The 57,671-nt window shown below is 41.6% G+C and carries 44 protein-coding genes and 2 pseudogenes (1 of these 46 running past the window's edge); 25 read left to right on the forward strand and 21 right to left on the reverse strand.

All coding sequences use genetic code 11. The annotated features are described in order from the left end of the window. The 5 genes from gmd to FD724_RS26860 form a co-directional block, all read left to right on the forward strand. A protein-coding gene (gene gmd, locus FD724_RS26840; protein ID WP_114082249.1) for a GDP-mannose 4,6-dehydratase crosses the window boundary here: on the forward strand, positions 1–339 show its 3' portion. It extends 741 nt beyond the left edge of the window; 339 of the gene's 1,080 nt are visible here — the last part of the coding sequence; the start codon falls outside the window, past its left edge; it ends in the stop codon at positions 337–339. 23 nt (positions 340–362) lie between these two features. Further along, positions 363–1,307 (forward strand): GDP-L-fucose synthase, encoded by a 945-nt coding sequence (locus FD724_RS26845; RefSeq protein ID WP_179074712.1) that lies wholly within the window; start codon positions 363–365, stop codon positions 1,305–1,307. A gap of 73 nt (positions 1,308–1,380) precedes the next feature. After that, entirely contained in the window at positions 1,381–1,956 is a 576-nt protein-coding gene (locus tag FD724_RS26850) for a 5-formyltetrahydrofolate cyclo-ligase (RefSeq protein ID WP_179074713.1), read from the forward strand. A 38-nt stretch (positions 1,957–1,994) separates the two neighbouring features. Beyond that, positions 1,995–3,005, forward strand: a complete 1,011-nt coding sequence (locus tag FD724_RS26855) for a catalase family protein (RefSeq protein ID WP_179074714.1) — start codon at positions 1,995–1,997, stop codon at positions 3,003–3,005. Between the two features lie 244 nt (positions 3,006–3,249). Continuing rightward, complete coding sequence (locus FD724_RS26860; RefSeq protein ID WP_179074715.1) at positions 3,250–4,086, forward strand: carbohydrate ABC transporter permease; 837 nt, start codon at positions 3,250–3,252, stop codon at positions 4,084–4,086. Positions 4,087–4,133: 47 nt separating this feature from the next. On the opposite strand, the gene FD724_RS26865 is transcribed toward FD724_RS26860, so the two are convergent. Together FD724_RS26865 and FD724_RS26870 are read right to left on the reverse strand one after the other, a co-directional pair. Then, entirely contained in the window at positions 4,134–4,787 is a 654-nt protein-coding gene (locus FD724_RS26865) for a sugar transferase (protein ID WP_114082244.1), read from the reverse strand. Positions 4,788–5,231: 444 nt separating this feature from the next. Then, complete coding sequence (locus FD724_RS26870; RefSeq protein WP_179074716.1) at positions 5,232–9,350, reverse strand: hypothetical protein; 4,119 nt, start codon at positions 9,348–9,350, stop codon at positions 5,232–5,234. Positions 9,351–10,070: 720 nt separating this feature from the next. On the opposite strand from FD724_RS26870, the gene FD724_RS26875 reads away from it, so the two are divergent. The 3 genes from FD724_RS26875 to FD724_RS26885 are packed head-to-tail and all read left to right on the forward strand — an operon-like array spanning position 10,071 to position 12,797. Next, the gene (locus FD724_RS26875) at positions 10,071–10,772 is read left to right on the forward strand and encodes a Crp/Fnr family transcriptional regulator (protein WP_012409873.1); all 702 of its coding nucleotides are present in this window, start codon (positions 10,071–10,073) and stop codon (positions 10,770–10,772) included. A gap of 13 nt (positions 10,773–10,785) precedes the next feature. Then, entirely contained in the window at positions 10,786–11,526 is a 741-nt protein-coding gene (locus FD724_RS26880; protein WP_163928903.1) for a DUF2232 domain-containing protein, read from the forward strand. Between the two features lie 56 nt (positions 11,527–11,582). Continuing rightward, entirely contained in the window at positions 11,583–12,797 is a 1,215-nt protein-coding gene (locus tag FD724_RS26885) for a nicotinate-nucleotide--dimethylbenzimidazole phosphoribosyltransferase (RefSeq protein ID WP_179074717.1), read from the forward strand. Positions 12,798–13,063: 266 nt separating this feature from the next. Here the strand turns inward: FD724_RS26885 and FD724_RS26890 are convergent, their stop codons facing one another. Beyond that, positions 13,064–13,432, reverse strand: a complete 369-nt coding sequence (locus tag FD724_RS26890) for a hypothetical protein (RefSeq protein WP_012409876.1) — start codon at positions 13,430–13,432, stop codon at positions 13,064–13,066. Between the two features lie 356 nt (positions 13,433–13,788). Here FD724_RS26890 and FD724_RS26895 point away from each other — a divergent pair, with 356 nt between their 5' ends. Beyond that, positions 13,789–14,946, forward strand: a complete 1,158-nt coding sequence (locus FD724_RS26895; RefSeq protein WP_179074718.1) for an extracellular solute-binding protein — start codon at positions 13,789–13,791, stop codon at positions 14,944–14,946. A 161-nt stretch (positions 14,947–15,107) separates the two neighbouring features. On the opposite strand, the gene FD724_RS26900 is transcribed toward FD724_RS26895, so the two are convergent. From FD724_RS26900 to FD724_RS26910, 3 genes are all read right to left on the reverse strand, one after another. Continuing rightward, a complete protein-coding gene (locus FD724_RS26900; protein WP_256874369.1) occupies positions 15,108–15,686 on the reverse strand; it encodes a hypothetical protein in 579 nt (192 codons plus the stop codon). A 669-nt stretch (positions 15,687–16,355) separates the two neighbouring features. Then, on the reverse strand, positions 16,356–17,456 hold the full coding sequence (locus tag FD724_RS26905) for an alkaline phosphatase family protein (protein WP_256874370.1): 1,101 nt from the start codon (positions 17,454–17,456) through the stop codon (positions 16,356–16,358). Between the two features lie 398 nt (positions 17,457–17,854). Next, the gene (locus tag FD724_RS26910) at positions 17,855–20,458 is read right to left on the reverse strand and encodes a U32 family peptidase (protein WP_179074720.1); all 2,604 of its coding nucleotides are present in this window, start codon (positions 20,456–20,458) and stop codon (positions 17,855–17,857) included. 296 nt (positions 20,459–20,754) lie between these two features. Between FD724_RS26910 and FD724_RS26915 the strand changes: the two genes are divergently transcribed. The 4 genes and pseudogenes from FD724_RS26915 (at position 20,755) to FD724_RS40410 (ending at position 24,428) form a co-directional block, all read left to right on the forward strand. Then, positions 20,755–21,921 (forward strand): hypothetical protein, encoded by a 1,167-nt coding sequence (locus FD724_RS26915; RefSeq protein WP_179074721.1) that lies wholly within the window; start codon positions 20,755–20,757, stop codon positions 21,919–21,921. A gap of 20 nt (positions 21,922–21,941) precedes the next feature. Further along, positions 21,942–22,037 (forward strand): annotated as a pseudogene (locus FD724_RS41125) (type II toxin-antitoxin system HicB family antitoxin); the annotation flags it as partial. 212 nt (positions 22,038–22,249) lie between these two features. Then, positions 22,250–23,128, forward strand: coding sequence for a peptidoglycan recognition family protein (locus FD724_RS26920; RefSeq protein ID WP_179074722.1), 879 nt, complete (start codon positions 22,250–22,252; stop codon positions 23,126–23,128). Between the two features lie 336 nt (positions 23,129–23,464). Continuing rightward, positions 23,465–24,428 (forward strand): annotated as a pseudogene (locus FD724_RS40410) (IS110 family transposase). A gap of 347 nt (positions 24,429–24,775) precedes the next feature. Here the strand turns inward: FD724_RS40410 and ribBA are convergent. Then, complete coding sequence (ribBA, locus tag FD724_RS26925; RefSeq protein ID WP_179074723.1) at positions 24,776–26,449, reverse strand: bifunctional 3,4-dihydroxy-2-butanone-4-phosphate synthase/GTP cyclohydrolase II; 1,674 nt, start codon at positions 26,447–26,449, stop codon at positions 24,776–24,778. A gap of 495 nt (positions 26,450–26,944) precedes the next feature. Between ribBA and argC the strand changes: the two genes are divergently transcribed. After that, positions 26,945–28,003, forward strand: coding sequence for an N-acetyl-gamma-glutamyl-phosphate reductase (gene argC, locus FD724_RS26930; RefSeq protein WP_179074724.1), 1,059 nt, complete (start codon positions 26,945–26,947; stop codon positions 28,001–28,003). A gap of 67 nt (positions 28,004–28,070) precedes the next feature. On the opposite strand, the gene eno is transcribed toward argC, so the two are convergent. Then, complete coding sequence (gene eno, locus FD724_RS26935) at positions 28,071–29,360, reverse strand: phosphopyruvate hydratase (protein ID WP_114082235.1); 1,290 nt, start codon at positions 29,358–29,360, stop codon at positions 28,071–28,073. Between the two features lie 445 nt (positions 29,361–29,805). Here eno and gloA point away from each other — a divergent pair, with 445 nt between their 5' ends. Beyond that, positions 29,806–30,240: a lactoylglutathione lyase gene (gene gloA, locus FD724_RS26940; RefSeq protein WP_114082234.1), complete on the forward strand. Its 435-nt coding sequence runs from the start codon at positions 29,806–29,808 to the stop codon at positions 30,238–30,240. Between the two features lie 591 nt (positions 30,241–30,831). Beyond that, positions 30,832–33,471 carry an ATP-dependent chaperone ClpB gene (clpB, locus tag FD724_RS26945; RefSeq protein ID WP_179074725.1) on the forward strand — a complete coding sequence of 880 codons (2,640 nt, stop codon included), beginning with the start codon at positions 30,832–30,834 and terminating at the stop codon, positions 33,469–33,471. Positions 33,472–33,665: 194 nt separating this feature from the next. On the opposite strand, the gene FD724_RS26950 is transcribed toward clpB, so the two are convergent. The 3 genes from FD724_RS26950 to FD724_RS26960 form a co-directional block, all read right to left on the reverse strand. Continuing rightward, the gene (locus FD724_RS26950; RefSeq protein ID WP_256874371.1) at positions 33,666–34,118 is read right to left on the reverse strand and encodes a hypothetical protein; all 453 of its coding nucleotides are present in this window, start codon (positions 34,116–34,118) and stop codon (positions 33,666–33,668) included. A 98-nt stretch (positions 34,119–34,216) separates the two neighbouring features. Beyond that, positions 34,217–35,398: a tetratricopeptide repeat protein gene (locus FD724_RS26955; RefSeq protein WP_179074726.1), complete on the reverse strand. Its 1,182-nt coding sequence runs from the start codon at positions 35,396–35,398 to the stop codon at positions 34,217–34,219. Continuing rightward, positions 35,395–36,720 carry an AAA family ATPase gene (locus FD724_RS26960; protein ID WP_179074727.1) on the reverse strand — a complete coding sequence of 442 codons (1,326 nt, stop codon included), beginning with the start codon at positions 36,718–36,720 and terminating at the stop codon, positions 35,395–35,397. The genes FD724_RS26955 and FD724_RS26960 overlap by 4 nt, the downstream gene beginning before the upstream one ends. A gap of 411 nt (positions 36,721–37,131) precedes the next feature. Between FD724_RS26960 and htpG the strand changes: the two genes are divergently transcribed. Together htpG and rpmB are read left to right on the forward strand one after the other, a co-directional pair. After that, a complete protein-coding gene (gene htpG, locus FD724_RS26965; protein WP_179074728.1) occupies positions 37,132–39,120 on the forward strand; it encodes a molecular chaperone HtpG in 1,989 nt (662 codons plus the stop codon). A 250-nt stretch (positions 39,121–39,370) separates the two neighbouring features. Then, positions 39,371–39,607, forward strand: coding sequence for a 50S ribosomal protein L28 (rpmB, locus tag FD724_RS26970; protein ID WP_114082227.1), 237 nt, complete (start codon positions 39,371–39,373; stop codon positions 39,605–39,607). A gap of 169 nt (positions 39,608–39,776) precedes the next feature. On the opposite strand, the gene FD724_RS26975 is transcribed toward rpmB, so the two are convergent. Next, positions 39,777–40,424: a Uma2 family endonuclease gene (locus tag FD724_RS26975; protein ID WP_179075638.1), complete on the reverse strand. Its 648-nt coding sequence runs from the start codon at positions 40,422–40,424 to the stop codon at positions 39,777–39,779. Positions 40,425–41,893: 1,469 nt separating this feature from the next. Here FD724_RS26975 and FD724_RS26980 point away from each other — a divergent pair. Then, complete coding sequence (locus FD724_RS26980) at positions 41,894–42,493, forward strand: helix-turn-helix domain-containing protein (protein WP_114082225.1); 600 nt, start codon at positions 41,894–41,896, stop codon at positions 42,491–42,493. A gap of 21 nt (positions 42,494–42,514) precedes the next feature. Continuing rightward, the gene (locus tag FD724_RS26985; RefSeq protein WP_179074729.1) at positions 42,515–45,577 is read left to right on the forward strand and encodes a peptidase domain-containing ABC transporter; all 3,063 of its coding nucleotides are present in this window, start codon (positions 42,515–42,517) and stop codon (positions 45,575–45,577) included. 7 nt (positions 45,578–45,584) lie between these two features. Here the strand turns inward: FD724_RS26985 and FD724_RS26990 are convergent, their stop codons facing one another. Beyond that, a complete protein-coding gene (locus FD724_RS26990; protein WP_179074730.1) occupies positions 45,585–45,791 on the reverse strand; it encodes a hypothetical protein in 207 nt (68 codons plus the stop codon). 78 nt (positions 45,792–45,869) lie between these two features. Here FD724_RS26990 and FD724_RS26995 point away from each other — a divergent pair, with 78 nt between their 5' ends. Together FD724_RS26995 and FD724_RS27000 are read left to right on the forward strand one after the other, a co-directional pair. After that, entirely contained in the window at positions 45,870–47,417 is a 1,548-nt protein-coding gene (locus FD724_RS26995; RefSeq protein ID WP_179074731.1) for an HlyD family efflux transporter periplasmic adaptor subunit, read from the forward strand. A gap of 381 nt (positions 47,418–47,798) precedes the next feature. After that, entirely contained in the window at positions 47,799–48,581 is a 783-nt protein-coding gene (locus FD724_RS27000) for a peptidylprolyl isomerase (protein WP_114082221.1), read from the forward strand. 166 nt (positions 48,582–48,747) lie between these two features. On the opposite strand, the gene FD724_RS27005 is transcribed toward FD724_RS27000, so the two are convergent. The 4 genes from FD724_RS27005 to FD724_RS27020 form a co-directional block, all read right to left on the reverse strand. Next, positions 48,748–49,260: a hypothetical protein gene (locus FD724_RS27005; RefSeq protein ID WP_012409900.1), complete on the reverse strand. Its 513-nt coding sequence runs from the start codon at positions 49,258–49,260 to the stop codon at positions 48,748–48,750. Positions 49,261–50,277: 1,017 nt separating this feature from the next. After that, entirely contained in the window at positions 50,278–50,571 is a 294-nt protein-coding gene (gene gatC / locus FD724_RS27010) for an Asp-tRNA(Asn)/Glu-tRNA(Gln) amidotransferase subunit GatC (protein ID WP_012409901.1), read from the reverse strand. A gap of 83 nt (positions 50,572–50,654) precedes the next feature. Continuing rightward, positions 50,655–51,176 (reverse strand): photosystem I assembly protein Ycf3, encoded by a 522-nt coding sequence (locus FD724_RS27015; protein ID WP_012409902.1) that lies wholly within the window; start codon positions 51,174–51,176, stop codon positions 50,655–50,657. Between the two features lie 191 nt (positions 51,177–51,367). Then, complete coding sequence (locus FD724_RS27020) at positions 51,368–52,075, reverse strand: SOS response-associated peptidase (protein ID WP_179074732.1); 708 nt, start codon at positions 52,073–52,075, stop codon at positions 51,368–51,370. Between the two features lie 198 nt (positions 52,076–52,273). On the opposite strand from FD724_RS27020, the gene FD724_RS27025 reads away from it, so the two are divergent. Further along, the gene (locus tag FD724_RS27025; protein ID WP_179074733.1) at positions 52,274–52,885 is read left to right on the forward strand and encodes a glutathione S-transferase family protein; all 612 of its coding nucleotides are present in this window, start codon (positions 52,274–52,276) and stop codon (positions 52,883–52,885) included. A 101-nt stretch (positions 52,886–52,986) separates the two neighbouring features. On the opposite strand, the gene FD724_RS27030 is transcribed toward FD724_RS27025, so the two are convergent. The 4 genes from FD724_RS27030 to FD724_RS27045 form a co-directional block, all read right to left on the reverse strand. Next, positions 52,987–53,214 carry a DUF167 domain-containing protein gene (locus tag FD724_RS27030; RefSeq protein ID WP_174712024.1) on the reverse strand — a complete coding sequence of 76 codons (228 nt, stop codon included), beginning with the start codon at positions 53,212–53,214 and terminating at the stop codon, positions 52,987–52,989. Further along, a complete protein-coding gene (locus FD724_RS27035) occupies positions 53,192–53,608 on the reverse strand; it encodes a DUF2809 domain-containing protein (protein ID WP_179074734.1) in 417 nt (138 codons plus the stop codon). Before FD724_RS27035 ends, FD724_RS27030 begins: the two co-directional genes overlap by 23 nt. A gap of 316 nt (positions 53,609–53,924) precedes the next feature. Further along, positions 53,925–54,476, reverse strand: a complete 552-nt coding sequence (locus FD724_RS27040) for a DUF2231 domain-containing protein (protein ID WP_114082214.1) — start codon at positions 54,474–54,476, stop codon at positions 53,925–53,927. 27 nt (positions 54,477–54,503) lie between these two features. Continuing rightward, positions 54,504–55,244 carry a DUF2993 domain-containing protein gene (locus tag FD724_RS27045; protein WP_179074735.1) on the reverse strand — a complete coding sequence of 247 codons (741 nt, stop codon included), beginning with the start codon at positions 55,242–55,244 and terminating at the stop codon, positions 54,504–54,506. Positions 55,245–56,049: 805 nt separating this feature from the next. On the opposite strand from FD724_RS27045, the gene FD724_RS27050 reads away from it, so the two are divergent. Both FD724_RS27050 and FD724_RS27055 read left to right on the forward strand, forming a co-directional pair. Further along, positions 56,050–56,586 (forward strand): hypothetical protein, encoded by a 537-nt coding sequence (locus FD724_RS27050; RefSeq protein WP_114082212.1) that lies wholly within the window; start codon positions 56,050–56,052, stop codon positions 56,584–56,586. 221 nt (positions 56,587–56,807) lie between these two features. Continuing rightward, complete coding sequence (locus tag FD724_RS27055) at positions 56,808–57,644, forward strand: protein-glutamate O-methyltransferase CheR (protein WP_114082211.1); 837 nt, start codon at positions 56,808–56,810, stop codon at positions 57,642–57,644. Positions 57,645–57,671 lie beyond the last annotated feature (27 nt).

The following is a 57,671-nucleotide window of genomic DNA, read 5'->3' on the forward strand; positions in this document are numbered from 1 at the left end:
GACCAGCCAGAAGATTATGTAATTGCTACTGGTGAAACCCATTCAGTGCGAGAATTTTTGGAACTAGCATTTAGTTACGTAAATCTCAATTGGCAAGATTATGTAGAGTTTGATGAGCGTTACCTGCGTCCATCTGAGGTAGATTTGTTGATTGGCGATGCTACAAAAGCACGCCAGCAGTTGGGCTGGAAAACATCAGTAACCTTTGAAGAATTAGTTTCCTTAATGGTAGAAGCAGACTTACAAGCATTGGGTCATACTTCACCCAATGGAAAAGGTTCGCAATTTCCATTGGATATTGCCACTGTTCGTCAAGAACTAGGCGCTTTGCACTTCTGATTTGCACCACAGAGGATAAAAATATGACCGCCTTAGAACTAAAAAATCAACGAATTCTCGTCACTGGTGGGTCGGGGTTTCTAGGTCGTCAGGTGATAGATCAACTGTGTAAAGCAGGGGCTGATCATGAGAAGATTACAATAGTGCGATCGCGCGATTGTGATCTGCGTGTCTGGGAAAATAGCCAACGGGCAGTTGACCAGCAAGACATAATTATCCACTTAGCAGCTCATGTGGGTGGCATCGGTCTAAACCGCGAAAAACCCGCAGAGTTGTTCTACGATAACTTGATCATGGGTACGCACCTAATTCACGCTGCCTATCAAGCTGGAGTAGAAAAATTCGTATGTGTTGGCACTATCTGCGCCTATCCTAAATTTACCCCAGTGCCATTTAAAGAAGACGATCTTTGGAATGGCTACCCAGAAGAAACCAACGCCCCCTACGGAATCGCTAAAAAAGCGCTTTTAGTTCAATTGCAATCTTACCGCCAGCAGTACGGTTTTAATGGAATTTACCTACTGCCAGTGAATTTATATGGCCCAGAAGATAACTTTGACCCCGGAAGTTCCCACGTTATTCCAGCCTTAATTCGCAAAGTTCACGAAGCCCAAATTCAAGGAGAAAAGCAACTGCCCGTTTGGGGTGATGGCAGTCCCACCCGCGAGTTTCTGTATTCAGAAGATGCAGCACGGGGGATTGTTATGGGAACTCAATTCTATAACGAATTGGAACCAGTTAACTTGGGAACGGGTTATGAAATCTCCATTCTTGATTTAATAACTCTAATCTGCGAATTGATGGAGTTTAAGGGTGAAATTGTTTGGCAAACTGACAAGCCTAATGGTCAACCCCGTCGTTGTTTGGATACTGAACGGGCAAAGCAAGCCTTTAATTTCACTGCTCAGGTGGGCTTTGAGGAAGGGTTAAAGAATACCATTGAGTGGTATCGTCAACACGCCGCATAACAATGTATTAGTTAATAGAGGGTGTTATAAGCTGGGCGATGCCCAGCTTATTTGTTTGAGGCTATAAATTTTCATGGATAAAGTTAATCATCAACTAAATAAAGCAAAACTACGCCGCACTCTACTCAAAACACGCCAATCAATGTCTGTTGAAGAATGGAGAGAAAAAAGCGATCGCTTATGCTTTCATTTACAAAACTCTACTTTATTTACCCAAGCAAAAACAATACTCGCTTATTTTAGCTTTCGCCAAGAACCTGACCTCAGTCCACTATTTGCAAATACCAAATACCGTTGGGGATTTCCTCGCTGCGTTGATAAATCCTTGTCTTGGCATATTTGGACACCTCAAGATTCTATTCAAAGTGGCGCTTATGGCATTATTGAACCGCACCCTGACGCTCCAATCTTAAATGCTGCCGAAGTGGATTTGATTCTTGTCCCCAGTATAGCTTGCGACTATCAAGGATATCGCCTGGGCTATGGTGGCGGATATTACGATCGCTTGCTCAGTTTACCGCAGTGGCAGACAAAGCCGACTATCGGAATTGTTTTTGATTTCGCCTATTTATCCCAAATACCTATTGAACCTTGGGATAAACCACTACAAGCTATTTTTACGGAAACCGGATTGACTCAGAAAGGTTGAAGCATTCAGGATAATGAAGACACATTATCAAATGTTTTATGACTAACCCAACGTCATCTACCACTGAGCAGGAAGCAATAATCGACGAGATTATCGCAACTAGTCTCCAAGCTCAACAAAAAACAGGCCCAGACCTCCGCCAAATTCATAGCAAAAGTCATGGACTCCTTTGGGGAGAGTTTATTATTGAACCCAATCTTCCTGAAGACCTGAAAGTAGGTTTATTCAAAACGCCCCAAACCTATCCTGCGTGGATTCGGTTCTCTAGCGGTGGTTCGCCTCAAAAGCGTGGTAAATTCAACTCCGATAGCCAGCCTGATGTTCGCGGTATTGCCATTAAGGTGATGAATGTGGACGGGCAGAAAGTGCTGGATGATGAAGAAAAAACTCAAGATTTTATACTCAACAATTATCCTATTTTCTTGACTAAAGACGTTCGTGATTACGCCGATCTTTCCCAAGCAGGTAGTGGAAAACTTAGCCCAGAACGGCTAGAAGAACTTGGTTACGCCTTTGCTATCTTGCAAAAAATTGGCAGCCATAAGGTAGGAAATCCACTTTTGATTCAATATTGGAGCATGGCTCCGTTTAAATTTGGTGAGCGGATTGTGAAATTATCTGTCAAATCTCAACAGCCAGAACAACCACCAGAAACACTTCCAGAATCGGAAAATTATCTTCGAGAAACGCTAGTCAAATATTTGACTGAAGAAGGACGAGAAGCATCTTTTGACTTCTTCATTCAGTTTTATGTAGACGATGAAAAAACGCCAATTGAAGACCACATTCAAGAATGGCAAGAAACAGATTCAGCATTTATAAAAGTTGCGACAGTCCGCATTCCCAGCCAGAAATTTGACTTTGAAGAACGCAAACGCTTAGATGAGGGTTTGCTGTTCTCTCCTTGGCATACACTGCTAGAGCATGAACCTGTTGGAAGTGTGAATCTCTCTCGCAAGAGGCTTTACAGCGAACTTGCAAAGTATCGACGAGAACAAATTGCCCAACGTTTGCTGGAACCACAACCTTATGTAGCGGTTGAAGATTAACCACTGTGAATTGGCTTAAAACTGTAGGATGATAGGCTATAAGCCTACTTGATTAGATACGACTTTTGGTGTTGCTGATTTGATGTATCAAAGTTATAAGTTTTGCAACCAAAACTATTGTAGAGGCGTAAGATTTTACGTCTCTACTCTCTACATCTATATGGATTTAGATTCCGACTTATTGAATTTTGTTATTGTAAGCTCCTAAGCACAATCAATTTAGAGTATTTAGGTTATTAATCAAATGCTGAACTGGAAAAAATCACGATCGCAAAATCTGTTAATGTATGCGCTATTGGGAGCGATTGCACTGGTGATGCTCTTTCCTTTACTGTGGCTAATTAGCACAGCGTTGAAATCGCCGACGGAAAATATCTTGCAGTCGCCGCCACAGCTATTGCCCGCGTCACCGACACTAGATAACTTCTTTAGTGTCTGGAACTCTCTACCTTTTGGGCAATACCTGTATAACAGCACTTTGGTGTCAGTGCTGACTGTTGGCTTAAATCTACTGTTTTGCGCTTTAGCTGCCTATCCCTTGGCAAGATTGTCATTTGTGGGGCGAGACTGGATTTTTGTGGCGATTGTCTCGACGATTATGATTCCTTTCCAAATCGTGATGATTCCCCTCTATATTTTGACAGTCCAGTTGGGTTTGAGAAATAGTTATTTAGGGATGATTTTTCCGAGTTTGGCTTCTGCCTTTGGTATTTTTCTGTTACGCCAAGCTTTCATGAGTGTCCCCAAAGAGATAGAAGAAGCCGCCCGAATGGATGGCAGTTCGGAGTTAGGTTTGTGGTGGCATGTGATGTTACCAGCAGTTCGCCCAGCATTAGTAACTTTAGCTATTTTCGTATTCATTGGTGCTTGGAGTGACTTTTTGTGGCCTTTAATTGTCATCCAAGACGAAAATTTATACACTCTTCCTTTGGGAGTCGCAAAGCTAGCAGGGACATTTTCTCTTGACTGGCGGTTGGTAGCTGCTGGTTCTATAATTGCGATCGCTCCAGTATTATTACTATTTTTATTTTTACAACGTTACATTGTACCCACAGAAACAGGTAGCGGTGTTAAGGGTTGAATAAGAAATGGAGATAAGGGAACACAAGAGAAAAACTAATGACTTATTCAATAAGCACCAGTTTTTTTCAATACTACCGATATAGTTTTAATAATCAGACTCAGATCATAACTTACAGACCACTTGCGTTGATAATCTATATCCATTTTGACGATGGTTTCAAAGTCTGTAATACTCGAACGACCATTAGCCTGCCATTCTCCGGTAATGCCTGGTTTGACTCGTAATCTATCCCAGTGATGTGGATCGTAATTGCTGACTTCATCAGGAGTGGGTGGACGAGTCCCAACTAAACTCATGTCCCCTACCAGAACATTCCAAAATTGGGGAAATTCATCTAAACTGGTACGCCGCAAAAATTTACCCATAGGAGTAATGCGAGGATCGTCAACAGATTTAAAGATGTGACCTTTGGCTTGATTTTTAACCAAATGCTTGACTTTATCAGCATCTACGATCATGGAGCGGAATTTCCAGATGCGAAAAGTTTTTCCGTTCAAACCACAGCGAATTTGAGAATAAAATATCGGACTTGGCTCATGAATAAAGGTAGCAATCGCCACAGGAATTGCTACCAGAAACGTGATTATTAGCCCCACAATGGCTCCAACAATGTCAATTAACCGTTTTCTTAGGCTTAAAGTTGAAGGGTGTAAAGGCTGTTGCGAACAATTAACTGAATAAAGAGAAAGATTATTCACAAGGTCTAACTTATTTTATAACAGGGGTTTTAGCATCAGTAGTGTAGACGTGGAGATAATTGATAGACGATTTTTACTGCTCTTGTCTTTACCACCGAGTGTTAATATACACAAAATTTAAACAATATAAAAACCGAAAACCCAAAGTTTACAGAATCTTCCAATTGAAGTTATAGATTGTAAATTTACAGTATTTTCATCCATCAAATAAAAAAGCTATTGCGAATGGTACACATCAAAAAATTACCATACTTAAGTACTAGTAGTACTTTGCAAAATTCAAAATGCTTATGACATAATACTAACCCTTTGTGAAACTACACAAAATCAGGCTTGGTCAGGCTTGAGACAATATCCCGTTGTTCTGGAGCAAGCTCAGATTTAATAGTTATAAGCATTTTGAATTTTGAATAGTATCCTTATTTCTAGGGAGATGTACTAGTCTCAATCATGAACCTCTAAGGCGAAATTCACTGTATATGGTTCCTCTAATGATTGCTGGTTACTAGCCTTGATAGCATCTAGATAGCGACGCAAATGCAACAGTTGTTGAGAATTGGGACGATAGGTGAGGCTCCCTTGTTTTTCAAAAAGTGGTGCTGTGGCGATCGCCTGATAGTCAGGATTTTCTTGTGAACTCTGGGTTAGCCAAGTTGAATCTATAACTGAAGGTATTAATCCTGAAGGGAGTTCACCTTCCAAAAAAGCTAGCAGGCGTTGCTGACAAGTGCGAGTATTTATCCCGCGACTCTCAAATAACTGGATAACTTCACCGAAAGATAAGGGCCGGTCTGGTAGCAGCCGCAGCAATTCGGTAAATAAGAAATAATCAGTGTACTGTTGTCTGGGTATATCTAATATCTGGGGATGTAAAGGCAGCATCGCCAAACCATAAGCAACCCGACTGCAATTAGGAGCGCCATTTTCACCGAGATATAAATCTTGAATAATCTTGGTGCTGGGGAGTTTCTGCTTTAACCAACGGTTTACTGTCCCAACACAAGCCACACCACCAGTCAGGATAGCTTGATTAATAGATTCTGTCGGGATACCACGAGCTACCAATAATTTGTTGAGTTCTCGGTTCAGGCGGCGCACAAAGGGGATAAATACCTGGCTTTCTAAGTCTCGTCGCTGCAAAATCCACTGCTGATCGGCTAATTCCAGCGTAAAAGATTCTTGGTGCTGCAAAATCAGTTTCAGAGCTAGTGCCGCATCTAATACCGCCTGTCCCAGTAAAGAACTTTCTAGACGCTGCTGAAGACGAATTCGCGCGGTAATATCTGGTTCTCCGACTCTCGGTAGTTCTAATTCTTCCAACCCTAAACTCTGCCAGCGCATTTGGTCTAAACCGGGAATTGACGGTTGCCATTGCCAAGGATTACTGCTAGTAGTTTTGCGGTCGCTTTGTGTTTCTAGGCGTGATTGCCGAGATTTAGGTGGTAATAGCAACTGGCAAATAATATCTTGTTCAATTCCCTTGCCAGCATAAGCAAAACTATGGAGCATAAAATCATTGTATGTCAATTGCGGTAAGCTTTCTGGGACATCAACTAGCAACATTTCTGTGGCAGTTGTCCCAATGTTGATTACCAGAGTGTTACCAACAATCGGATGTTCGCTGGTTTTTGCCGGCTGAGAACCTTGACGTTGGCTTAATTTTACTTGCTCACCGTTAGCAGCATCAAGTTCTGGGAGTAAACTAGCGATCGCTTCTTCGACAAAAAAGACTTGCTGCGGATGTTGGATGAGTTTACTCGTCAGTAAAGCTTCCCGCACATTAAAGCGGTATTGTTCCGACCAGCTAGATGGACAGGTGCAAATCACACCAGCAATATTATTGATAATCTGCGGAAAATCTTGCTCGCCGATCCCAACAGCAGCAGCCATTAAACTAGGGGTGGTACAAGTTTTTTCGGATTTTAGGGTTAATAGTAGTTTAGAGAGCGATCGCACAACCCAAATTAAAGGCCCTGCCGAAAATTCATTTAATTGTAAAACAGGTTCCCATTTTTGCCGTTCCTTCTTATAGGGAATGGCTACTTGTAAATAGGGCTTCAACTGTGCCGAGTACAGGTTATTTGTTGTCGAATCTGCTGTTGATTTACGTGTTGTAGGAGTAACCGAGTGGTCAGGTGCTTTATCTTGAGCAACAGCCGCAGGTGCTGTCTGCTCATTGACTTCTATATTTACACTTTCACCTTGAGGTATAGAAGCTGTAGGAAGATAAACCTCTGTTGGCAAACGAAATGATTCCTGGAAGGAACTTGTTCCCGGCGGATTTTCTGCTGACCAGTAAATAGGATGTACAACAAAAGTCGAGCGATTTAATAATGCGGCAGAAATTCCGGTTGTACCTAAATCAATTCCTAAATACCAAACTGGTTCTAGAACATTAGGCGAAACTTCTGGATTGTTGATGGAGTTGGAAATTGAAGATAAAAAACTGTCTTGAATAGGAGTTGTGATTTCCTTTTTTTCTTCAGTTTCTACCTGGGCAACTGTCAAACTTGATAAATCCTCTGTTGAGGTATTTTCTGTTTGCGGCTCAGGGTAAGTTGTAGGGATTGTGTCTTGAGTTTTATCAATTAGTTCCGAGACAATATCCAAATTGGTAGCTGGTTGCGAATCAGAATTTAGCTGCTGATCAAAATTAGCCAAATCTCGATCTAATTGCTGCAACTGTTCTTCATCTAAAGAAATCTCAGGTACAACTGGAGTCTGGTTTAACTCAACAGAAAGCAAGTTTTCTTGTGGTGAAGCAGCAATGTAGTTATCTAAAAAAGGGTCTGGCGGAGCATTGTTGCTCAATATTTCCGGTGGAGCGATACCTTCGGTGGGCTTCTCTACGAGAGGCTGCGCGTAGCTTGCTTCCCCGTAGGGGTATGCCAAAGCAATTTCTGCTGCTTTCGGAGTAACTGGTGCTGTACTTGTGCCATTATCCATAAAGGATGATACTTCCAGTAATTCCTGCTCACTACCTGCACCAGTCAATAGATCAGTTAGGGTATTAATTGTATCAACACTAGCTGGCTGAGTATCGAGTTGCGTAGGGTAACTGTCTGTTTGTGGTGTAGAAAAGCTCAGAGGCGAATCTAGCTCAGTATCCTCTGCAAAAAAACTAGCTGGCTGAGTGTCGAGTTGCGTGGGGGAACTGTCTGTTTGTGGTGTAGAAAAGCTCAGAGGTGAATCTAGCTCAGTATCCTCTGCAAAAAATAGTTCTTCCTGTGGCTCTGATAATAAATCTGTGGCTTCTACTAAAGTCTCTTGAGCTGAAATACCTGTATCTGGTGTCACAACCGCAGAATCAACGTTTTGAGGGACAGATGGACTCTCAGCGATTGTCAACGTTGATTGGGAGGCTGTGGAAGCAGATAAGTCATTTGTCAATACATCAAAATTTGGGTTATTAACATCACCGGTACCAAATAAACTGGCGTAAAGTTGGTCTACTTCATCACCAACTAATGCAGAAATATTTTGCGATAATTCGGTCAGGTTTTCGGAAGATTGAGACGAGTCTATACCAAGCTGCAACAGCACTGCATCTAGATCCTCTGTGAGGGTAGTATCCTGTTGCTCAGAATTTATTGTGAGTGGAGATGAAGTTTCTGGCAGGATTGCCTCCAGGGGTTGAGATGCAACTTTAGCAGCGATCTCGGTTGTTTCAGGCAATGATGGTGATATATCAGATTCTACCCTCAGCAAAGATGGCGGGGAAATAGGGGATTGTTGCTGTAAATGCTGGGTCAAATTGTTGAGAAAGCTGGCCATCAACTCTTCGCCTTGCATTCCCTTGCTATGCATTCTTGCCAGTGCTTGCGACAGTGATTCGTAATAAGTATTAATATTGCGCTGTAGTGCCTCAAAGACTACATTCACAGTTCCATCTAGTGATAATAGGCGTTGATCCAACTCCCTGGCTAGCTGGGTTAACTGCTCTACACGGTCTACTGATTCTAATAAAGGTTGAGTTACAGAGGTGGCGTGATTAGTTGCTTCTGGAGAAATGGCGGAATTTTCCCCCGGTTGTGCTAACAGTGGCGTTACAGTGGGCACCAGCCGATTCATGAGTACCTGTAAAAACTCGGTAATCATTTGATCTTGGTTTGTCAACTGTTGCGCTAAGGAGTAGTTTTGCAATCGCCTTTGCTCTAGTTGCCTAATTTCTTGCATGAGAGCGGCTCGCTCTTGCAATAGCCCTTCTAATTCCGATCGCAATGGCTGGATCAAGCTCGAAAATTCACTTTTTAATTGTCCGGCTGCAACAGGACTCTCTTCCTGATGGGATTCGAGCGGCGGTAGGGGATACTGGTTATAACCTCGCTCAACAAATTTTGTTAATAAAGGCGAACGCGGTTCTTCGGAAGAATTATTTGGGATATCGCTCTCTAATGCTTCTTTTTCTTGGAGCCTCACCAAGAAGTTGCGAATTCGTTCTAAAACTTCTTTAGGTTCCTGCCCCTGACCAGGCAGAAATCTAGACAAGCGCTTGCCACCACTGGCAAGTAAGTTGTCAATGTCTGCGATCAGCTTTTGAATTTCATCTGCACTGGAAGTCACTTTTATTACCTTACCTAAAAACGTATATCAACTAATGTGACAATTAATTTACAGTCACCGTACCCCTGCGAGGAAGTAAGCTCCCATCTGAGAAGTTTTGAGTGGCAAAAGCTTCTGCTTGGACTTGTGACTGTCATTATGTTATGGATTACTGGGAGTTGTGGCAATCTTGAGTCAGCGTTTGTTTAAGAAGCTTTGTTTTGCCGCTGATTGGTTGCCCATTTTTGAAAATGGACATGGGGAAACAAACTCTTTTTCTGGTATAATTGTACATCTTGATATCAATGCCGTAAGCGAAAATCAAGCTCATAGGTACACGTCGCAAAAGAAAGATTTATTTGAGTCTTGAGAATCATGACTCCCGCCCTTTGAGGGAATGCAAGACAATAGGACTATGATGTTCTCTTGGCTATTCGTGATTAATTGAGAAGCCCTGACCACACCGCCTAGCGGTTGGTGTGTGGTAGTTCATCATAATCAAGTTTGCAGTGCAGCTAGCCCTTGAGCAATATAACTGTCGGCTATAAACTACTTTTTGCAAAACTTTTACCCCGTTTAAACTTATAGGTAAAGATTATTTTAGAAAAAGGTTCTTGTCGTATTCTTATGTAGCATAGTTTAGTTTTCTCTTTTAATAGGGAGCTGTGCTTTGATGACTAAGGCTAGAAATGGCGCTCTTGTTTGTTGTGTGTACATAGCAGCTTCAATAAAAATGTCGTAATGGAAGACCGATATAGCTTGCAAGCACAGGCTAATCCCTGGATGATCACCTCCGCTCCCTTTTTTCAAGGGTTGCCAGAACCTGCTGTGGAATCAGCCCTTATCCATCTTGTTACCCGCACTCACCCAGCCAATCAGGTTATTCTGCTAGAAAATGACTGGGGTGGTTCTGTGTATTTTATTATGGACGGATGGGTCAAAATCCGCACCTACAATCTGGAAGGAAAAGAGGTAACGCTGAATATTCTTGGTAAAGGGGAATTATTTGGTGAGATGGCGGCGTTAGATGAAGTTCCTCGCTCCACAGATGTGATTACCTTAGCCCCAACAGTAATTGGCAGTATGCCTGCTCAGGATTTTGTCAAGTTACTTCAAATAGAACCCTTGGCTGGAGTTCGATTGGCGCAATTAATGGCACGACGTTTGCGGCAAGTAAATCGCCGATTGCGTCTGCGGGAATCTGATAGCCAGTCACGAGTGGCAGATACGTTGCTATTTTTGGCAGAAGGACAGGGAAAAAAAGGGCAAACAGGAACCGAAATCCCCAATTTACCTCATCGAGAATTGAGTAGTTTGAGTGGACTAGCACGGGAAACTGTGACACGAGTATTGACAAGGCTAGAAAAAAAAGGCTTGATTAAACGGGATCAAGACACTATTTGTATTCCCGATTTGTCAGCCTTGGAAAGAATGATAGTTTAAGAACTTGTCAAATATGAGTATTTTAGATTCTCTGCCAGATGAACCGGAGGAAGAACCATCAACTGAATCTTCAACTCCCCACAATCATTGGTTAGACAAAGAACAACAGTTAATGCCTCCTCAACTCAAGGCTGATGCGCCGTTGAGGATGGTAGAAACGGCATTTTTAGCTAGTACTGCTAGCTTAATTTGGTTTATTAATTTCTATTTTCCCTTGGGCCCAGTTTTACGGATATTTTTTCCGGTTCCCATCGCTCTAGTTTATCTGCGTTGGGGCAAGCGTGCGGCATGGATGGCAGCACTCACCTCTGGGTTACTGCTGACTGTACTGATGGGGCCAGCCCGTAGTTTGCTGTTTGTCATGCCCTACGGGTTTATGGGCGTGCTTTTGGGAGCAACATGGTATCGTCGTCGTGTTCCCTGGATTGTTTCTATCACCTTGGGTACGCTGTTGGGTACTTTGGGGGTCTTTTTTAGACTGTGGCTGCTGTCTGTTTTGTCCGGTGAAGACCTGTGGATTTATGTGATTACCCAAGTGACTGAGTTCATTGAGTGGGTATTTTTGAAGCTGAGTTTATTGGCGAGTCCCAGCGTATTTTTGATTCAAGTGGGAGCGATCGCTCTAATTTTACTCAACAACTTTATCTACCTTTTTGTGGTACACCTCGCAGCATGGTTTCTTTTTGACCGTCTGGGCAACCCGATTCCCCGTCCACCACGATGGGTACAAGTCCTCATGGATTATGAGGGATAGTCATTTGTCATTTGTCCTTTGTCCTTGGTTAAATAATTAGTCCTAACTAATTCCCAATGCCCAATTCCCAAATTCGTATTTATACCCAAAAAGAACAAGGTGAAGAATGGCTACGACGATATCGTGGTTCTCTGCCCGTATTTGGATGTGTTTTAGGATTTACTGAAACTGGTTTAATTCCAGGGATTTCAGCAGCCGGTCGTACTCCAGAGGATCGAAAATATACCGCTTGTGCCGATGCCGAGTTTTTGTACTACGGCCCAGAACATAAGCCCCAACATCCTCTACCACCATTAGCGGCTGGGGCTTCACCTGTGCTGATTTCTCGCGCTGTTTTTGAGTCGCTAAAGATACCAGTTCATTTGTTTAATGCTGGTTTACCCCACCCTCCGGCTGTGCCATTAATTGACTTGGGTGGCGCTTCTGCTAAGTGTTTAAGTGGAGGCGCTGCTATGGAAATTACAACGGTACACCACTTGTTTAAACAAGGGCTACTTTGGGGAGAACGCCTTGCTGCCAATATGCAAGAGAGTTATGTGATTTTTGGTGAGTGCGTCGTCGGAGGTACTACAACTGCCCTGGCAATCTTAACTGCTTTGGGTATAGATGCTGCTGGAAAAGTTAACAGTAGCCACCCTATTTGTAACCACGGGCAAAAGTGGGCACTAGTGCAAGCAGGGCTAGAGAAAGCAGGGGACAGGGGGCAGGGGAGGCAGGGGGAGCAGGGGGAGATAAACTTCCAATCTAAAATCCAAGATCCAAAATCTAAAATCCGAAATTCTGTCGATCCTCTACAACTTGTCGCAGCCGTAGGCGATCCCATGCAGGTGGTCGTAGCTGGGATGGCGATCGCAGCTAGTCGTAGTTGTGGTGTAATGCTTGCCGGTGGGACGCAAATGCTGGCGGTTTATGCTCTGATGAGTGCGATCGCTCAAGCTTATGCCTTATCATGGCAACCAGAAGCAGTAGTTGTAGGCACAACCCGTTGGGTAGCAGAAGATCCTACTGGCGCTACAGTTGACTTAGCCCTCAGCTTAGAAAAAGGCAACTTGACTCAGAGTGGAACAACCCCTCCCCTATTAGCAACTGATCTCAGCTTTGCTGATTCTCGTTATCCTCAACTGAGAGCTTATGAGCAGGGCTTTGTGAAAGAAGGTATGGGTGCTGGGGCAGCTTGCATAGCCGCCCATCTTAGCCAAAATTGGCAGCAAGATAAACTTTTAGCAGCTATTGAATCTCAGCTTGAACGGCTAAGTACAGCATTTCATTAATTTTGTCAGGAATTTGCATCCCTCTGCGCTTTCTTAAAAACTTCCATTTGTTTCATAGTGAGGAATGCACTAAAAGCTTATTATCGTACACATCACACTATTACATATATTTACGTAATAGTGTGTTTTACTTTTCATCAATTTGATAGCTGGATTAGTTGCTTATACTTAAATATATGCCCACGAAACCATCACTTGATATTGAGCCTAAAGGCTTGACTTTCATACCTACAGGCATTTTTTAATTCGTTGAACTCAGGTTAAATTTAATGAATTCTTTCTCTAAGTAATTGTTCTTCCAAGGCAGCAATGCGATTGTATGCTGCTGTTAACTGCGCTGTTAGTCGTTGTATTTGAATTTCTGGTGTTATGTTATCTCCACTTTGACGATGCATATCTAGATAAATACCATCTGTTAGTACATCCTTGTGTTCCATTTCTGGATTTAAACTGATACGTCTGAGCTGATAGCCTCCAGCCGCACCATTTTCCTGATAATTATCCTTTGCTTGTGTATTGGCTATAGAACACTCTGAGAAAGTTTGAGTGACTTTAGCATCAAGTTGCTCAATTACTTGACAGAGGGCATCCAGTTTTTCGCTTAAAGTCAGGATCTGTTGCTGTAATAGCTCCATTTAATACCTTTATCCGTACATTTTCTATATGTTATTCAATTTACTCCCAACCTTAACGATACTTATGGATTATTTAAGTATTGATAACTTTTGGTGCAAATGTGACATTTAAATCATTATTTCTAAATGTAGGTAAAGTTAGACTACAAGTACCACTAATGAAATTTATGGAGATAAATTCACTTTTAGGTAGTAATTTGCTGATAAAGTTGCTATTTTGAGTCAAATATTCCAAATTATCGGTATTAACCACATAAAACTCCAATAATTTTCCAACTCCGCTTTTTCACCTAGTCAGCCTCTGGTGAATCTCTGCTTAATATTAGGTATAATCAAAAATTTTAAATCCAAAATCAATGGATCGACGGTCTTTTTTGCTCGGTACAAGCACACTGGCACTTTCACAACTGCTTTTTGGCTGTGGTGGAAACAGGCAGACGCAACTAAAAGTACAGTTATTAAAAGGTTCTATACCTGGTCAGGTGGTGAATCAGTTCCACAAAGGTTTGCAGCAACAGGTGCAGTTAAAGTTTGCCCCAGTCGAGCAGATAGAGGATTTATTTCAGCAATTACAAAATTGGCAGAAAAAACCAAAAGCTACTGATGAGCAAGGATGGAGTCGCTTTATACCCTTTAGGCAAGGTCAAAAAACGGCTGATGCAGACCTCGTGACATTGGGAGATTACTGGCTAAAAGCAGCTATTGAGCAGAAACTGATTCAACCACTCCAAGAGTTACAGGGAAACCAATTAAAGCAATGGTCTGCTTTAGATGAAAAGTGGAAAAAATTAGTAACACGCGACGACCAAGGTAACTTGGATACTCAAGGGAAGGTGTGGGGTGCGCCTTATCGGTGGGGTACCACGGTGATTGTTTATAACCGTGACAAGTTGCGAGAATTGGGTTGGACACCCAAAGATTGGAGTGATTTGTGGCGAGATGGAATGCAGCAACGCATTTCTCTACTTAATCAACCACGAGAAGTTATTGGTCTGGTCTTAAAGAAGCTAGGAAAATCTTACAATACAGAGAATCTTGACCAAGTACCAAACTTGGAAAAGGAATTACAGACATTAAACCAACAGGTGAAGTTCTACAGTTCCAATAACTACTTAGAACCTTTAATTGTGGGAGACACTTGGCTAGCGGTTGGTTGGTCAAGCGATGTACTGCAAGTTTTAGGACGTTATCCGCAACTTGGCGCAGTTATACCCCAGTCAGGAACAGCAATGTGGGCGGACTTGTGGGTGCGTCCCGCAGGTATTGATAAGGGTACTTTATCAGATCAATGGATTGATTTTTGTTGGCAACCAAGTACAGCTAAACAAATTTCGGTGCTGACTAAAAGTAATTCGCCAATTTCTACAAATATTGCCGCTTCCGACATCCAAGAACCATTACGGAGTTTGTTGCAGAGCGATCGCGAAGTTTTGGATAAAAGTGAATTTTTGCTTCCCTTACCGCCATCTGCAATAAAACAATACGAGTCTTTGTTCGCCAAAATGAAGGTTTAATTGAGAATTGGGCATGGGGCATTGGGCATGGGGCATTGGTTATTAATTATTCTCTTCCACTCACTCATCCCTCATTCTCTGCTCCCCTGCCCCCTGCCCCCTCTCACCTGCTTATCTAAACCATATTTGCCTCATCTCCCCACTCCCCACTCTCTAATTGTCTAGAGAGAACGCTGTAAGCCTATCTTGTTCTTAACAGTTGTTTGGATACTGCATAAAGCTGGACTTGTACTAAAGTTACAAGTGTAAGTTGCTAAGGGTTCCTTTTGATAGTTAAATACCCGGACATTGTAACCAAAGTTTCGTGCAGCGCTACCCAAGCGATTTACAAAGTCGTAGCGCTCTATATACTCTAGTAAGCTCCAAATTTGCTGATTTACGATCAAGTCTACTCGTGCAGGTTCCTTATCAGAAGCTGGATATGCTATCCAATTATCCAATAGCTTTCTCTCAGAGTTTTGTTGTGCCCACCATAAACTCGGAACAGTTAATCCTTGTGGATGAATTGTGTTAGCTGTGATTACATAGTCTTTTGGCTTGGTCAATAAATCTAGTTCTAAAGGCGCACTCGAAGGCGACGGTATCGCGTGGGTTTGTGCTAGCGAGGGCGACGGGATTAGTAAAGTGGTGAGGGCAATGGTTAGTAGTAATGAAAATGATGTTTGGCGATCACTGCGCCAACGCCTGCCGTAGGATGTCCAAAGGGCTGTAGGGCGATCGCACAATTTAGGTACATGCATAGCTGGTACTATATCGTAATTCGTAATGATGCTCTCTACGATACGCTGCGCGTAGCTTGCTTCTCCGTAGGAGTACGAATACTCGCTAACGTAATTCGTAATTAAGGCATAAGTCAAAACTCGCACAGTTTAAAGTTTAATGGCAACGATGCGAATTTTTCGATCATCTGTTGTCCAAGTTCCTTGTTAATACAGTGTTGGTCTCAGATATTCTTCAACGACGCGAATTACTTATATTTGTTGCTTGCCAGAAAGTCCTGTTAAAAAACTGCTGGCAAACATCTAAATCCAGTTTGCCATAACTGCTTCTGTTTCTGCAAAAGGAGTTGAATGAGCAAAAAGCATAGCATAAATTATATTGAAGCCTTGCCGTTATAAGAGACTGGCGTACTAACCAATACTAGCGAAATACCAAGGATTTATATCTTTGTGCAGAAATATTAATGCTTCTAAAGCGCTTTCCAAAGCTGTGGCGATGTGAGACAGAAAAAAGCTGAAAATTTTATAAAAACGTATTTTTAGTTTCAGTATCTTCTCAAGATTCAATTCGGATTGTTATAGAACTTAATAGAAGGTATTTGGTTAAAACTAAATAGTTTCATTTGATACAAATGCTAATGCTTTTTGGGTTGAATTGTCCTTAAATTGAGTGCTTCTCTACAGCGCGAATTACTCGTCTTTATTTGTCCATTGCCTCCGTCCCTTCGGAGTGAGTGCCCCTTCCTTAAACAAATCCGAGAGGTCGTTGGTGTTCGGTGAGTTTGCATCACCCAAAAACTTGCCGTCTGGTGTGTATACACCGAAGAGTTCCTCCCAGCTCTTCAGGTCGGACGAGTGGGTATAATTTACGAAGCTTTCATAGGCGTTACCCTTGGCCAGAGGTGAGATCACGATTTCCTCTATGGTGTGGCTAAAGTCATTCTGGTTAGTACCTTCAGTCTCATCCCACCAGATCACAATCGCGCCACCGTCCTTGTAAGCAGCCGAGGACATAATCTGCGGAATAATCTTGGACAGAAAGTTGTCACCCTGTGCAATTGCGGCCAGATCGCCTGTGTAATGCACCCCATTATAGTCAAAGCCATCTTTCAACGCAGTGTGTGAATCATTGAATTGGTCTGGTGTAATCAGGGTGTAACTAGCAACTTTATTATGAGCAAGGTCTTCTTCTAATTGTTGCAATGGTGCATATTTAGATGCTAGGGGGTTTGCTGCTGTTGGGTCGTTACCGCCGTTGGTGTCAGTAAAAAACAGATGACCATCGTGTTTGGTAGCAAAATTATATTGATGGCTACCGTTGTAGGGGTTAGTGTAATCAGGTGATGTACCACTGAAGCTGCTCAGAGGGACAGTCCACTGGTCTTGAGGTAGAACTGTGTTGGTAAGTAGACCATTAGCATTTTTTGCTAGGTTAATGTCTTCTTGGTAGGATTTCCAAGAGATACCAGCCCGATCGAGTAAAGCGCTGAGATGGAGTGTAGTATTTTGGTTAGTGCCGCCTGGATTTTTGAAAGGGTCATTATCGTTAAGCACGCCGAAGTTATCGCCGGCTTCTTGCCAAATATAGTTTGGCTCGGATGGGTGGATGCTGGGGTTATTGCCAGACGGTGTAGCTAGGACGTTATGGTAAGCACCAGCGTAGGAGACCTGAGCAGCATTCGGATTTCCGGGGGTTATGAGGCTGTTCTGATACGGGGCTGCGGAACTGCCGAATATCTGGTTGGGTGCTTTTGTGTCACTGCTTGGTTGCGTGAAGTTATGGTTTTCCATATCTATGACGAAGATATGTTTGAGGGTTCTGCCTTTTTCGACCCTTTGGCCATTTTCGATCCCTTCAATGTTTTGCGCCACTGCCGCCTGTGCGCTTAGAAAGCTCCCAGCCAAAAATGCAACGGGAAGAAGCACCCACTTAAATAGATGTATTTGCATTGATGTTTACAAAATGAGGTAAGCCTCACGAAAATACTGCTATTGGTTTAAGCACTAGTTATTCAAGTTTTAAGGAGATATTAACAGTTTAGTTATTTGGTGATTTAGAAAAGCCGTTCTGCTTTTTTGAGCGAGAGTACTGAGTTCCGTTAGCGGTAGCGGAGCGTTTAGTCTGTGTTTCGTCTTAGAGTTAAAAGACTGCCCACTTTAATTTGCTTAGAACTCAGCAGTGAGTGCGGTTAAAGTCCCAATGGGCCACGAGTTACGCCCAATTGATTTTGCAGTTTTAACTCGCGCCATAGTTGGGAACCTGTAATTTCACCTTGCAATAATTGACGATAGCGATGTATTATTTTGGTCACTTGGTCAGGGGTTTCATTTACAAACTCGATACGAAAGTGACGTAATCCCAACTCTATCAGACGTTGTACGTACTCGGCTCCAGTTTGGGCTGTGCCGTTAAATACAGTGTTGCGACAACCTACATCTGCCTTGAGGACATGTTCGCTGCCTACACGATCTTTTAATTTTACTTCCTGCTTTTCACAAGGTCGCCCACAGTTAGTATGATCTGTACCTGTCGATAGAAAAGCACAGAATACGCAGTGTTCCATGTGGAACATCGGTATATGTTGATGGATTGTCACCTCAAACCACTGGGGTGGACAACTGGTGAGCAGGTCTTGTAGTTGGGCAATATTCAGGTCATAAGATGCCGTCAGCCGTTCTAAAGCAAAGCGTTGCTGAAAGTAGTCTGCCGTCAAGGGATTAGCAACGTTGAGCGAAAAATCTCCAATACAACGGTCTTGAGCAAAGAATTGCAGTTGGTCATAGTTCCGTATCAGATAGCCATCTGCTTCACAGGCACGTACCTGCTGCAAAATCCAATTTTCACCCGGTTTAGTAATTCGGGGTGGTGCAACCCAGATTGTGGGGAGTGCTGAGTTATCAGTTAAAAGTGAAGAATTGTCTGCTTTGTTTTTTTGCTGTTGTTGGCGAACCATTTGCACCGCTTCTCGGTAGGCGCGGGGATCTTCAAATTCACAGTAAAGTGTTTCAATCCCAGCTTTGAGAGCGGCTTGGAGTTGCTTGAGGTTTCGTACTAAGACGATGAGTGAGGGAGATGTAGCTTTAGCTTCCCGCAGGGTAGGAGAAGAGGAAGATGAGGAGGGGAGTAAATCTTGGAAAGAGACATCAGAACGTAATTGCCAGCGTTTAGGTTGACTTCGCAATTCTTCCAACTGCACCACAATTTCGCGCCGCATCCGGTTCAACTCACTTACGGGCAGCATAAGGGAAGTGCTGAGGTGGTTGGTTAGTTTTTCCAAAGAGAAAGGCGTGTTACCGAGACGACCGAATTGTTCTTGTAAACGTTCTGTATCTAAGGGTTTAGTGTGCGCCTCCACCAGAGAAATTGCAGATTCTACCTGGACAATATTACCGAGTCCATCGCGCGCGATCGCAATCAATGGCTGACCAATTTCTCCATAAGCCTCAACATCAATGGGACGCTGAAATTGTGGGTTCTCACCTGCAAAACTTTGACGCAGTTGCTTATCAAGTTCGGGATCGCTGGTTTTCCAAATGCGATCGCCTATATGCACTCGGCGCAGGTTCAAGTTATTTCGCCCAAAGGTCAGCATTGCTTCTTTACCCTTAAACACCACAGCATAAACCCGGCCGCCTTCTTCCTTCGCTTCTGGATGACCGCAGTCAAATACAATTCCATCCCCTGGTTTTACAGGCGCTTCCAGTTTGACTGTTACCTGTTCGTTGTGGATGCGGGTAACTTCACCTAAATAAACCCCACGTTTTTTACCAAAGCGGGCGTGAACTAGTTCTTGATTATTAATCCCGCCAAACCAACCTGTGTAGAGTCCGCGAGAAAATGCCATCTCTAGGTTGTAGTGTTCTTGATTAAGTGGAAGATCCCCCCAACCCCCCTTAACAAGGGGCGCTATTTTCCCCCCTTTTGAAGGGGGGCTAGGGGGGATCTCCTCCATCACCCGATCTAGCGCTTGCCGATAAACGCGGGTGACATTAGCAACATACTCTGGAGCTTTCAAGCGACCTTCAATTTTGAGACAAGTTACTCCTGATTTCACCAAATCGGGCAAAACATCTAAGCCTGCTAAGTCTTGAGGACTAAGTAAATATTTGCGTTCTTTTAAATTTACAATTTCCCCATCGGCGATTAAATCGTAGGGCATTCGGCAAGCTTGGGCACATTCACCTCGGTTAGCAGAACGTCCGCCTAAAGCCTCGCTAGTCAAACACTGACCGGAATACGCCACGCACAAAGCACCGTGAACAAAGACTTCCAAGGGCAGCGAAGTTTCTTGTTGGGCAATCTGCTGCTGAATTTTATTGATTTCTTGAAGAGAACATTCACGCGCCAGCACCACCAATTGACAGCCGAGAGACTTGGCAAATTCCACCCCAGCCGCACTAGTGATGGTCATTTGGGTGGAAGCATGGATGGGAAAATCGGGCGAGAGGTGACGGATGAGACGACAAATTCCTACATCTTGAACAATGACGGCATCCACACCTGCGGCAATAATTGTGCGGAGATATTGCTGTGCTTCTGCTAGTTCTTTGGGAAATATTAGTGTGTTGACGGTGACATAACCCTTTACGCCGCGACGGTGCAGAAATGTCATCAATTGAGGTAAGTCTGCCTCAGTAAAATTTTCTGCCCGCATTCTGGCGTTGAAACGATCTAAACCGAAGTAAATCGCATCTGCCCCATTTTCCACAGCAGCTTTAGCACAGTCCCAATTACCTGCTGGCGCAAGTAGTTCAGGACGTTGAAGGGAGAGTTGGGGGCGATCGCTTTTCATCAGATTTAGGGAAAGTTAACTAGCACCATAGTGATTTTATCTAAGTTTGTGGGGGAGGGTGCGATCGCTCTTTTGTATAGAACGAGCGATACACCAAAATAATTCCTGGGAATACTGAGATTAAGTCTATGTTGGCAACAACTATGGTTAATCCTTTTACTCAGCGACCAGAACCACATTTGTTTAAGGGAGGAAATGCCTCAGATTATGAGGTAGTCGAAGGTGAAGCAGGTACTTGGTGTACCCGCTATAGAGCAAGTGGAGAGACAATTCAATCCGTTAGACCAGCTACTGATATGTTTAACATTGCTAATTTGGGAGTAAATATACTCAATCTTGGTGTCGGCATTTACAATTCTGTCCAACTTCACAAGATCAAAAAGAAATTAGACCGGAATCAAGAGCAGGTTCAATCATGTGTTGAGAAATTAGACAGAAATAATGAACAAATTCAAACTTGCTTTAACAGTATTAAAAATGCCCTGACTGTTCAACACCGCACTCTTGAATTATTAATTTGTAATCAGTGTAATTTAGCACAGCAAATGAATATTCTCCGTGAGGAGATGCGTACAGGTTTTCAAAATATTGTAGAAGAAGTTAAAGATTTAGAAGCCCGTAGGCGTAGAGAAGAGTTTGAGACTCGAACCTTTAAATTACTCAAAACCTATGAACGATTTACTTATATACTGCCCGAATTATTAGAAGCAGATCAACTTATTGAAAGAGCTGAGGATTTAGAAGCTTGGCTGCGAACTCAACTTAATCGTATTGATATAGGCAAACCGGAAAGATTACCACTAATGGTAGCTCTTGCCTTTAGTGTCAGAGCAAAAGCTGATGCCTTTGAAGCTAAAGGAGGAGATTACACAAGTTTTGCTACTAAAGATATTGGTCTACTAATAAATCAATTACGTGATGAGATTCGCGCATTTTGCGAGGGACGCAGTTTATATACTCTTGGAGTAGAAATGCCAGAAATACTCTACCAGTATGCCTTTTTGAACCGAAGTCTTTGCAGAGGGTATGAATTTCAGAAAAAAGCCAAGCAAGTTGATTCTGAATTTATTTTTTCAGAGGAGGAGTTGAAATGGGATGATGGAATGCAGGAATTAAGAGAATTATTTAGACCTAACATTGAACATACTCAATTCTTAGGTGGAAACCAAGATATTAAACTAAATACTCTAGCAGACTATGATTGGTACATACGTTTTGCAAATCAAGATAGATTAACTTTCAACGTTCACTCTCATCCCTCAATAAAACTCTCTGACATCCTGCAAAATATAGGTCATCCAGAACCTCAGACAGGGGGAATTAGAAAAACTACACTCAATACTCTTATGGTTTTTGCTCTGCCTGAAACAATAAATAATATTTCCCAGCTTATACAAAACGAATTTGAGTTAGAAAATTTCCCTAAACTTCGTGGTTTAAACAATTTAGATATACAGAAATAATAAATGAGCGATCGCTAAGTATGGTTATTCAATGGTCAAATGAGGATAAGTGCTACTTGGTATACTTACCGGAATTCCTTTGGCAGCAATTCCATACTCATGGCAAAAGTTATGAAGTTTAAATAACTCCCTAGACAGAGGAAGCGTCTAAAACGATTATTTAGCATTCCAACATATACTAGTAACGTATATTTGACTAGAATTAAAGTGTTATAGTGATTATCGTTTGGATACCATCTACGGTAGGGGTTTACGGAAGTGCGCCTCTACGAAAGACATCGCAATTTAGCTATAAGTTAATATTTACCGTTTTACGGGTATTAGAAAAATGAGGTTTAAAGACTGGGCGACTAGGGTGTTACTAATCTCGCTGATGTTCATGGCTGTGATTGTAGTGCTGCTAATTGGGCGAGCGACAAAATTACACAATAATCCAATAACATCCCATGTATCTAATCCACGGGTTATGGCCTTCAGTCAATATCCGCAGGTGCAATTCCAATCAGCGAAAGAGCCAGAGAAAAAATCTCAACGTGTTATCAAGTCCCCAGTCAAGACTAACAAGCCTGTATCAAGGTACATAACTACTCAAGCTTTTGCAAAGTACAGACCTAGTTATCAAGTTGCTTCGGTTGATCCAAGTAACTATGGAGAACGGTACGCCCAAGATGCTAATGGTATACCTCTTCACAATCAACCGATTATCGTCCTCCATGAAACTGGTTATTCTGCTTCCAGCGCGATTAATTTCTTTCAAGTAGCCCATAACGATGAAAGTGTACAGGCAAGTTACCACGCTTTAGTCAAGTTAGATGGAACGGTGGTTTATCTAGTACCGCCAGAAAAGCGGGCTTTTGGTGCAGCTAACTCAGTATTTGAGAGTCCACAGGGATTGGAAACTGTGCAGACTAATCCAAAGTTACCTGCGTCTGTGAATAATTTTGCTTACCACGTTTCTTTGGAAACACCGCCAGATAGTTATGACAGTAATAGCCAACAAACCCATAGCGGCTACACGGAGGCTCAATATAAGTCTCTTGCTTGGTTAATTGCTCAAAGTCAAGTTCCAGACTATCGAATTACTACCCATCATCTCGTAGATCGTTCTGGTAAAAAAGTTGACCCGATAAATTTTGATGGTAATAAATTTCTGAGTTTACTTAATACTTTTCGTCAAGTTAGACCAATTTATAGAGCTAGTAAATAATTTATTCGTAATGGCGTGGCAAGGCTAAAATAGTGCATTAGACGTAGATTGGGTGAAGCGGAGCGCAAACCAACATATATCAGAATGTTGGGTTACGCAAAGCCTCCACCCAACCTTGTATCTTAGAAAGAGTAGTAGACCGTCCCAACCTTGGTCAAGAAAGACCGCTTTGTAGCATGGGTCACTACAATAATCTCTTTGACAGAACTCGAACAGTCGCCAGGGGCAAAAATTTAAATACTGATGTTTAGATTATACAGTCCGTATCGTGCAAGGATGAGTGTAATCAAGGGGATAAGAATCAACTATAACAAACACAATCCGTGAGAGTGAAATATGGAAAATATTGCTCAATGGGTAGGTATTGATGTGAGTAAAGCCACATTAGATGTTTATATCCGTCCTCTGGGTAAAGCTATGATTGTGGCAAATACAGAATCAGAAATATCAAATCTAGTGGAGCTACTCTTATCCTATAGTTTAAATCTGATTGTACTAGAAGCAACCGGAGGATTAGAAACTGAACTAGTAATCCAATTGCAAGCTGCACTTTTACCAGTAGCATTAATTAATCCCCGTCAAGGACGAGATTTTGCGAAAGCTACGGGTAAGCTGGGCCAAAACTGATGCCATTGATGCACAAATATTGGCACATTTTGGCGAAGCGATGAAACCCCAAGTTTTAGCCATTCAATCCGAAATGGCGCGTCAATTATCGGAATTAATTAGTCGCAGACGACAATTAGTGGAGATGCAGACAGCCGAAAAGAATCGCCGCTCACGCACTCGTGGTCAAGCCTTGGCAGATATTGAGGCTCATATTGAATACCTGGAAGAACACCTCAAACAACTCAATCAAAAAATTGCCGAATTGACGCAAAACAATCTTCAATGGATTGATAAAGTTAATTTACTTAAAAGTACTCCTGGTATTGGTCAAGTAATTTCGACAACTCTGGTTTCGGATTTACCAGAACTGGGTCAACTCACTGCCAAACAAATTTCTCGCTTAGTTGGTGTTGCACCAATTAATCATGATAGTGGTCAACACAAAGGTAAGCGCATGATTAATGGCGGTCGCGCTCATGTTCGTGCCATTCTTTATATGGGTGCTGTTGTTGCTATGCGTCATAATCCGGTTATAAAGGCCTTTTATGAGCGCCTCGTCGAACGTGGTAAATCGAAAAAATTAGCTCTCACTGCTTGCGTTCATAAAATGTTAGTCATTCTAAATGCAATGGTTCGAGATAATTTGCCTTGGCGTGTAACTGACAACTTACAACCCATTGCCAACGCTTAATCACAACTCAACGTTTTTATACTTTGGAATAGTCCCCCCGATGATCCCATTGCGGCATTTGGGTCAACTTTTTATGCTCTTTTTTATCTCCACGGGAAATCCAGCAACTGGGGAAGATTCTGCGGCGAAGCGGAGTGGCTGGTGCGGGCTGCTACCATCTTAACCAAGAGCCACAAGTCTTTTTGCCCGTACCAGCCACCGCAGAATCTAGCGCTGCGTTCCCCAGTTGCGTCAATGTTAAGAGTCCCGGTTTTTTGTTAACGTTCGCTTGACTTTTAAGACAGTCGCTACAATTTTTTTGCAACATTTTAGTCTTGCCACGCCACTACAAAATTTATTGAACCACGCTATTTGCTAAAGCTATATATTTGCTGCTTTTCCAGGCGATCGCTAATCGATGAAGGTAGTGTACCATCCGAGAATGTCTGCCGATCTAGTTGGACTTGTAAATTACTTAAGGGATCACAACCAGAAGAAATCAGAAATTCTAGTTTCTGGATGTATGGCAAGGTTGCGAGGTTATCCAGAATTTGGAAGATAGCCTGTATATAAGGATGGCCACTTTGTTGATACCAATCACAGCTAGCAACTTTTGCTTGATCAAAACCCAAGTGTACTGTCAAAGATGGCTCGTCAAATATAGCGATCGCTAATGGACGCGCTTCTTCTTGCAACAATAAATCATTACTTTTCGCTAAATGTCGCAGTTTCTCTAAGCGTTCATAACGTTCTGTCACAGCTTCCGGGTCATCTTGCCAATGGATTGCTACTGTCACCAGATAAGTCTGTAACAGCATGTGACCCAGCTTTTTCGCCTTTGTCGCTAGGTAATAAGAATTGTAGTCGGTTGCTTCAATTAACAATGGCACGCGATCGACTACTTCCAAGCCGTAACCTTTAACTCCAGCAATCTTACGGGGATTATTGGTAATCAAACGAATCTTTTTGATGCCCAAATCCATCAGCATTTGTGCGCCCATCCCGTAGTCTCGCAAGTCAGCAGGAAATCCCAAACGCTCATTTGCTTCAACTGTATCCAGTCCCATATCCTGCAACGAGTAGGCTTTTAGCTTGTTAATCAAGCCGATGCCCCGCCCTTCTTGACGCAGGTATACAACTACACCTTGACCAGCAGCCTCAATCATCTTCAGGGCAGCTTCTAACTGCATCCGACAATCGCAGCGCAAAGAACCCAAAGCGTCACCAGTTAAGCATTCTGAGTGCATCCGCACCATTACTGGCTCATCTTTAAAGTTATCTGGATCTCCTTTGACAATTGCAACGTGTTCTGTATTATCCAGGGTATGGCGGTAGGCGTAAATTTCAAACTGGCCGAATTGACTAGGCAGCTTGGTAATCACCTCACGATACACCAGGCGATCGTGCTGTAGGCGATAGCTGATTAAATCCGCAATACTAATTATTTTTAAATTGTGACGTTTGGCATATTCAAATAATTGCTGCAACCGCGCCATTGAACCATCGGGGTTTTGAATTTCACAAATTACCCCAGCTGGATATAGCCCTGCTAGTCGAGATAAGTCTACAGCTGCTTCCGTATGCCCTGCGCGTTTGAGTACACCCCCAGCTTTTGCCCGAATGGGGAAAATATGACCAGGACGACGTAAATCGGTAGGTTTTGTGGCTGGATTGAGAGTAACCTGGATAGTGCGGGCACGATCTTCTGCTGAGATGCCAGTCGTGACACCCAATTCTGGGCCAGCATCAATGCTAACAGTGAAGGCAGTTTGGTTCGTGTCTGTAATGTTGCTTACCATCAAAGGTAAGTCTAGCTCGTCTAAGCGATCGCCTGTCATTGCCAAACAAATCAGCCCTCTAGCTTCCACCGCCATGAAATTAATCGTGTCGGGTGTCGCAAATTGGGCAGCACAAATTAAGTCGCCTTCATTTTCTCTATTTTCATCATCTACCACTACAATTACACGACCAGCTTTTAGGTCTGCTAAAGCGGCATCAATCGAATCAAATTTAAAAGCTTGGGTAGGATTAGGCTGTGACACAGAAAGATTTCCAGCTACCAACGTAAATTTTTTTTACAATTTCTTCTTTTAGATTGTAGCTCCTTTATAAGGCAGAGAAGTAGACTAGCAATGATTTGATAACAGGGCAAAAATTTTTGCCGTTCAAAATGGGAATTTAAAGTGCAGCGACAGCCAAGGATGAACAAGATAAGGGGGACAAATGGCATTAAGATAAGCGCAAACCCTTGATTTAACTGGCTTTTGAGTGTGGGGAGTGTGGGGAGTGTGGGGGGTAAGACTTCTTCCCCATCCTCCCACACCTCCCACACCTCCCTCAAACAAAGGTTTCAGGTTTTCTTAGTGCCATTCATAAGGGGGGACAAATAGAATATTTTGTCACTTCGCCGCGTCTTCTTACTTTCCGTCCGAAAAAAGTAGAGGGGTTTTAGGTGTTTTGTACGCTAAGAGTCTAGTCGCTGATATTGTTGATAGCTGAGAACGAATTAACTATTCATGGGATAAGGATTTCAGATCATGGGCAAATTTAGACGCGTACCCGTTGGGATTGTTGGCGCGTCGGGCTATGGCGAAGTGCAGTTAGTACGGCTACTGATGGATCATCCAGAAGTCGAACTGGTTTATTTAGGTGGTGAGAGTGGTATCGGTAAATCCTTTGGGGATTTGTACCCGCATCTGGCTCATGCCACTAATCTACCAATAGAAGCGGTAGAACCAGAAATAATTGCTCATCGCTGTGAAGTAGTTTTCCTGTCTTTACCAAATGGTCTGGCTTGCCAAATCGCGCCCAAACTATTAGAAAAAGGATGTAAAGTGCTGGATCTGAGTGCAGACTATCGGTTCAGGGATTTGACAACTTATACAAATTGGTATGGCATTGAGAGAAGCGATCGCACCATTGCAGCTACAGCAGTTTATGGATTACCAGAACTTTATCGCGATCGCATTGCCGAAGCTCAACTTATTGGCTGTCCTGGTTCCTATCCCACTGCTAGTCTCCTTGCACTTTCGCCACTCTTAAAGCAAGGCTTAATCGTCCCAGAAACAGCTATTATCGATGCCAAGGCTGGCACATCTAGCAGTGGACGGCAACCTCAAACCAACTTATTACTATCTGAAGCAGATAATTCCATCGCAGCTTTCAATATCGGCCGTCACCGTCATACCCCAGAAATTGAGCAAATTTGCAGTGACTTAGCTGGTCACGAACTGATGATCCAATTTACACCGCATCTTGTCCCAATGGTACGCGGGATTTTGGCAACGGTATATGCCAAAATGAGCGATCCCGGTCTAGTGCGAGATGACTTAATCACAATTTTCTCAGCCTTCTACCGCAACTCTCCTTGGGTAAAAGTCTGCGGTAGCGGCATTTATCCCCAAACCAAATGGGCTAACGGCAGCAATCTTTGTTACATCGGCGTAGAAGTTGACTCGCGCACAGGTCGGGTGATTGTCATGTCGGCAATTGACAATCTAATTAAAGGGCAGGCGGGTCAAGCGATTCAATGTCTAAACCTAATGATGGGCTGGGATGAAACTTTGGGGTTGCCCAAGTTGGGGTTTTATCCTTAATTAGGGGAAAGGGGACAGGGTACAGGGGACAGAAAATACCTGTAACCTGTAACCTATTCCCTATTCCCTACTTCGGCCCTAAACCCACAGCACCAGCATAAACGGCGCGATCGCCTAGTTCGTCTTCAATTCGCAGCAAGCGATTATATTTTGCTACCCGTTCGCTGCGACAGAGGGAACCTGTTTTGATTTGACCGGCACGGGTTGCTACAGCTAAATCAGCGATCGTTGTATCTTCGGTTTCACCAGAACGATGGCTAATTACTGAACGGATGCTATTACGAGTTGCCAAATCAATCGTTTCCAAGGTTTCGGTGAGAGAACCAATTTGATTGAGTTTAATCAAAATGGCGTTAGCGGCTTTTTCTTGGATGCCTCTTTGCAAACGAGTAGCGTTCGTTACAAACAAATCATCCCCTACCAATTGCACCCGCGAACCTAACTTCTGGGTCAGCAATTGCCAACTTTGCCAATCTTCTTCATGTAAACCATCCTCAATTGAGACAATTGGGTATTGGTCAACAAGTTGTCCTAAATAATCGATAAACTCAGCTGGGGCGTGAGGTTTACCATCGTAAACATACTGGCCATTTTTGTAAAATTCGCTAGCTGCAACATCTAAAGCTAAAGCTACTTCTTCTCCTGGCTTGTAACCAGCTTTTTTAATGGCAGCAACTAGCAGTTCCAAAGCCACCTGATTAGATTCTAGGTTCGGGGCAAAGCCGCCTTCATCGCCTACACCAGTAAGCAAACCCTTTTCATCTAATACCTGGCTGAGGGTAGCAAACACTTCTGCACCCCAGCGCAATGCTTCCCGAAAAGAAGTTGCGCCAATTGGGACAATCATAAACTCTTGAAAATCCACGTTATTTGATGCGTGTGCGCCACCGTTAATTACGTTCATCAACGGCACTGGGAGCAAATTCGCTAAAGGGCCACCCAAATAGCGATATAGAGGAATATCTAGAGATTCAGCACCTGCTTTAGCTGCTGCTAAGGAAACCCCCAAAATCGCATTCGCGCCCAAACTGGATTTGTTAGGAGAACCATCTATGGCGATCATCGTCCGGTCTAGGAGTTCTTGGTTGAGGGCATCCAAGCCTATTAATTTTGGTGCAAGTGCTTCTTTGACGTTTTTTACTGCCTTGAGTACGCCTTTGCCCCCATAACGGCTTTTATCGCCATCACGCAGTTCGTGAGCCTCAAAAGTGCCTGTGGAAGCACCACTGGGAACCTGCGCTAGTCCGACAACACCATTGGCTAAATGCACTTCGGCTTCAATTGTTGGTCTACCGCGTGAATCAAGAATTTCACGGGCTGCGATCGCTTCAATTGCAGTGTCTAAAAATTTACTCATCTGTACTTTATCCTTTATTCGAGTGTGTTACGCACCCAGTCCAGTTGCCTAACCCAATCGCTAGCTTATGCTGTTAAGAGACTTTATTGGCTGAGATTAAAGAAGATTTCCATTATATGGATCGGGAACAACACCAAAAATGGGTAAGGGAATGTTTATTTGATCGAAACAGAATTCAGGAGTCAGGAGCCAGAATTCAGTTGGGTATTCTGTGCGACTGGTGGATAGCGCAGCGTTAGCGAGTCCACGATAGCAAAGCGTTAGCGAGTCTTTTAGCGTCGCGTCTTGCATTCTGACTCCTGTTAGCGGTAGCGGGGCGTTTAGCCCATTCTGACTTCTGAATTCTTCTTCAATTTTTCCCTGATGGCATTTCTCCTGAAGACTGTCAGCTAGGTAAAATGTTTGCAGAGAATAACACTAAATCAATTACACAGAAAAGGTCAATATGCGATTACTACATACAATGCTACGGGTAGCAAATCTGGAAGAGTCGTTGAAGTTCTACTGTGAACTTTTGGGTATGAAATTACTGCGCCGAAAAGATTATCCAGGGGGAGAATTTACCCTGGCTTTTGTGGGCTATGGTGACGAAAGCGACAACGCAGTAATTGAACTAACCTACAACTGGGGTGTGGAAAAATATGAATTGGGTAATGCTTACGGTCACATTGCCCTTGGAGTTGATGATATTTACGCTACCTGTGAAGAAATCCGCAATCAGGGCGGTAAAGTCGTGCGCGAACCAGGGCCGATGAAACATGGTTCGACAGTAATTGCTTTTGTGGAAGATCCAGATGGGTATAAAATTGAACTGATTCAACTAGGATCTCAAGGTTCGGCAGCCAAACAGGAATCACAAGAGCAACTTGTGAGTCAGTAATTCTTATAAGTGAACTACCCCGCCGTAAGACGGACGGAGCTTCCCAATTCATCGGGAACAGCCTCCAGAAATTTGTAGTTCTATTGGTCTGACATTCCCTCCAAGGGCAGGAGTCCTGGTTCCTAAGACCCAAACCTTTCTCTTGCGACACATACCTATCCAGCTTGGTTTTCGCTTACGGCATTGGTGGTCAAGATAATCCAAAGCTTATCAGAAAATTTTGGTGCTTCGTCATACATCCGCTATTGTTTTTGTTTACACAAAAAAACAATAGCGGATGCAATCCTTAGTACCCGCTTACAATCCCCACCTTATGAGTACATTGTTCGCGTTAGCGTCTCGCAGAGAAAGTGGGGACTTCCCCGACACGTTAAATTAGAAAATAGGTAGTAGATTAAACTATCACCAAATTACCATTCCTAAATTGCCACTGGAGATACACACGGATATACGCTGAGAATGTTTGGATAATTAGGGACTGGGGACTAGGCACTAGGAATTAGTGACTAAGTAAAAGTTTTTCCAATCCCCAATATCCAGTCCCCAATGCCCAATCCCTAAACTAAAAATCAAAATTCCAAAATTATAAAGATGCAACCTACAGATCCGAATAAATTTACTGATAAAGCCTGGGAAGCAATTGTTAAATCTCAGGATATAGTCCGTGCTTATCAACAACAGCAACTAGATGTTGAACATTTAATTATTGCCCTGTTAGAAGAACCCACTAGTCTAGCAATACGTATCCTGGCTCGATCTGAGGTCGATCCAATCCGCTTTCAACAGCAGTTAGAAGCCTTTATCCAACGTCAGCCCAAAGTTGGTAAAAGCGATCAGCTTTATCTTAGCCGTAGTTTAGATGTTTTACTAGATAAAGCTGAGGAAGCTAGAGTCAGGATGAAAGACTCCTACATTTCCGTAGAACATATACTTTTGGCTTTTGCTGAAGACGATCGCATTGGACGAAAGATCCTCAAAAGCTTTAGTGCGGACGCAGCTAAACTAGAAGCTACTATCAAAGCCGTTCGCGGTAGCCAAAAGGTAACAGATCAAAGCCCAGAATCGCGCTATGAAGCCTTACAAAAATTTGGTAGAGATTTAACAGAACAGGCAAAAGCTGGAAAACTCGACCCGGTAATTGGGCGAGATGACGAAATTCGGCGGGTAATTCAAGTATTATCTCGTCGGAGCAAAAATAACCCAGTCTTGATTGGTGAACCTGGCGTAGGTAAAACTGCGATCGCAGAAGCTTTAGCACAACGGATGGTAAACGGTGACGTTCCCGAATCTCTGAAAAACCGCCAACTGATCTCTTTAGACATCGGTAGTTTGATTGCTGGGGCAAAATTGCGAGGAGAATTTGAAGAACGCCTGAAAGCTGTCCTCAAAGAAGTTATGGACTCTAACGGCCAAATTGTCCTATTTATCGACGAACTACATACCGTAGTCGGTACAGGTTCCAGCCAACAAGGGGCTATGGATGCCGGAAATCTGCTCAAACCAATGCTGGCGCGGGGAGAACTGCGTTGTATTGGTGCAACTACCCTCGACGAGTTCCGCAAACACATTGAGAAAGATGCCGCCCTAGAACGCCGCTTTCAGCAAGTATTTGTCGATCAGCCAAGTGTGGAAAATACTATTTCCATTCTGCGGGGATTGAAAGAACGCTATGAAGTACATCACAACGTCAAAATTTCTGATTCGGCTTTGGTAGCAGCAGCAACTCTATCAGCGCGTTATATTAGCGATCGCTTCTTACCAGATAAAGCCATCGATTTGGTGGATGAAGCCGCAGCACAGTTGAAAATGGAGATTACCTCCAAACCAGCAGAATTGGAAACCATCGATCGCCGCCTCATGCAGTTAGAAATGGAAAAGCTGTCATTAGCTGGTGAAGAAAAGGGTACTGCCCAAACTAAAGAGCGTTTGGAGCGAATTGAGCAAGAAATCGCTAATTTGACCGAAAAACAGCAAGTATTTAATGAGCAATGGCAAGGTGAAAAGCAGATATTGGAGGCAATAAGCGCCTTAAAGAAAGAAGAAGATGCTCTGCGAGTGCAAATTGAACAGGCGGAACGTGCTTATGACTTAAATAAAGCTGCTCAACTGAAATATGGCAAATTGGAAGGAGTACAGCACGAGCGCGAAGCCAAAGAAGCGAGCCTTTTAGAAATTCAAAACCAAGGTTCGACGTTGTTGCGAGAACAAGTTACTGAAGCCGATATTGCCGAAATCGTCGCTAAATGGACAGGAATTCCCGTCAATCGCTTGTTGGAATCAGAACGGCAAAAACTACTGCAATTAGAAAGTCATTTACATCAACGAGTGATTGGGCAAGAAGAGGCTGTAGAAGCTGTAGCAGCAGCGATTCGCCGCGCCCGTGCGGGGATGAAAGACCCCTCGCGCCCCATTGGTTCATTTTTGTTCATGGGTCCTACGGGAGTGGGCAAAACCGAACTCGCCCGTGCTTTAGCTCAGTTTCTCTTTGATTCTGATGATGCCTTGGTGCGCTTGGATATGTCTGAGTATATGGAAAAACACTCAGTTTCTCGGTTAGTGGGTGCGCCTCCAGGATACGTAGGCTATGAAGAAGGTGGTCAACTTTCCGAGGCAGTTCGCCGCCGTCCTTACTCAGTGGTGCTGTTGGATGAAGTGGAAAAGGCGCACCCAGATGTGTTCAATATTTTATTGCAGGTGTTAGATGATGGGAGAATTACTGACTCTCAAGGAAGAACAGTAGATTTTCGTAACAGCGTTATTGTGATGACCAGTAACATAGGTAGCGAACATATTTTGGATGTATCTGGTGATTCTCAGTATGAAACGATGCGGAAGCGGGTAATGGAAGGTTTGCGATCGCATTTCCGCCCAGAATTTCTCAACCGCGTCGATGATATTATTCTCTTCCATACCCTAAATCGCACCGAAATGCGGCAGATCATCCGTATTCAACTCAAGCGAGTAGAAAATCTCCTGCGCGAGCAAAAAATCTTCTTTGAGATATCCCAAGCTGCTTGCGATCACCTTGTGGAATCAGGCTATGACCCTGTTTATGGTGCGCGTCCACTCAAACGCGCAATTCAGCGAGAAGTAGAAAACCCCCTCGCCACCAAGTTATTGGAGAATACTTTTATCTCTGGAGACACGATTATCATTGACAAAAATGAGAACGGTCTGTCTTTTAGCAAAAAAGTGCTGGTGAAGGTGTCAGTACCACAGATTGCTACATAGTCTAAGAAGGCGATTAGAAATCGTAGAAGCGGTAAAGTGAAATGGTGATCGCTAGGTGTCCAGATCCCCGACTTCTTTGAGAAGTCAGGGATCTAACTTTCCACAAATAATTTACGATTACTATATGTATGTGCCATCGCTTTTAATTTAAGCTGCTTAAAACTGAGATTTAATATATAAATTTCATACTTTTTTTAAGTATTTTCCTTCTGATTTGCATAGTCATCATAAAGTCCCTCATCTTTTAATATATAGCCATTCAAAAAGCCATCATGGTTGTGGGTGCTTTCGGGTTCTCCTACATGAATTATGTTGTCATTCTCAGTTTCCCAATCTTCACGATCTAAAACTGAGAATTCTGTTAATTCCGGGTCATTCAAAAAATCTTCGGCAGTGGCGGCAATAAAGGGTTCTAGTATTTTGTGACGTTCTGCCACAGGTCGCCGAGCAATTTCTCTGAGAAATAGTCGTTTTGGTTGAGAAGTTGATGTAATACTAAAATCTGAATTTTCATTGTCTAGCTGCTTACAATTTGCTGTTTTTTGTACAAGAAACTCGACAAAATATAGTACTTGCTGTTGCTTCTCGTTTGAGAGAATTCGGAGATTATCTAGTACTACTTTTTCAAGATTGATTGTTTCTGACATTTGATTTACTTTTCTTTAGATAGGTTAACTCTGTAATTGATAATTTATGGGCATCGCTTTTAATTAGAAGTAGTATGAATGGGATCGCTACTCTTGAATTAACGCCTAAAACTAATAATTTGCAAAAATCTTGTCACAACCTGAGTAAATTTTTGCCATTTCAACTTTCTGAGAGCAATTCTTCCGTTGTTCCAAGCTTCATCTTTATCAGGTTTAATTTTCAGTGCTTGGTCGTAGGATGCAAGCGCTTCTTCGTAGCGTCCTAAATTAAATTGCACAATGCCCCGATTGTTCCAAGCTTCATCTTTATCAGGTCTAATTTTCAGTGCTTGGTTGTAGGATGCGAGCGCTTCTTTATAGCGCCCCAAATTAAATAGCGCAATGCCCCGGTTGTACCAAGCTTTGTCTTCATAAGGTTGAATTTTTAATGCTTGGTTGTAAGATGCGAGCGCTTCTTCATAGCGTCCTAAATTGTGTAGCACATAGCCTCGATTGTACCAAACTTGGTTGTCATCAGGTTTAATTTTCAGTGCTTGGTCGTAAAATGCGATCACTGCTTCGTATTCATTAGCGGTAATTAATAAATTTCCCAGTTTCAATAGTAAACTTGCTTTACGATTATCTGTCTGATGTTTTTCGGTCAGCAAATCTTGAATTTCTATAACTTTTTCAATTTTTTGTTCAGGGCTGAGTTTTAAATATTCTTCATAGTCTCCTTCCAACAGCAAGCGATTTGATTCTTGCTCTACTACTTCCGGCGTTGTCGGTAATTCAAACACTCCAGAACGCCAATCAAAAAAATCTGGGGCGCGATGAATAAAATAGTTTATCGAAAATGAACGCACAAGAAAAACAAAGCTAATTGCAAAATCATCTCTAAAGCGTTCTCGCTGCTGGTTTAAGTGATTTAAAATATGCGGAACACTAGTTAAATTGCTAAATTGTCCTTCGGTAATTTCACCAAAATTTCTTTGTTCATACTTATATAAAGAATATTCCAAACCTTTAATCAATAAAATATCAACTTGCTTGTTTTTAATAGACTCTGCTACTAGCTCATATAAATTATCAATTGCCTCAACCAAGCGTAAAACTGTAATCTTCTTCTGCGGAATCTCCTGGGGAAGTTTGACAATAAACTTGTCTGCTTCTCCAGGTGTACATTGGACAAAAAACAAACCAAATCCTGATTTACGCTTCAGTGCGCGAAGCAAGTCTTGATAAGCTTCTTCTGGTTCTGGGGGTAAATCATCATCCCAATCACTTAAATTTGGGTTCATGCAAGTTTCGTTACAGCTTCTTTAAATTCTGGAATTCCTTGAATCAATGGATGAATATCATACCAACGCTGCATCTCTCCATCATCATCCAAATAGCGGTATTCTAAAAGACAGCGATTATACATCAAACTCCGATACAAGTTATCATTAATAATGCGCTTAGAACAAGACACTTCGGCTAACAGACACCATTGATGATTTTCTACAGCGCGGCGATAAGTATCTCTAGCTTGAGTAATTGCTCGTCGCACTGCCTTTTCTGAAACAGGTAACTCTTCAGTGCGTCCAAAGGCATCTTGAGTTAACAATAGCAAATTCCTCACATGACCTCCACTCATTAAACAAAGTCTGTCTAAGGTTTGGGGACTGTCGAAAATTTCTGTTTCTAGTGATAGCTCTGGTGCAATTTGCCGGACTCGCTTGTTAATTACTTCCTTAACTTTCTTGAGTCCTGGCTGGTAAACTTCGCCCTTGAGAGTGTTTACCATAATCATCGGCAAAATTTGGGGGTCGCCGTAGATATCTCTGAGGTCTGTTGCCCTGGTAGAATAGACCATTGAAATCGGGACAGTGTAAATCAAATGGCAATCTAAAGCTTGGAGTTGTTCGCTACGGTCTAAAAAAACTTCTTCATAGTTGGTGCGTTCTCCATCTTTGACTAACACCATCCGGTCTAAGTTATCGACAATCACCGCCAGTTTCTTGTAGCCATTAGGTAAGTGCTGTTTTGCATCCAACAAAAATTCATTTAACACCTGAATTAAAGTGACGGTGTAAGGATCAATTTTTTGGCGAATCTTCTGGCGTAATTCAGGAACAGCCCTTAAATTTGCGGTCAACTTGGCGAATTGAGTTAATTGTGCTTCTACTCCCAGACTCTCAAATTCTATGGGAGTCTGCGCCAAATCTTTCAAATCTTCCCAACGACCTTTTAACCAGTCGAGTATAGGACGAGGACTAGCAATTTCTTTTAAATCTTTGAGCAAACGGCGGGTACAGGCGAGGAGTATATCTGTATATTGGGCATCTTCAGAATCGATATCCTCTTCATCAGCCGCAAAATACACAACATAAAATTCCCGATTTTCTAAATATTTCTTTAACCTGAGTAATTCTGTAGACTTCCCCGCACCCCGATGGCCAGAATACAATTGGCAAGTATTTGTATCTGCCAATCGCATCCGATTTCCCAACTCTTGCTCAATATCCGCATCTCCCCGCACATCCTGACAATCTACATATTTTGGATCGCCTGCGGGTAAGGGTTCAAAGGGGTTAAAGGCATTGTAGAGTTTTGCGAGTAAGTCAGAACTATTAACCATAGGTAAAAAATATAGCAATCATGCTCATAATAATGGAGATTAAGCAGAGACGCGATTAATCGCGTCTGTACTAGGAAGTAGGGAAATCCGAATCAGAAATGGGGGCAAACAATGCTCAAAAAAGGTGCGATCGCCTAAGCTATGCTTTTAAAATCCTAATTGGTATCATGTCCTTCTGTATTCTCCGGGTTTATCCTGGAAAGCAGAGGGCTAGGGCTTGTTTTCAAAGTCTTAGATCCCCCCAACCCCCCTTAAAAAGGGGGGCTAAGAATTTCTTAAAGTCCCCCTTTTTAAGGGGGATTTAGGGGTATCTAAAAAATTAGGAGGCTAAACGAATAGTTTGAAAACACGCCCTAGGCTGTATAAGCCACTATCATCATTTCAGATACTAACATCGAAAAATTACCAATTATGCTAGAACAAGGCACTATCAGTATTCATACTGATAATATTTTCCCGATCATTAAGAAGTCGCTCTACTCAGATCATCAAATTTTCTTGCGGGAACTCGTATCCAACGCTGTAGACGCTATCCAAAAGCTGAAAATGGTATCCCGCGCTGGAGATTACGCTGGAGATATCGGCGAACCAGAAATTGAAATTGCCATTGACAAAGATAACAAAACCCTATCCATCTCCGATAACGGTATCGGGATGACCGCAGATGAAGTTAAGAAATATATCAATCAGGTTGCCTTCTCTAGCGCTGAAGAATTTATTCATAAATATGAAGGCAAATCAGATCAACCCATAATTGGGCATTTCGGTCTTGGTTTCTACTCTTCATTCATGGTGGCGCAAAAGGTAGAAATTGATACTCTCTCCTATCAAGAAGGGGCGCAGGCGGTTCACTGGACTTGTGATGGTTCCCCAGCTTTCACCCTAGAAGATTCGTCCCGGACAACTCGTGGTACTACTATTACTCTCAGTCTCCAAGGAGAAGAGGAGGAATTTTTAGAGTCCGCACGAATTAAGAATCTTGTCAAGACCTACTGCGACTTTTTACCAGTACCAATAAAACTAGAAGGTGAGGTATTAAATAAGCAAAAAGCACCGTGGCGAGAGTCTCCGAGTAATCTGAGTCAAGAAGAGTATTTAGAGTTTTACCGCTACCTGTATCCTTTTCAGGAAGAACCTCTGTTGTGGGTGCATTTAAATACAGACTATCCCTTTATCATCAACGGGATTTTGTATTTCCCCAAAATGCGACCGGATGTAGATGTTACGAAAGGTCAGATCAAGCTATTTTGCAATCAAGTTTTTGTTAGTGACAACTGCGAAGAAATTATTCCGCAATTTTTGATGCCGATGCGGGGTGTGATTGATAGCACCGATATTCCCCTGAACGTATCGCGGAGTGCCTTGCAAGGCGATCGCACTGTGAAGCGAATTGGCGACTACATTGCCAAAAAAGTAGGCGATCGCCTCAAAGAACTTTTCCGCGATAATCGTGAACAATACATCAGTGCTTGGAAAGACCTCGGCACCTTTGTAAAATTTGGCGTTCTCAACGACGATAAATTCAAAAAGCAAATCGAAGATATCATCGTCTTCCGCACCACCGCCAAGCTGACAGAGAAAGCTGCTGCTGAAACTCCAGTAGTTGAAGTCCAGTCTTCAGATGGGGATGCTTGGCAAGATGTGACTCCTTCACCCAGTGCTGAAAACTCAACTCCCACGGCTCCTTACACGACACTGAAAGAGTATTTAGAACGAAACAAAGAACGCAACGAAAACCGCGTTTTCTACAGCACTGATGAAACAACCCAAGCTACATACATAGAACTGCACAAAAATCAAGGTTTGGAAGTCCTGTTTATGGACTCCTTCATTGACACCCACTTTATCAACTTCCTAGAGCGGGAATATCAGGATGTCAAGTTTACACGGGTAGACTCAGACTTAGACAATACTCTGCTGGAACAAGATAAAGATAAGGAAATTGTTGATCCCAAGACGAACAAAACTCGCAGTGAGACGATTAAAGAGTTATTTGAGAAATCGCTCAACAAACCCAAACTCAACATCCGTACCGAAGCCTTGAAATCAGACGATCCTCAAGGTACACCACCTGCGATCGTTCTTTTACCAGAGATTCTGCGCCGCCTGCGAGAAATGAATGCCATGATGCAGCAGGGAACAGCAGAGTTTCCCGAAGATCACATTTTGCTGGTGAATACTGCTCACCCGCTAATTCAAAATCTGGCAAATCTGAACCAAGGTACTATTATCCAAGGTGACGGTCAATCGTCTACAGATCAGTTAGTGAACCTGATTTGTCAACACGTTTACGATTTAGCGCTGATGTCTCAAAAAGGATTTGACGCTGAAGGAATGAAATCTTTCGTCGAGCGATCGAATGAGGTACTCACCAAGCTGACTGAACAAGCTAGTAAATAGTTGGGAATTGGGAATTGGGAATGGGGAACTTGTACTGAGCGAAGCCGAAGTATTGGGTATGAAGACGAGACAAGGGAGATCAGGAAGAGGGGGGAGACTTACTTGTTCAATAATTCCCCCTTGTCCCCCTGCTCCCCTGCTCCCCTGCTCCCCCTGCTCCCCTCATCTCCCCCACTCCCTTTTCCACTTCTGTTGTCTAAGACATAGAATGGAAAGGCTGTATTAAAATAACAATCTGGAGATACTTGCTATGTCTCGTCGCTGTGAACTAACTGGTAAGAAGGCAAATAACGCCTTTGCTGTTTCTCACTCCCACCGTCGTACAAAACGCCTTCAGCACGCCAATCTGCAAAGCAAGCGTGTTTGGTGGGCTGGCGGAAATCGCTGGGTCAAATTAAAGCTGTCCACCAAAGCAATTAAAACCCTAGAAGTTAAAGGGTTAGAAGCAATGGCGAAAGAAGCTGGTATTAACCTCAATCATTACTAAGTAATCTGGTATTTGATAACCTGAGACTATGTACGGGAGACAGGATAAGCGGCTTTGCCGCTATTCATCCTGGTTCCCTACCAAAATAGAACTGAAATTAGACGGCTCATTACCCAAAATTAATTCTGAATTACGAATTACGTTAGCGTAGCCCATTACGAATTACGAATTATCCCTGTTGTATCTGCTTTTGTACCCAAAGACGAAAAGCTTTGAATGTTGCATTTCTGCCTTCGGTTATAGTTTGCTCAAGATATTGAGTAATCGCTTCACCTAATTTAAACTGAGGAAAATTTAGGCTTTGCTGAGACTCTACATAATGACCATCTTGCAGAACATTAATTTGGAGCTTTCCTTTGTTAAAACGCCAAAGCTCAGGTACTTTTAAAGCTTCATAAATATTAGGATGAGTGCGAGAAGTAATGTCAACTTCTATAGCTAAATCTGGAGGGGGGTCTACTGTTAAATCTAGACGCTTCTTTCCACGAATTTTAGATTCATTTTTTATATAGAAACACTGGTCAGGTTCTATACCTTGAGCCATTACTTGGTTTTTGAAAGTTGTAGAACCAAGACTGATGAACTCAGTATTTAGCTCTTCCAGAAGCGCTTTGACTAAATCGCCAATAATTTCTTTATCATATTCATGTTCTGGCAGTGGTGCCATAATCTCCAGTATTCCCCTGTCATAAGCAATTCGTGCTACACGGTGTTCCCCTAAATCCTCTAGAATTGTTTCCAATTCTTGCCAGGTTACATCTCGCAGTAACACTCTTTGTCCTGGTGGAACATGGATGCGCTTTAATTCCAACAACATCATCTTCACTCCCAGTAGCTTATATCTAAATTTAGCTTACCTAATTCATTGCGACAATTTTTGCTTGTATCGAATTGTCGAATGCCTACACGCCGCAGCTTGTTGTCGGATATCACCTAACTCCTCATAGAAATGTCAGCAGGGGAGCATGGTTTAAAGAAAAAACCTCTGGGGACTCCAGAGGTTTTAGTTCCTGATTTAGTTTCTATTGGTTACTACAATTTGTCCTCAGTCATTTCCAGATAGAGAAGGAAATTATTTGATTTGAAAGAAATTAAGGGTAAGCACACTCTTTAGAAGTGTCTAAATATACTAAGCCAAAAACTAATGAATGACCTTGTAAAAATATTTCTTGAACCAAAGAAAACTGTCAACTTTTTCAAAAATTTAGTAAAACCTGTCTTTAGCTAGAGCAAATTAGTCGTAAATACGTCTATAAATGCTTTTTTGCCAAACTAGAATATTTTCATACTATAGATAGATATATATATCATATATATGGCAGATAGTAAGGGATGTAGTTTTCCTACTATGGACAGATGTAGACTTAATATAAACTCATAAAAATCCTGTATTTTTTAGCAGACAATAAGTTAGGTATCTTGCCATTTGTTCCGATAATAAATTTTAAATGAGCAATTATTATTAAAGCGAAAACTCTATGTTAAACTCTTACTTTTTTTATTCCGATGATTTGTAATATTTTAGTGAAAATATTATCAAGTTTTGGTAAATATTTTTTATTTTTTGTGAAAGCTATTGACTAGATGTAGGATTATCCTTAAATAAGTAATAGTGGATTAAGATAAAGATTGGGTAACTGTCACTTCAACGTTGCAATTTTCTTCGAATTAGGTTCAAATTTAGGACTATCTACTGATGAGAAAGCCACTAATTTTAGATAGTCTAAGAAGTAGATTATTATTCATACCTGACCTTGAATGTTTTTCGCTTCCCATTAACTAAACAAGATCCAATTTTTCGTTGGTAATCAAAACTTAACCTACTTAAATATTAGTAGGTTAGTCTATAAACCGTATTGTAGAACTCAGTAAAATCATCAATATAAGGGCTACCCGAAGCCTTGAAAGTGTTTACCTATTACCATCAACTAGGGGTAATGGTCTTAACCAATACCATTATTGCACCGGGCTTCAGGAAAATCTGTCAAATTTTAGCGGCTAACTAGTGATTGGTTTAATGGTGTGAAGTATTTTTATTCCAAGTGAAGACCATTAATGTCCAATTTTAATTTATTAAAACCTGAATCATGACAGTAATATCGCTCCTAAATTATCAGAATATTAGGGGTATATATACCTGTCGCTATTTGCACACCACATCAAGATTTAATTAACCTTCTAGGCTCAATTAATTTGCAGTTGTAAATCCTGTTATCTCAGGATTAAAAACAGTTGCGAAAGACACATTTGCCCACATTTTATACTTGGTAGAAACTGATAAAAATTATGTCAGAAAATTTCAGTCAAGAGAAAGCTTTTGAATGCTATGACATGCATGAGAGCAAGTTCTTAACACCTTTCCAACGGAAGGCACTGCTGAAAAACCTGCAAGCTAATTTACAACCAGAATATCGTCGGCGGATTGAAATTATGTTACTTGCTGATAAAGGTAAATCTCAAAGCCAAATCTGTGAAATCTTAAGTTGTTCCCAAGAAATGGCACGGTACTGGATTGGTGTAGCAGAGGCAGGTTTAGCACATAAATGGAATGAGCGACCGATAGGTAGACCCAAGACTGTTAACGATCAATATATTGAACGCTTGAAAGAATTGGTAAGTAATAGTCCGCGTGAATATGGTTACGCATTTAGCTGCTGGACAGCACAATGGTTAAGTAAACATTTAGCAAATGAATTTGGCATTGCAATTACTGATCGCCATGTTAATCGGCTGCTAAAAAAAATGGGACTTTCTACTAAGCGCAAAAATTCTTGTCCACAAGAAACTGACAAAAATAAAGATGCTGGCATTACAATCTGCGACTTGCAATCTAACTCTGAACCTAGTTTGCATTGGTCATTTAATCTAATTCAGACCAATAACTAATACTGTTTTGGAGGTTAGAAAATGCCATCAGCGTTTTCCCAGCAATATTTAGCTGAACAAATTACCCAAGTCTTGGGTAAGTCGCTGTCAAAGGAAGAACTTGATACGTGTCTTGGAGGGCTGAAGATTGTCGAACCACAAGTAGCAAAGCAGTTTTGGCAAGCAACTACAACTGACGCAGGAATTTTTATTGTCCTGGGTGGTAAAGTCAGGCTGCTGGATAGCTCTAATAATTTAATTACCACTCTCTTTTCTGGATCGTCATTTGGCGAGTTGACTTTATTTCCAGAAAAGGAATTTAGTCCTTATGTTGCTAGAGCTTCGGCAAACTTAAAGCTTTGTTATATCAACCAAGAGACTTTACAAGAGGTAATTCGGACATCGCTTAGTGTCCGCGATCGCCTTTTAAGACGCGCAGAGGTCTGGGATTTGCTGCTGTTATGTTGTTACAACTCCTTAATTGGGCATAATGGCACCGTTGAGGAGACGTTTAAAGCGCTATCTCTATTTGAGCGACACAATCTAGAAAGTGGTTCTTTAAGTGCCAATCTCACTAAAGATATCAAGCTTTGGTTGCTGCATCGGGGCGAACTGCTAGATTCTCATGGGCGAAGATTGACACCTGGAAACATCTACCTGAATCCCAAAGAGGGAAGTTTGCAGGTAGCGCAATCAGCGATCGCTTACAGTTTGAGTAATGCAGATTGGCAAACAGCCCTACAACACTGGCCGCAATTAGCAGAGTTGATAGATTCCCAAGAGCCTCAAACTGTCCTGGAGAGTGGAGATTTGGGGCTGGGGACTAGGAAAGACTTTTCCCAATCCCCACAATCCCCAATTCCTAGCATTGAGCCAAAACAAAAGCAAAAAAGACAACGGCCGTACTTTCCTAGCCCAAAGGTAAGGGCTGGGCATTGGTTGGGACGCTTGACTAAACGGTATCCGTTTTTTGAACAACAAAGCGCCTCCGACTGTGGAGCATCTTGTCTAGTGATGATTAGTCGCTATTGGGGGAAGCGCTTTAATGTCAACCGCATCCGAGATTTAACTAACGTCAGTCGCAGTGGGGCATCAATGCGGGGTTTGACAGCCGCCGCAGAAAGTATCGGCTTTGCTACCCGTCCGGTGAAAGCTAGCTTCGATAAACTAGCCCAACAACCCCTACCTGCGATCGCTCACTGGGAAGGTAAGCACTATGTTGTCGTCTATGAAGTCAATAAAAAACGGGTAATTATTGGCGACCCCGCCATCGGTCAACGTACCCTTACTGCTAGCGAATTTAAAGCCGGTTGGACTGGTTACGCCCTGTTATTACAACCCACAGACTTACTCAAAGAAACCCAAGAAGCGACTACAGCATTTTGGCAGTTTTTTGATTTAGTCAAACCTCACTCGCAAGTACTGTTAGAAGTGTTTCTCGCTTCGGTGTTGATTCAGGTGTTTGGACTAGTTACACCTCTATTTACCCAGCTACTGTTAGACCGAGTAATTGTCCAGGGTAGTACCCTAACTTTAAACGCCGTTGGTTTAGGCTTACTAATTTTTGGTTTTTTCCGCGTTGCTCTGAATGGACTGCGGCAATATCTACTAGATCACACAGCCAATCGTCTGTCACTAACACTGCTGGTAGGTTTTATTAAGCATACCTTTCGCTTGCCCCTAGCTTTTTTTGAGTCGCGGTACGTTGGCGATATTGTCTCTCGCGTCCAAGAAAACCAAAAAATTCAGCGCTTTCTAACTGGAGAAGCACTGTCTATTGGTTTGGATTTGATGACAGTATTTGTCTATGTAGGATTGATGTTTTGGTATAGCTGGCAAATGGCATTGTTCAGTTTAGCGATCGTCCCGCCTTTTGTATTATTGGCGCTGGTCGCTACACCTTTTTTGCGCCGCATTAGCCGCGAAGTTTTTAATGCTTCAGCTAAAGAAAACAGTTATTTGATTCAATCTCTCACGGGTATTCGCTCAGTTCGTTCAATGGCAATTGAGCAAACAGTCCGATGGCATTGGGAAGAACTACTGAATAATGTCATTAAAAAGACCTTTAGCGGTCAGGTAATTAGTAACCAACTGCAAATCTTTAGTTCTAGTATCGAATCACTAGTTACTACAGGATTACTTTGGTTTGGCGCATGGCAGGTAATTCAAAATCAACTAACCATTGGACAATTGATTGCCTTTAATATGTTGTTAGGAAACGTTATTCGACCTTTCCAACGACTCGTTGTCCTCTGGAATCAGTTGCAAGAGGTGATCATTTCCACTGAGCGAATTAATGATGTTTTAGAAGCCGAACCAGAAGAAGATTTGCAATTTCAACCACGTCAAACTTTAAGTAGTTTACGCGGTCATATTGTATTTGAAAATGTGACTTTTCGTTATCATCCAGAAAGTGATATTAACGTCTTAGAAAACCTCAGTTTTGAAATCAAACCTGAGCAAACTATAGCGGTTGTGGGGCGTAGTGGTTCTGGAAAAACAACCCTCTCCAAACTGATTTTAGGGCTATATCTGCCGACGGATGGCAAAATTTTGATTGATGGTCAAGATGTGACCAATATTTCTCTGCGATCGCTCCGCTCCCAAATTGGCGTTGTAGACCAAGATACCTTTTTGTTTGGCGGTACGATTCAGGAGAATATCAGCATTGCTCATCCAGAAGTTTCGCAAGAAGAAATTATTGAAGCGGCGCGGCTAGCAGGAGCAGATGAGTTTATTAAGCTAATGCCAATGGGCTACGAAACCCAAATTGGTGAAGGTGGCGGTATGTTATCCGGTGGACAACGCCAACGCCTAGCGATCGCTCGTGCTTTGTTAGGAAACCCCTGCTTCTTGATATTCGATGAAGCAACCAGTCACTTAGATGCTGAATCTGAGCGGATTATTCAGCACAACCTGACAAAAATTCTTCAAGGACGCACAAGTTTAATTATTGCTCATCGTCTCTCTACAGTGCGTAATGCTGACTTAATTTTGGTTTTAGATCGGGGCATTTTGGTCGAAAGCGGCACTCACGAGCAATTAATCGCTAAAAAAGGACATTATTTTTATCTCAATCAGCAACAACTAGCGCAAACAGGTTGAAAGGGACTCAGAAATAGGGGATGAAGGAAATTAGATATTCGTTCATCCACCTCAGATACTCGTTCATCCAGCTTTGAACTGGATTCATCCACCTCAGATACTCGTTCATCCAGCTTTGAACTGGATTCATCCACCTCAGATACTCGTTCATCCAGCTTTGAACTGGATTCATCCACCTCAGATACTCATTCATCCAGCTTTGAACTGGATTCATCTACCCCAAATACTCAAAATCTCCAATCTAGCCCTAATTACAAATTAGCCTGTCCCTAATCCCCAACGTCCAATTCTTATGCCAAACCCATCTAATAATTCATCATCCGCCTTCGCTATCCCAAAACCAACTGAATTTCACCTGGTGGAAAACACAAATGCCATCTTTCATCCTCAGACACAAAAAACATCTGAAGCAAATGATTGGTTTTATGGCACCGAGGAACTACTAGATGCCTTACCAAAACTCTGGACGCGCTCCCTATTGTATTTACTGGTAGGCTTTGCTGGAATCATCTTACCTTGGGCAATGCTTTCTAAAGTTGATGAAACAGGAAGTGCTAGAGGACGCATGGAACCTGAAGGAGCAACCCAAAAATTAGATAGTCCAGTTACTGGTAGTATTACTGCCGTCAATGTCAAAGAAGGCTCAACTGTAAAAGCAGGACAGATTTTAGTTCAATTAGAGTCTGATGTGCTGCGAACGGATTTGAAGCAAGTGCAGACAAAACTGGAAGGTTTATTGAATCGGCGATCGCAACTGGATCTCTTAAAAAACCAAATTATCTTGACTATTAACATCCAAGAGCAACAAAATAAATCCCAAGAATTGGAAAAACTTGCTCAAGTTAGTCAGGCACAACAGAATCTTGATGCTAAACAGAGTACCTATAACTCACAAAGACTAGAAAAATTGGCTTTAGTGCAACAAGCTAGCCAGAATATCAGTTCTACCCAAATTGCTCAAAAGTTAGCGAAGAGTCGTTTCAGCCGAGATGTCACAGAAGTTGCGCGTTATCGCCAGCTTTTGCGGCAAGGTGCAATTCCCCAAATCAAAGTTGTGGAATTAGAAAAGATTGCAGAAGAAAGTCAACGCTTACAGGAACAAGCAAAATCTGATATCACACAAGCACAGTTGCGCTTAAAAGAAGAACTTAACCGCTATCATTCGTTGATGAGTCAAGCCCTTTCAGATATTCAGCAGGCAAAACTTAGTCTGCAAGAACAGCAAAGCAGCTATCGCAGTGTGGTGCAAGCAGGTAGACTAGCGGTGCTGAAAAATCAGGAACAGCTTAAAGATTTACAAGGACAAATTACTAACCTGCAATCAGAAATTGCTCAAACAGGAAGCCAGATTACATCTTTACAGCTACAGATGCAACAACGAATAGTGCGATCGCCTATTGATGGCACAGTTTTCGAATTGCCTATCCACAAACCAGGATCTGTAGTAGAACCAGGACAGATGCTTGCCCAAATTGCGCCCAACAATACTCCTTTGATTCTCAAAGCGCAGATGCCTAGCCAACAAAGCGGTTTTTTAAAGGTAGGAATGCCAGTTAAAATCAAATTTGATGCTTATCCCTTCCAAGATTATGGGGTAGTGCAAGGCCGCGTTAGCTGGATTTCGCCTAACTCGAAAGTTCAAACCGCTAATCAAGGTAACATCGAAACCTATGAGTTGGAAATCTCCCTACTTCAGCCCTATATCCAAACTGCCAACAAACGTATCCCTCTAACACCAGGTCAAACTGCAAGTGCAGAGGTGATTATCCGCCAACGCCGGATCGTAGATTTTATTTTAGATCCGTTTAAGAAGTTACAACAAGGTGGTTTGGAGCTTTAGAAATTTGCCAACTTACAGCAATTTTCAGGTAATTAAACCGTAGCTTAGAGTATGAACAACAAGATCCCCGACTTCTTAAAAAAGTCGGGGTGAGCCTCATGGTTCAATTTCTATCAAGCATTACCAACTTGTATGTGAAAAATTATTTTATTTTGATTTTTAATTACTTGTATTTTTTACTGGTATTTATAATCTTAATGCAAAAATATTAATTTTATAAAAAGATTTTCACAATCGCACAAAATTAAATATTAAGGCTACTATTAGACAGAGGCAATAAATAATTAAATCTGAAAATTATAGTATAGATGTAATTAATATTGTCCGATTAATCCTGATAATATCCTAATGATTTAGGTTAGCCATTGGAGGAATTAAATGATGTCAAATGTATTGACTGTTTCTCCTGATGATATTCTTGACCACATAAAGCTTGCTTGCCAAATCCCTAATGTATTAGAGTCGATCGCAACCAGAAAAATTATTGAACAGGAAGCGAAAAAGGCAGGTATTCAAATTGGTTTAGAAGAACTGCAACGCGCAGCAGATAGCCTGCGTTTAGCCAACCAACTGCTCAAGGCAGAAGATACCTGGGCGTGGTTAGAAAAATATCATCTTTCTTTAGACGACTTTGAAGCAATAGCCGAAAACAACCTTCTCTCAGCCAAATTAGCAAATCATTTATTTGCAGACAAAGCTGAACAATTTTTTTATGCACACCAACTCGATTACATTGCAGCAGTCACTTATGAAGTTGTATTAGATGATGAAGATTTAGCGCTAGAACTATTTTATGCGCTGCAAGAAGGGGAAATTAGTTTTCAACAAATCGCCCGTCAATACATCCAAAATACCGAAATACGCCGGGCTGGAGGATATCAAGGAATACGTCTACGCACTGATTTTAGACCGGAGATTGCAGCAGCCATCTTTGCTGCTAATCCCCCACAAATTCTCAAGCCAATAACTACTCCCAAAGGAGTGCATATAATTGCAGTTGAGGAAATCATTAAACCTCAATTAGACGAACAAAGACGACTGAAAATCATTGGAGACTTGTTTACTAATTGGTTAAAGTCACAAACTGCTGCTATGGAAATAGTCACAAAGCTCACAAAGGATACTAGTTCTAAAGTATCTAAAGATGTTTTAATACAGGCTTAAGACCATTACCATCATTTGTGGTGGCTTTAGCGCTTTTCTGGTTGCAGCCAATCTCTTACGCAACGCAACCATGCCACTGTTCTAAGATAGGATTGCTACAAGTATTGACGTTAGGGGAGAGGTGACAGCTAATAGAGAATAATCTGTACCCAATCCCCTTTAAATATCAGTGTTTAATTTCCAAATTAAGTATGTAGCATCCTAACTGGACTTTTTCTGCCCACAATTCATATTCCAGACGCAAATGCTCTGGTAAAGGATGTCCATTGAGAGTTAGGCTACTAGTAAAATTTCGTAACCGAATAGGGTCGTTAGGTTGCAACGACTCAGTTGGCAACCAATAGCGACTAATACCATAAACGCCCTGTTCCCAAAAGTGACGGTAACTCACTTGAGCGTTACCTTGCATAGTCATGATGACTCGATAAGGGGAAATCTCTAGCCACAAAATTCTCGGACTGTTAGGGGCGTAAGCTTTGCTCTTACTTTGGGGAAGCGTATCCTCTGGACTTACGACACTCTCGACTTCACAGCTTATTAGGGGCGGTGCAGTTAGCAGCAAATGGAATCTATCAGTATCTTTTTGATACAATGTCGCAGCAGTTTCGACAACAGACCAGATTGGTAGGTCAGTAGAAATAAGTGATAAGCACACGGGCTTGCGGTGATGAGTCAGCATGGGAGCGATAAGGGCTAAAAGCTATTGAACAAAGTGAAATGAACACTCTAGCTGTCTAATAAATCAGGATAAGGAACTAAATAGTAAAACAGGCTTAATATTAATGAATCCGCTAATTTGTTATTAAGCTACATAAATCCGCATATAAACGGGTGTAATGTCAGCTTAGAAAGCAAAATCGGTACTTTTTCTAGAGACAGCTAATTCGTAAGCAAAGCTTGTAAATATTCTAAGGCTATAGCCTTAAAAGAGTGAGAGTCGTTTTGGATGCTAAGAAACCTTCTTGAGGGAGACTTCCCGTAGCTTGAAGTAAGTTTCATACAGCAAAAGGTGATAGGATACTGGCAATAAGTCACCAGCAGTAAAAAACAAAGTCTCTGCTGAACTCTCGATGTATTCAAAAGCCAGTTTATCCTAATATCGGCTTCTGTTATAACCCAGAGACGGAACTTCAAAATGTAGTATGTATTTATTTTACAAAAATACCTTAAATGTTTATCGAACGCATTAAGTATAAATACTTAATGCAGTCTGGATTTGAGGTTAACAAACAACATTGCAGCCATAGCTAACTACTCGAAATTTATCTAGAATCTATTACAAAAAATATTATTTAGGGAAAGTTAATATTCCTATACTTAAAGGTATTAATTTATCTATCAAAGACGGAATCGCACAGAAAAATCACTGATAAGGGTGAGATTACTGCAACAGAACGAATCTTTAACCACCCAAATCAACTTTCTGAAGGTCAGTCAATAAGCCGACTTTAGTTATAACAGACGAACCGACGGTTGCATTAGATAGCAAAATATCCCAAGAAGTGATGAATTTGCTATCAGAGTTGAACGAGCAGTGAATGAATATTGTGATAGTAACTCACAAACAAAATATTGCAGATCAAACAAAACAACTGATTTATGTCCAGGATGGTTTAATTGTCTCTTGATTACCCAGATATGAAATAACTAATCTAGATTTTTTGCAATTATTTTCTCTGCTCAACAGTCTTGTTACTTACTCATTGCTGTTAAGAATTTTTGGAACTTTGAAAAATTCGCCTTCCTGTTCAGGCGCACTGTTAAGAATACTTTCACGATTAGCATAGGGTTGCAATTCATCCTCTCGTGTGATATTGCTAACATCAATTGCCCGTGTTGTTGGGGGCACGTTACTGACATCCAGCTCATCCAACTGTTGAATATAATCCAGAATACTACCCAATTGGGTAGTAAATTGTTCCTCTTCTTCTGGAGTCAATTCTAAACGAGCCAGATTAGCTACTTTATGAACTTGTTCTTGGTCAATCATAAATTGTTATTTGTCATTGGTCATTTTTCATTTTTAATTGGTCATTAGTCCTTAGCAAGTGACAAAGAACTAATGACTAATGACTAAAAGAATACGTCAATCTGCGATCGCCCGGTGGTTTTCAACCAGTTTTGGGCTTCGATGTAGTTATTGGGAGCCATGCGAATAGCTCGAATCCAATAGTCTGCGGCTTGGTCAAAGAGTGCTTCGCCAGCCTCGTTATCTCCTGCTTCTTTTTCCTTTTCGCCTTGGTAGTGATAAATCACAGCGATATTGTTCAAGGCTTGGGGTAGGCGTGGGTTTAACTCAATTGCCTGGTGATACAGTTCTAAAGCTTTATTGTGGTCGCCGTTGCTGGCATAGATTAGCCCCATATTGTAGAGAATATAACCGCGATCGTTGGTATCTTCCTCTAGTGTTAGAGCTTCTTCATAGTATTCTAATGCTTCAGCATATTCCCCTTCTGCTTGGGCCGACATGCCATCTCGATAATAAACAAACGCTTCTTTAGCTTTTTTGTTAGTTGGCAGGATCTTCAAGATGATATCTGCCATCACTGTAAAGGATTTGTCAACAAAATTATCGTTTTTTTGTGTTCTTGGCATATTTGTCTCTGGGTATTACTAGGTATGGGGCATTGGGTATGGGACATTGGGCATTGGGCTAGGCACAAGAGGTAGAAGTGCAAAGGGGCAGAGAGGAAAAACTTACTGCAACTTCTCCTCTGCTCCCCTGCTCCCTGCTCCCTCATCTCCCTCATCTCCCTCATCTCCCAATCCCTTAGCACGCTCAATAGTTAATTTAACTGATTTGTGGGGGCGTTCTCCTCACTGAGTGGGATGATGCACTCTGGGCTATTATGCCGAGAGTTGTTTACCAAGGTGCTAACTGGATACGCAATCATTGCTGGCGCTGGATAGGGACGCAATAGCTGCTGTAGGGTTTGGGGCGTTTGGACTTGACAATCTAGCCATAAATCGTAATCTTTTGGCTCTAGAATCACTGGCATCCGGTCGTGGATAGGTTGAAGTAATTCGTTTGCTGCCGTTGTCAAAATTGTACAAGAGATTATTTCTTCGTTAGCAGGCGATCGCCATTTCTCCCATAAACCGGCAAAGCCGAAGGGTTGCCCATCTTCAAGACGAAAATAAAACGGCTGCTTTTTACTTTTACTTTGTTGACGTTGCCACTCATAAAAGCCATCAGCTAACACTAAACACCGACGATGTTTAAAAGCCGAACGAAAAGCTGGTTTTTCGGCAACAGTTTCTGCCCTAGCATTAATCAGCTTTGCTCCCATTCCTGCATCTTTTGCCCATGAGGGAATTAATCCCCAATGCAACTGCTGAAATTCACGCTTTTCGCTTTCGGGGTTTTGTAACACAGTTGCCACCATTTGGGTAGGCGCAATATTAAAATTGGCTGCTAAATCTGGAACTGGCTCGACATGGAAAACTTGGGCTAAAGCTTCTACTGACTGGTTTAGAGTAAATCTTCCACACATACTTTTATTCCCAACCACTAACTAAATTAAATATTTAAATCTAGAAATCAATAATATTTTTTTTATTTTTTCAGATAATTTTATCTAGTACTCAAAAGCTAAATTTTAAAAGAAATTATCCGGTTTTGAGAAAATATTTTGGTAAGATATTGTATTTTAAGCCTTCACTTATCAACATATTGATAGCTGTATTTTAGCATGGAACTACTGCGTTTGTACGATTTTTTACCTTCCGGTAATGGCTATAAGATACGTCTTTTATTCACACAACTAGGTATGCCTTTTGAAAGGGTAGAGCTTAATATTTTGAAAGGTGAGACTCGAACACCAGAATTTTTAAGTAAAAATCCTAACGGAAAGATACCTATTCTAGAAATTGAGCCAGGGCAATACTTAGCAGAATCAAATGCCATATTGGTATATCTGAGTGAAGGGACAGAATTTTTGCCTTATGACCGCTTTTTAAGAGCGCAAGTGCTGCAATGGTTATTTTTTGAACAGTATAGCCATGAACCTTTCATTGCTACATCAAGATTTTGGATTTCTATTTTAGGTAAAACTGAAGAATATAGTGAAGCTATTAAGGAAAAACGCGAACCAGGTTATGCAGCACTTAGCTTGATGGAAAAACATTTAACCTCTAACACTTTTTTTGTGGGAGAGCGTTACACAATTGCTGATATTGCATTGTTTGCTTATACTCATGTAGCTGACGAAGGTGGGTTTGATTTAACACCATTTTCTTCTATTCAAGCTTGGATAGAAAGAGTCAAAGCTCAACCAAGATATATCAGCATTACAGAAGTATAAAAAGTTGATGTTACAAATTTGTATCTCTCATTTATTGCCTCTGGTAGGGGTTATCTTGGCAAAGAGGTAAAGTTTTTCAAGAAGACATTACTCAGTATCAACTAAGTATCTGTATCAATTTCTATCAGCTTTTGCCGAGAGGATAAACCCGACTTGATTCTGATATCAGATTTGGCTACATCAAATTTCTTTGCTAGGAGTTTAATTAACTCTTCATTAGCCTTACCATCAACTGGAGGCGATTTTAAATATACAGTCAGACTACCATCAGGTTGTTCTTCAATTTTTTGCTGTTTTGAATTAGGTTTAACTTTGACTTTTTTTTGCATAACCCATTTTATATAATTGTCGCAGCCATAACCAACCTGCAATACAACCCAATGCGTAATGAGGAAAATCCCACCATACAAAAGTAGTACCAAGTAATAATTTACCTATCAAGGTGGCACGAATTTCATTTAATAGTGGCGGATGCCAAAGTTGTAAGAATTCTAGTATACAGGTTATGACAAAAACCCATATAGGAATTTGGGTTATCGCCGTTCGACTTCTGAAAAACCAAAATGCAAATAGACACCAAAATATTTCGTAAAGTATATCTCCACCGTAGTCATTAAACCACTGATGACCAGGCCCACTGTAAAACTTAGAAAAAAGGCCCATCGGTACAACGATGAGCATAGAAATAATAATAAATATTGTTTGTTTACGAGATTCGAGCATTTTATGAAGGCTAAAGACTAAGGAAAATTTTAGCCTCTACACTGCTCTTTCTTAAGAATTCCTAATTTTGTATTTTATTAATAGTACTTACATAAAACTACACGCTGTAGGGGAAATACCCTGCGGGTGACGCTCGTACCTCTTTACAAGACGCTGCGCGTAGCTTGCTTCCCCACAAGGGTATGCTACCGCTACGCTAACGCTACTTCCTTTATGCCGGAGAACCCATACACCGGAATGGCTCACCGCTTTGCGCCTACATGAATTCTCCTAAGAAGAACATCTTTCTTTTCGGCTATTGTTTGCATAAGTCTTGTTAGGGATATCTTCTGCTACCAGCGCCCACTACACCGATTTTGTGGCGATAGGAGAGTTCGGCACCGAACCAGCCGGAAGCGCTGGTCAGCGTACCAACAACGAGCGAAATTAATAGTCCCCAGGGAACTATTCGGGATTCAGCGTCGCCCCAACGTAGGAGGAAGTTGACGAGTGATAAAACTAGGATAGAAACGTTAAGGATCAAATGCACCCAACCGGCGGTGCGCTTGCGAACTCGTTCAATTTTTAAAAAGTCGCTTAGACCGATCGCAGCAGCGAGTAAACCTCCAGCTAATCCGAGTCCGATTAACCATAGCGAAGCCCTAGCCCAAAAGAAATCACTAGTTAACCAGTAGCCGATGTCACTTCCCAAGGCGGCGGCTAAAAAGGCGATGGGAAAGATCACACTCAGGGGATGTAGGGGATGTCCTGCGATCGCAACTGTGCTAGGTACGCCAGTATCCCGATATTCACTGTCATTACTTTCAATAACTGGTGGAATATTAGGAAAAGGTGTTGAACTTGTTTGCGTTGTTTCTGTACTTTCCATTATTTGGTATCCTCAATTAATTAGTTTTTAAGCAGAAGGGATTTGTTCAATATAAGCTTCAGCTTTTAGAGTTAGCTTGCCTACTTCTGCTCTTAGTTGCCTAACTTGTAGATTCATTCCCTCTAAATCAAAATTACTCAGATTCAAAATCTCGCTAGTTTCATCTATCAAAGCTTTTGTCAAATCTGGCGATATTTCTTCACTTTCCCCATACTCAACATTTTCTAGAGAAACTGTTTTCCCATTAGGGCTTATCTGAGGGATCGCAGAAAAAGCAACTTGCTGGTTTTCACCTGTCTCTACTAATTTTATACTGGCATTTAGTGCTATTTTTCCATAGCCAGGTAATCGAAACTCTACATTTTGTGGTTCAATAGCCGTCAATTGCCCGTTAACATGGATTTTTTGACTTTGCAGCTGCGATCGCACATATTCTGAGTTAAAGGCGCGATTGATATCAGCTTCGGTTAACACAACCTGGGCATTAGCTTCAGTAGGTTGGGTAAGTTCGATTTTTCCGAAAGCCACACTCAGAGGATTGATGGCAACGTCAGTCATTTGCATTTTTAATTCCTCCATACGGAGGTCTTTTTGCATTACTAAACCTTCGCCTTCAACGCTGACTGAATCTACCTGTCCCTGAACGAGTTTCAACGGGTCTGTTTTAATGTTTACATCTAAGTTTTCGGCTTCATCTAATTGGCTAGACAAGCCTATCTCTGCGGCTTTATTTAGCGCCTGCTCTCCTAATCCAGAACTTTCTGGCATTATTAAATTAACTCCTATAAATAGCTAAATAACATATCCTTGAATTAATTTAATAAATTAAGATCATATTTTTATCTATCTGGCGAGGTAATATATATTTAAATATTATCTATCTAGAAGTAGAAGGATATAATTTATAGTAATTTTAAACGATTTTTAATTTAGAAAATATTCATGTTTAATGGGTATAAGGTTTCCTCGTATTTGTAATCTTCTGTTAAAAATAGACGAAAAGAAGCACAAAACTTTCACCAATTAATATTGATTTATTTGGATATTGAGTAATTAAACCATTCTCACAACAAGCTAAAGCTTGCTAATTTTTACGATCAAACAACCATCCTACTAATTAAACACTATTATTAATATATTCTTTCGTCTTGGCTTTGAATTTTGCCGATTTGTCATTTTGAGAAATAATTTCAATTATAAAATTAAGTACTAAGTTAATAAATTTATCTTATTACTGATATAAACTCTTCTGGAAAGCGTCATTTATCGAAAAAATCAGCATCAAGCGAAGCAATCTGACAAGTCATCGCAAGCTTGATAGATATTTTCATTTTTAGGCTGAGATTCTCCCCTTTTACCTTCTCCTGCTCTGCGTTCTCTGTGTCTCTGCGGTTTGTTATAAAAAGAAGTCTATAAAAGATTCATAGGAACTAGACAAATAGCTTTTTTCCAGAGACGATGTAATGATATATCTCGCAAACAACTTTTAGCTTTTACATTCTCTCTCTAGATAAAAAATCTTTCTCTCGGTAGATAGGTGTACTGACTTTATTATGGCTGCTATGTTACCAATATGACGATAGTAAGACAAAACGCCCAAAATACAACCGTAAGTCCTTCAGTAAACACTCCAGAAACATTGGCAGAAAAGGTTATTGAAGCAGAGCGGATGCATGACGTTCTCCTTTTGCTGCAAAACTTAATTAACAGTGAAGAAGCCACTGTAAAACTAATTATGGATTGTCTCTATGATGTTGGTTCAGTCAATCTGATCAACCAAAAGCTTCGCATGAAGCCTTTAAACAGGGTAATGAAATTAATTGCCCGAATGTCCAAACCAGTTTTTAGAACTTTGGCTTTCAATTGGTTTAAGAAAAACTGTCCGCAACTGATTACTAATTGGCTACACACCCAGGTAACTTTTAGAAGTACCCAAAACATACCTCAACAAGTAGCTGTTGAAGTTGCAGAACTTCAACCATATCCCTTACCACCGGCAGAAAATCTCAGCCAAGAGATTAAAAATCTGCGTTCTCAGGTTAGATGGCTAGCTGGGATTTCAATAATAGCGATCGCTGTTTTAGCAATGACAGCAATTAAGTTAAACTGAAACCCATAATTAGCACCGTTATCAAATTTAATAGATCCAGTAAGCTATTTTAGGCGTAAGATGCACTTGAGTTCTAAAAACTCTAGTAGCCTAGAATGTGAATAATTTTTGATCCATAAGGCGTTTTGGAAAACAGTTGTCTGATTAACTCCAAGCACCTTAACTCTTTGTATTGCCAGCATATTAAAATAGCTGGTTCAGCATATATGCTAATTCGTACTATGACTTTGCCCAAACCTACCTTGGAGGATATCGAAATACATCTTCTCTTGGAAGGGGTATATCAATATTACGGCTATGACTTCCGCGATTATGCTCTTTCCTCACTCAAGCGCCGCATTCAAAGCTTCATGCAATTAGAGGGGCTAGCTAATATTTCTGCTTTGCAAGAGCGTTTACTCCACAACCGTGCTTATTTAGAACGATTTTTGCTTGCTCTGACGGTGAATGTAACATCAATGTTTCGCGATCCGAGCTTTTATAACACCTTCAGAAATCAAGTTGTCCCCTTCTTGCAAACCTATCCGTTTATTCGCATCTGGCACGCTGGATGTTCTACGGGTGAAGAAGTCTACTCAATGGCAATTCTACTACAAGAAGAAGGACTTTATCACCGTTGCCGGATATATGCAACTGATACTAATGAAAAGGTATTACAAAATGCTAGGAGTGGTATTTTTTCCCTAAAACTGATGCAGGAATATACTCATCTTTACCTGAAAGCAGGCGGCAAGAAGTCGTTTTCAGAATATTATACCGCAGCTTATGACAATGCTATTTTTCGCTCATCTCTCAGAGAAAATGTTGTGTTTGCCCAGCATAATTTAGCAACTGACAGTTCTTTTAATGAATTTAATGTTATTCTTTGTCGTAACGTCCTCATCTATTTCAATCAGGCACTTCAAAAGCGGGTACATCAACTATTTTATAATAGCCTCTGCACCTTTGGAATTTTGGGTTTAGGAAAACAAGAATCCATTAGGTTCACCTCTTATGAACAGCACTATGAAGAGATAGTCAAAGGTGAGAAACTATATAAGAAAATAGCTGGTGCTTAAAATTCAAGCTGTTTGAGCTACTAAAAA

Source organism: Nostoc sp. C057 (genome assembly GCF_013393925.1).
Lineage (GTDB): Bacteria > Cyanobacteriota > Cyanobacteriia > Cyanobacteriales > Nostocaceae > Nostoc > Nostoc muscorum_A.

What these genes read in the sequence shown, in the direction of transcription:
- FD724_RS26845 (WP_179074712.1), top strand. Translation starts at nt 363, where the DNA reads ATGACCGCCTTAGAACTAAAAAATCAACGAATTCTCGTCACTGGTGGG.
- FD724_RS26850 (WP_179074713.1), top strand. Translation starts at nt 1,381, where the DNA reads ATGGATAAAGTTAATCATCAACTAAATAAAGCAAAACTACGCCGCACT.
- FD724_RS26855 (WP_179074714.1), top strand. Translation starts at nt 1,995, where the DNA reads ATGACTAACCCAACGTCATCTACCACTGAGCAGGAAGCAATAATCGAC.
- FD724_RS26860 (WP_179074715.1), top strand. Translation starts at nt 3,250, where the DNA reads ATGCTGAACTGGAAAAAATCACGATCGCAAAATCTGTTAATGTATGCG.
- FD724_RS26875 (WP_012409873.1), top strand. Translation starts at nt 10,071, where the DNA reads ATGGAAGACCGATATAGCTTGCAAGCACAGGCTAATCCCTGGATGATC.
- FD724_RS26880 (WP_163928903.1), top strand. Translation starts at nt 10,786, where the DNA reads ATGAGTATTTTAGATTCTCTGCCAGATGAACCGGAGGAAGAACCATCA.
- FD724_RS26885 (WP_179074717.1), top strand. Translation starts at nt 11,583, where the DNA reads ATGCCCAATTCCCAAATTCGTATTTATACCCAAAAAGAACAAGGTGAA.
- FD724_RS26890 (WP_012409876.1), bottom strand. Translation starts at nt 13,432, where the DNA reads ATGGAGCTATTACAGCAACAGATCCTGACTTTAAGCGAAAAACTGGAT.
- FD724_RS26895 (WP_179074718.1), top strand. Translation starts at nt 13,789, where the DNA reads ATGGATCGACGGTCTTTTTTGCTCGGTACAAGCACACTGGCACTTTCA.
- FD724_RS26900 (WP_256874369.1), bottom strand. Translation starts at nt 15,686, where the DNA reads ATGCATGTACCTAAATTGTGCGATCGCCCTACAGCCCTTTGGACATCC.
- FD724_RS26905 (WP_256874370.1), bottom strand. Translation starts at nt 17,456, where the DNA reads ATGGAAAACCATAACTTCACGCAACCAAGCAGTGACACAAAAGCACCC.
- FD724_RS26910 (WP_179074720.1), bottom strand. Translation starts at nt 20,458, where the DNA reads ATGAAAAGCGATCGCCCCCAACTCTCCCTTCAACGTCCTGAACTACTT.
- FD724_RS26915 (WP_179074721.1), top strand. Translation starts at nt 20,755, where the DNA reads ATGTTTAACATTGCTAATTTGGGAGTAAATATACTCAATCTTGGTGTC.
- FD724_RS26920 (WP_179074722.1), top strand. Translation starts at nt 22,250, where the DNA reads ATGAGGTTTAAAGACTGGGCGACTAGGGTGTTACTAATCTCGCTGATG.
- argC (WP_179074724.1), top strand. Translation starts at nt 26,945, where the DNA reads ATGGGCAAATTTAGACGCGTACCCGTTGGGATTGTTGGCGCGTCGGGC.
- eno (WP_114082235.1), bottom strand. Translation starts at nt 29,360, where the DNA reads ATGAGTAAATTTTTAGACACTGCAATTGAAGCGATCGCAGCCCGTGAA.
- gloA (WP_114082234.1), top strand. Translation starts at nt 29,806, where the DNA reads ATGCGATTACTACATACAATGCTACGGGTAGCAAATCTGGAAGAGTCG.
- clpB (WP_179074725.1), top strand. Translation starts at nt 30,832, where the DNA reads ATGCAACCTACAGATCCGAATAAATTTACTGATAAAGCCTGGGAAGCA.
- FD724_RS26950 (WP_256874371.1), bottom strand. Translation starts at nt 34,118, where the DNA reads ATGTCAGAAACAATCAATCTTGAAAAAGTAGTACTAGATAATCTCCGA.
- FD724_RS26955 (WP_179074726.1), bottom strand. Translation starts at nt 35,398, where the DNA reads ATGAACCCAAATTTAAGTGATTGGGATGATGATTTACCCCCAGAACCA.
- FD724_RS26960 (WP_179074727.1), bottom strand. Translation starts at nt 36,720, where the DNA reads ATGGTTAATAGTTCTGACTTACTCGCAAAACTCTACAATGCCTTTAAC.
- htpG (WP_179074728.1), top strand. Translation starts at nt 37,132, where the DNA reads ATGCTAGAACAAGGCACTATCAGTATTCATACTGATAATATTTTCCCG.
- rpmB (WP_114082227.1), top strand. Translation starts at nt 39,371, where the DNA reads ATGTCTCGTCGCTGTGAACTAACTGGTAAGAAGGCAAATAACGCCTTT.
- FD724_RS26975 (WP_179075638.1), bottom strand. Translation starts at nt 40,424, where the DNA reads ATGTTGTTGGAATTAAAGCGCATCCATGTTCCACCAGGACAAAGAGTG.
- FD724_RS26980 (WP_114082225.1), top strand. Translation starts at nt 41,894, where the DNA reads ATGTCAGAAAATTTCAGTCAAGAGAAAGCTTTTGAATGCTATGACATG.
- FD724_RS26985 (WP_179074729.1), top strand. Translation starts at nt 42,515, where the DNA reads ATGCCATCAGCGTTTTCCCAGCAATATTTAGCTGAACAAATTACCCAA.
- FD724_RS26990 (WP_179074730.1), bottom strand. Translation starts at nt 45,791, where the DNA reads ATGAATCCAGTTCAAAGCTGGATGAATGAGTATCTGAGGTGGATGAAT.
- FD724_RS26995 (WP_179074731.1), top strand. Translation starts at nt 45,870, where the DNA reads ATGCCAAACCCATCTAATAATTCATCATCCGCCTTCGCTATCCCAAAA.
- FD724_RS27000 (WP_114082221.1), top strand. Translation starts at nt 47,799, where the DNA reads ATGTCAAATGTATTGACTGTTTCTCCTGATGATATTCTTGACCACATA.
- FD724_RS27005 (WP_012409900.1), bottom strand. Translation starts at nt 49,260, where the DNA reads ATGCTGACTCATCACCGCAAGCCCGTGTGCTTATCACTTATTTCTACT.
- gatC (WP_012409901.1), bottom strand. Translation starts at nt 50,571, where the DNA reads ATGATTGACCAAGAACAAGTTCATAAAGTAGCTAATCTGGCTCGTTTA.
- FD724_RS27015 (WP_012409902.1), bottom strand. Translation starts at nt 51,176, where the DNA reads ATGCCAAGAACACAAAAAAACGATAATTTTGTTGACAAATCCTTTACA.
- FD724_RS27020 (WP_179074732.1), bottom strand. Translation starts at nt 52,075, where the DNA reads ATGTGTGGAAGATTTACTCTAAACCAGTCAGTAGAAGCTTTAGCCCAA.
- FD724_RS27025 (WP_179074733.1), top strand. Translation starts at nt 52,274, where the DNA reads ATGGAACTACTGCGTTTGTACGATTTTTTACCTTCCGGTAATGGCTAT.
- FD724_RS27030 (WP_174712024.1), bottom strand. Translation starts at nt 53,214, where the DNA reads ATGCAAAAAAAAGTCAAAGTTAAACCTAATTCAAAACAGCAAAAAATT.
- FD724_RS27035 (WP_179074734.1), bottom strand. Translation starts at nt 53,608, where the DNA reads ATGCTCGAATCTCGTAAACAAACAATATTTATTATTATTTCTATGCTC.
- FD724_RS27040 (WP_114082214.1), bottom strand. Translation starts at nt 54,476, where the DNA reads ATGGAAAGTACAGAAACAACGCAAACAAGTTCAACACCTTTTCCTAAT.
- FD724_RS27045 (WP_179074735.1), bottom strand. Translation starts at nt 55,244, where the DNA reads ATGCCAGAAAGTTCTGGATTAGGAGAGCAGGCGCTAAATAAAGCCGCA.
- FD724_RS27050 (WP_114082212.1), top strand. Translation starts at nt 56,050, where the DNA reads ATGACGATAGTAAGACAAAACGCCCAAAATACAACCGTAAGTCCTTCA.
- FD724_RS27055 (WP_114082211.1), top strand. Translation starts at nt 56,808, where the DNA reads ATGACTTTGCCCAAACCTACCTTGGAGGATATCGAAATACATCTTCTC.